Origin of the sequence: Kitasatospora sp. MBT63 (genome assembly GCF_000710465.2) — a bacterium.
GTDB lineage: Bacteria > Actinomycetota > Actinomycetes > Streptomycetales > Streptomycetaceae > Kitasatospora.
The window spans coordinates 1-45,587 of record NZ_JAIZ01000470.1 but is presented as its reverse complement, the minus strand read 5'-3'; the positions used below and the strand labels follow the sequence as shown (position 1 = coordinate 45,587).

General features: G+C 72.4%; 34 protein-coding genes and 1 pseudogene. 8 read left to right on the top strand and 27 right to left on the bottom strand.

The genetic code is table 11. From position 1 onward, the window contains the following. From AA75_RS25695 to AA75_RS25605, 19 genes and pseudogenes are all read right to left on the bottom strand, one after another. Positions 1-705: pseudogene (locus AA75_RS25695) on the bottom strand (hypothetical protein); the annotation flags it as partial. A gap of 71 nt (positions 706-776) precedes the next feature. Then, entirely contained in the window at positions 777-3,305 is a 2,529-nt protein-coding gene (locus AA75_RS52400) for a DUF6603 domain-containing protein (RefSeq protein WP_051813349.1), read from the bottom strand. Positions 3,306-3,691: 386 nt separating this feature from the next. Next, positions 3,692-3,958, bottom strand: coding sequence for a hypothetical protein (locus AA75_RS25685; RefSeq protein WP_033822610.1), 267 nt, complete (start codon positions 3,956-3,958; stop codon positions 3,692-3,694). A 48-nt stretch (positions 3,959-4,006) separates the two neighbouring features. Next, complete coding sequence (locus AA75_RS25680) at positions 4,007-5,536, bottom strand: hypothetical protein (RefSeq protein ID WP_033822609.1); 1,530 nt, start codon at positions 5,534-5,536, stop codon at positions 4,007-4,009. Positions 5,537-5,817: 281 nt separating this feature from the next. Further along, positions 5,818-6,492, bottom strand: coding sequence for a response regulator (locus tag AA75_RS25675; RefSeq protein ID WP_033822608.1), 675 nt, complete (start codon positions 6,490-6,492; stop codon positions 5,818-5,820). Then, positions 6,489-9,080 carry an ATP-binding protein gene (locus tag AA75_RS25670; RefSeq protein WP_051813347.1) on the bottom strand — a complete coding sequence of 864 codons (2,592 nt, stop codon included), beginning with the start codon at positions 9,078-9,080 and terminating at the stop codon, positions 6,489-6,491. The genes AA75_RS25675 and AA75_RS25670 overlap by 4 nt, the downstream gene beginning before the upstream one ends. A gap of 144 nt (positions 9,081-9,224) precedes the next feature. Next, on the bottom strand, positions 9,225-9,854 hold the full coding sequence (gene kdpC / locus AA75_RS25665; protein ID WP_033822607.1) for a K(+)-transporting ATPase subunit C: 630 nt from the start codon (positions 9,852-9,854) through the stop codon (positions 9,225-9,227). A 19-nt stretch (positions 9,855-9,873) separates the two neighbouring features. Further along, positions 9,874-11,982, bottom strand: coding sequence for a potassium-transporting ATPase subunit KdpB (kdpB, locus tag AA75_RS25660; RefSeq protein ID WP_033822606.1), 2,109 nt, complete (start codon positions 11,980-11,982; stop codon positions 9,874-9,876). After that, on the bottom strand, positions 11,982-13,643 hold the full coding sequence (kdpA, locus tag AA75_RS25655) for a potassium-transporting ATPase subunit KdpA (protein WP_033822605.1): 1,662 nt from the start codon (positions 13,641-13,643) through the stop codon (positions 11,982-11,984). Before kdpA ends, kdpB (AA75_RS25660) begins: the two co-directional genes overlap by 1 nt. Position 13,644: 1 nt before the next feature. Then, on the bottom strand, positions 13,645-13,734 hold the full coding sequence (gene kdpF, locus AA75_RS25650) for a K(+)-transporting ATPase subunit F (RefSeq protein WP_033822604.1): 90 nt from the start codon (positions 13,732-13,734) through the stop codon (positions 13,645-13,647). Between the two features lie 331 nt (positions 13,735-14,065). Beyond that, the gene (locus AA75_RS25645; RefSeq protein ID WP_149038374.1) at positions 14,066-16,045 is read right to left on the bottom strand and encodes an APC family permease; all 1,980 of its coding nucleotides are present in this window, start codon (positions 16,043-16,045) and stop codon (positions 14,066-14,068) included. 267 nt (positions 16,046-16,312) lie between these two features. After that, positions 16,313-18,190 carry an APC family permease gene (locus tag AA75_RS25640; protein WP_149038369.1) on the bottom strand — a complete coding sequence of 626 codons (1,878 nt, stop codon included), beginning with the start codon at positions 18,188-18,190 and terminating at the stop codon, positions 16,313-16,315. Positions 18,191-18,434: 244 nt separating this feature from the next. Continuing rightward, positions 18,435-19,274, bottom strand: a complete 840-nt coding sequence (locus AA75_RS25635) for an SDR family NAD(P)-dependent oxidoreductase (protein ID WP_051813345.1) — start codon at positions 19,272-19,274, stop codon at positions 18,435-18,437. 351 nt (positions 19,275-19,625) lie between these two features. Next, positions 19,626-20,057, bottom strand: coding sequence for a hypothetical protein (locus tag AA75_RS25630; protein WP_033822602.1), 432 nt, complete (start codon positions 20,055-20,057; stop codon positions 19,626-19,628). Between the two features lie 119 nt (positions 20,058-20,176). Further along, the gene (gene kdpB, locus AA75_RS25625) at positions 20,177-22,309 is read right to left on the bottom strand and encodes a potassium-transporting ATPase subunit KdpB (protein WP_033822601.1); all 2,133 of its coding nucleotides are present in this window, start codon (positions 22,307-22,309) and stop codon (positions 20,177-20,179) included. A 185-nt stretch (positions 22,310-22,494) separates the two neighbouring features. Beyond that, positions 22,495-22,719, bottom strand: a complete 225-nt coding sequence (locus AA75_RS25620; protein ID WP_149038368.1) for a hypothetical protein — start codon at positions 22,717-22,719, stop codon at positions 22,495-22,497. A 433-nt stretch (positions 22,720-23,152) separates the two neighbouring features. Beyond that, positions 23,153-23,656 carry a universal stress protein gene (locus AA75_RS25615; protein ID WP_033822599.1) on the bottom strand — a complete coding sequence of 168 codons (504 nt, stop codon included), beginning with the start codon at positions 23,654-23,656 and terminating at the stop codon, positions 23,153-23,155. A 159-nt stretch (positions 23,657-23,815) separates the two neighbouring features. Then, on the bottom strand, positions 23,816-24,550 hold the full coding sequence (locus AA75_RS25610; protein ID WP_233289190.1) for a hypothetical protein: 735 nt from the start codon (positions 24,548-24,550) through the stop codon (positions 23,816-23,818). Between the two features lie 17 nt (positions 24,551-24,567). Beyond that, the gene (locus AA75_RS25605; RefSeq protein ID WP_233289189.1) at positions 24,568-24,939 is read right to left on the bottom strand and encodes a hypothetical protein; all 372 of its coding nucleotides are present in this window, start codon (positions 24,937-24,939) and stop codon (positions 24,568-24,570) included. 283 nt (positions 24,940-25,222) lie between these two features. Here AA75_RS25605 and AA75_RS45995 point away from each other — a divergent pair, with 283 nt between their 5' ends. From AA75_RS45995 to AA75_RS25595, 3 genes are all read left to right on the top strand, one after another. After that, positions 25,223-25,489 carry a hypothetical protein gene (locus AA75_RS45995; RefSeq protein ID WP_082526825.1) on the top strand — a complete coding sequence of 89 codons (267 nt, stop codon included), beginning with the start codon at positions 25,223-25,225 and terminating at the stop codon, positions 25,487-25,489. A 65-nt stretch (positions 25,490-25,554) separates the two neighbouring features. Beyond that, the gene (locus AA75_RS53750; RefSeq protein WP_051813327.1) at positions 25,555-25,974 is read left to right on the top strand and encodes a winged helix-turn-helix domain-containing protein; all 420 of its coding nucleotides are present in this window, start codon (positions 25,555-25,557) and stop codon (positions 25,972-25,974) included. Between the two features lie 197 nt (positions 25,975-26,171). Continuing rightward, positions 26,172-26,693, top strand: coding sequence for a universal stress protein (locus AA75_RS25595; RefSeq protein ID WP_051813324.1), 522 nt, complete (start codon positions 26,172-26,174; stop codon positions 26,691-26,693). Between the two features lie 27 nt (positions 26,694-26,720). Here the strand turns inward: AA75_RS25595 and AA75_RS25590 are convergent, their stop codons facing one another. Together AA75_RS25590 and AA75_RS25585 are read right to left on the bottom strand one after the other, a co-directional pair. Further along, the gene (locus AA75_RS25590; RefSeq protein ID WP_033822598.1) at positions 26,721-27,137 is read right to left on the bottom strand and encodes a DUF3592 domain-containing protein; all 417 of its coding nucleotides are present in this window, start codon (positions 27,135-27,137) and stop codon (positions 26,721-26,723) included. A gap of 163 nt (positions 27,138-27,300) precedes the next feature. Further along, positions 27,301-29,265 (bottom strand): amino acid transporter, encoded by a 1,965-nt coding sequence (locus AA75_RS25585; RefSeq protein WP_033822597.1) that lies wholly within the window; start codon positions 29,263-29,265, stop codon positions 27,301-27,303. Positions 29,266-29,524: 259 nt separating this feature from the next. Here AA75_RS25585 and dnaE point away from each other — a divergent pair, with 259 nt between their 5' ends. The 3 genes from dnaE to gnd all read left to right on the top strand — a co-directional run bounded on the left by dnaE (position 29,525) and on the right by gnd (position 36,138). After that, positions 29,525-33,079 carry a DNA polymerase III subunit alpha gene (gene dnaE / locus AA75_RS25580; protein ID WP_033822596.1) on the top strand — a complete coding sequence of 1,185 codons (3,555 nt, stop codon included), beginning with the start codon at positions 29,525-29,527 and terminating at the stop codon, positions 33,077-33,079. A 601-nt stretch (positions 33,080-33,680) separates the two neighbouring features. Continuing rightward, a complete protein-coding gene (locus AA75_RS25575) occupies positions 33,681-35,117 on the top strand; it encodes a glucose-6-phosphate dehydrogenase (protein ID WP_051813322.1) in 1,437 nt (478 codons plus the stop codon). A gap of 4 nt (positions 35,118-35,121) precedes the next feature. After that, complete coding sequence (gene gnd / locus AA75_RS25570; protein WP_082526826.1) at positions 35,122-36,138, top strand: phosphogluconate dehydrogenase (NAD(+)-dependent, decarboxylating); 1,017 nt, start codon at positions 35,122-35,124, stop codon at positions 36,136-36,138. Positions 36,139-36,379: 241 nt separating this feature from the next. On the opposite strand, the gene AA75_RS52390 is transcribed toward gnd, so the two are convergent. Beyond that, positions 36,380-37,747: an ice-binding family protein gene (locus AA75_RS52390; protein ID WP_233289188.1), complete on the bottom strand. Its 1,368-nt coding sequence runs from the start codon at positions 37,745-37,747 to the stop codon at positions 36,380-36,382. 545 nt (positions 37,748-38,292) lie between these two features. Here AA75_RS52390 and AA75_RS25555 point away from each other — a divergent pair. Both AA75_RS25555 and AA75_RS25550 read left to right on the top strand, forming a co-directional pair. Then, positions 38,293-38,697: a hypothetical protein gene (locus AA75_RS25555; protein WP_051813317.1), complete on the top strand. Its 405-nt coding sequence runs from the start codon at positions 38,293-38,295 to the stop codon at positions 38,695-38,697. A 728-nt stretch (positions 38,698-39,425) separates the two neighbouring features. Further along, entirely contained in the window at positions 39,426-40,517 is a 1,092-nt protein-coding gene (locus tag AA75_RS25550) for a glutamate--cysteine ligase (protein WP_033822593.1), read from the top strand. 80 nt (positions 40,518-40,597) lie between these two features. Here AA75_RS25550 and AA75_RS25545 read toward each other — a convergent pair whose 3' ends face one another. The 5 genes from AA75_RS25545 to AA75_RS25525 form a co-directional block, all read right to left on the bottom strand. Beyond that, positions 40,598-41,905: a PP2C family protein-serine/threonine phosphatase gene (locus tag AA75_RS25545; RefSeq protein WP_082526823.1), complete on the bottom strand. Its 1,308-nt coding sequence runs from the start codon at positions 41,903-41,905 to the stop codon at positions 40,598-40,600. Positions 41,906-42,060: 155 nt separating this feature from the next. Then, positions 42,061-42,771: a glycosyltransferase family 2 protein gene (locus AA75_RS25540; protein ID WP_033822592.1), complete on the bottom strand. Its 711-nt coding sequence runs from the start codon at positions 42,769-42,771 to the stop codon at positions 42,061-42,063. After that, on the bottom strand, positions 42,768-43,427 hold the full coding sequence (locus AA75_RS25535) for a bifunctional 2-polyprenyl-6-hydroxyphenol methylase/3-demethylubiquinol 3-O-methyltransferase UbiG (RefSeq protein ID WP_051813315.1): 660 nt from the start codon (positions 43,425-43,427) through the stop codon (positions 42,768-42,770). The genes AA75_RS25540 and AA75_RS25535 overlap by 4 nt, the downstream gene beginning before the upstream one ends. Continuing rightward, on the bottom strand, positions 43,424-44,248 hold the full coding sequence (locus AA75_RS25530; RefSeq protein WP_082526822.1) for a PIG-L deacetylase family protein: 825 nt from the start codon (positions 44,246-44,248) through the stop codon (positions 43,424-43,426). The genes AA75_RS25535 and AA75_RS25530 overlap by 4 nt, the downstream gene beginning before the upstream one ends. Then, a complete protein-coding gene (locus tag AA75_RS25525) occupies positions 44,245-45,306 on the bottom strand; it encodes an acyl-CoA dehydrogenase family protein (protein ID WP_199520410.1) in 1,062 nt (353 codons plus the stop codon). The genes AA75_RS25530 and AA75_RS25525 overlap by 4 nt, the downstream gene beginning before the upstream one ends. Between the last annotated feature and the right edge of the window lie 281 nt (positions 45,307-45,587).

Genomic DNA, 45,587 nt, shown 5'->3' with positions numbered 1-45,587 from the left:
GGCGGCGGGGAAGCGGTTGGCGACCAGGACGGCGTTGAGTTCGCCCTCGTCGGGTTCGGGGTCCGTACCGGCCCGGGTGGCGTCGGGGCGTCCGCCCTCGCGCAGGTGGGCGAGGTAGCCCATCTCGGCGGGCAGCGGCTTCACCGCGTCGAACAGGTCCTTGGGGACGAGGACGGTGGCGCACTGCTCCTCGTACTCGTCGGGGCGCAGGCTCTCCGGTGGGAGAGCGGGGGGCTTGCCGGCGCCGTGGCCGCCGTCGAGGAGCCGGCGTACGGTGCCGGTCTTGACGAGGCCCACGGCGTCGGGGTCCTCGGGCAGTTCGTCCTCGCGGAACAGCAGCAGGGCCATCCAGGGGACGGCGGGCGGCTGGTCCGGGCCGAGCGGGCGGTTCCAGGGCAGGCCGGGGGCGTCGAGGTTGATGTGGGCGAGGGTCTGGCTGTAGGTGCCGACGGCGTCGGGGACGGGGAACTGCGCGTTGATGCCGGTCGGGTCGAAGCTGAAGCGCGGCTGGACGACGTCGAAGGGCTGCGGGGTGGCGTCGATGACGCGGTCCGCGCCGTCGAGGTCCTCGAGCACCTGACGGTTGTCGATCCGGTACCGGCCGGCGTAGAGCGACGGGATGCGGTGGTCGAAGAACCGGGTGCGGTGCTCGGCACCCGGCGCGGTGGTGCGCGGCTGCGGGGCGGGTTCGGAGGTGGTGGTCACAGGGCGTGCCTTTCGACAGGACGCGGCGTGGGGCGAGGGGACCGGTCGGCGAGGGGTCGGCCGGGGGGCTGTCAGCCGGCGACGAGCATCGGCTCGGCGGTGAACGCGGTGCCGGCGGCGTTCGCGTAGGCGCTCAGGTCGGTGTCGAGCGCGCCGAGGTCGGTGCCGAGGGCGGCCAGGGCCTGGGCCAGGGCGGTGCGGTTGCCGCGGGTGGCGGCGGTGTCGATGCCGCTCTGGATCGTGGCGATGACGCCGCCGGGACGGGTCGGCGTCGGGCCGGTGGCCGCCTCCGCGGAGAGCGGCTGGTTGCCGTCGGGCCTGATCGGGTCGAAGGAGATGGCCTGCTCGTCGAGGAACCCGGTGGAGGTGCCGTGGTCGACCGGCGGCGAGGTCAGCCGGATCCCGAGGATCCGGTCGGGGATGATCCCGTCGTTCGGGGCTTCGGGCTGCCGGCCCCACAGGCCGTTGGGCACGTTGCCGCGCAGGACGGCGCGGCCCCAGGGGGTCAGGCTCGCGGCCTGGCCGTTGTAGGTCAGCCAGACGCGCAGTTCGCTGCCCTTGCCCCGGACGTGCATGGGCAGGATGTCCACCGCACTGTCGGTGGCGACCGGTGTGGTGCTGCTCCGGTCGAGGTAGACCTTGCTGACGGGGGCCTGGGTGTCGGCGGTGAAGGTGAAGCCGCCGTTGCTGACCAGCCACGGCTTGAGGTCGCCGCGGGTGGCCGGGGCGCCCTCGCCGGTGTACCCGGCGATCGCGGTGGTGCGGACCATGTTCTCCGGCGGCGGCAGCATGCCCTGGAAGCCGCCCCAGTCCAACGCCGGGGCCTGATTGCGGCGGCCGGCGCCGAACCCGATGGTGAAGGAGATGAACCAGAGGTGCACGGTGGCCTCGCCGCCGACCGCGGGGCCCCAGACCCGGACGCTGACGCCGACCTCGATCGAGATCCTGATCTTGACGAACCAGACCTTGATGGTCGCGGAGACCCCGACCCGGATGCCCATGCCGACGTCGAAGTAGAAGGGGTTCCACTCCAGCAGGGCGTCCACCCGGGCGGTGAGCCAGGCGCGCAGCATGCCGGACTGGAAGACGACGTCCAGGGAGCCGCCGGCCATCAGGGACTTGGGAGTGAACGCGGCGTAGGCGTTGCCGGTGATGTTGACGGTGGAGCCGACGCCCCAGGTCAGACCGGCGGGCTGCTGGCGGGGGTAGCGGGCGGGTAGTTCCCGGCCGGCCGGGATCGCGCCGAGCATGAATGCGAAGTCGCCGGCGTGGGCGTGGTTTCCGAACCAGAACTTCATGCCGACGCCGCCGCGCAGCTTGCAGTTCGGGTCGATCAGGAAGGTCTTCTCGGTGAAGGCCGCGCCGATGCTCAGCTCCCCGGCGGTCGGGCGCAGGGTTGCCTCGATGCCGATCTCCACCCGGGCGATCTTCTTGTCGCTCTTGGTGGGCAACTGCATCCCCGCCGCGCCGAGCAGGCTGATCGTCAGGTCGGAGCCGGTCTGCACCAGGGCCATGGCCCGGCCGCTGAAGGTCTCGAAGCAGTCGAAGGCCAGGCCCGCCGCGAACCAGAGGTCGCCCTCCTGCGGCCGCACCCACGGGTTGGAGCCGCCGATCAGCTCGCCGAGGACCTTGAGCGGGTCGACCTCGTCGTCGTCGGCGCCGATCTCGCCGGGGTTGTCGAGCGCGACCAGGAACGGGAAGCTGCCCAGCGCGTCGGCGGCCGGGACCCGTACCCGGCTGTTCCAGCCGAACCCGGCCGAGATGCCCCGCACCTGGAACAGCGGCGGCCCGAAACCGACCTGGCTGCCGAGCGAGCCGTACGCGAAGAGCGACGGATCGGCGCCGGTGCCGTCGGGCACGACGTACGCGCCCATCGCCGAGCCGTTGAACGCGCCGGTGTCGACCAGCAGGACACCGCCGACCACCGTCTTGTACGGCGGGGAGGCCGGGAGCGCGGTCAGCGCACCGGCGATCCGCAGCGGCGGGTTGTAGTAGTCGACGCTCAGGCCGTTGTCGCCGCCGGGCGTGCCGATCGGCGACCAGCCCCGCACCGACGGCGCCTCGAGGACCTTCATGCCGTTTCGGCGGTGCGGGCCGGGGCGCGGGGTGAGGATGCCGTGCTCGGTGACCAGCGCCTGCGGGGTGCGGTCGCGGGCGCCGGCGTCCCGGTGCTTCACGTCGGGCAGCGCGCGGCCCAGGCCGTCGAGGCGTCCGGGGTCGGTGGGCGGCGCGGGCGTGCGCCTGGTCAGTCGCAGCGCCCGGCCGTCCGTCAGCGCCCAGGCCCCGGCGGGCAGTTCGATGCCCGCCGGGGTGCCGTCGACCAGGACCAGGCTGCGGCCCTCGCCCAGGTCGACGGCGGCCACCGTCCCGGTCACCCACTCGCCGTCGACGGTGAACGCGACGTCCACCGGCGCCGAGGACGCGGTCACCTTGGCCCGCCCGCCGACCGACAGGGCCCGCGGATCGCTCACCGCGCCGTCGATCCGCACCGTGCCGCCCGGGAAGACGAGCGCCGCGGCATCGGGGTCGGCGAACACGGACGCCGGGATCTCGACCGCACCACCCGCCGCCCGGTCGAGGAGTTTCCGAACGTCTTCCACGCGTGCTGTCACAGCGATCCCGCCCTCGGCTCGTGGGAAAGGGGAATGGCGGACACACGCACCGGCCTCACGGGCCTGACGTGTCCGCAGCCACGAGCCTAGCCAGGGCGGACACTTGAAGTAGCGACATACATACCCACAGTGACCGACATGGCCGAAAGGTGGTGCACAAACTTCACCGGAGGCCGGAACCGCCCCCACCCTGCAGAAGCGTTTCAACGGGCACCGGGAAGGATCCGCGCCCACGGCCACCCGCCCTCGCAGGCTGCCGCCGCCCACCCGACACGAGACACGGCACCGGAATCCGGCCAATCAACGGACCCACCCGAGGGCGCGTCGGCCGAGGTACCCACGCCCGGAACTCCCGAGGACCCGCCGAGCACCGATCACTCGGCCCGGTGTCTCCTCAGCTCATCGAGCCAGCCACGCACCTGCTCGTCGTCGTGGAGAAAACCGCCCTCGGGGCCGGCCGGCAGGTCGATGCCGTGGAGCACTTCCAACGCCCATCGGGCCGGGTCGTCCCAGCTGAGATCGTCATCGGCCAGCCATCGCGCCGCCCACCGGTCGACGGCGTCCCGGCTCGTCCGCGCCTCGACGAGCGCAACAAAGCGTGCCTCGATCTGGTCCAGGTCGGGCTGTCTGCCATGGGTCATGGGTCGACCGTAGCGCGCTCCGCCAATCGCCCCCCGACCCGGTTCCGCTCAGCGGTACTCGCGCAGGCGCGGGCGGACCCCCAGCACGCTCAGGGCGAGCGCCAGGACGAGTGCCAGGCCGCCCGGTGCCGCGGTGCCGACCCCCAGATCGGCGTCGGCGTCGGCCACCGCCGTGTCGAAGGCCCGCTGGTTGACCGCCAGGACCTCACCCAGGGCTGTGCTGAGGAGCTCGAAGTCCGCGTTGGACTGGCCGGGCGCCGTACCGGTGTTGAACGTCACCGCGGCTTTGAGCTGCCCCTGGTTTCGCAGGCCGCGCATGGCGCGGTCGTCCTGCTGGTAGCGCTGGAACGCCGTCAGGGCGCGTTCGGCCGCGTCCTGCTCGCCCGGGAAGGTGATGTTGCGCAGTTCCGTCCCGAGGACGCCGTCGAACGGGACCACCCGGTGGTCGGCCCGATGGGTGTCGGCCCGGCGTGACAGCTCGTCGTTGTAGCTGTCGAGGGTGGCGCCCGGGAGGTGGGCGACGGCCTGGGTCTTGTCGAGGAAGGACTGCTGGTACGCGGCGGCCCGGGCCGGGTCGGTGAGGTAGCGGCTCTCGTCGGCGTTCATGTCGTAGGCCACCGCGCGGGCGCGGCTGAGGGCGATGACGGAGTCGTAGGCGTTGCGCTTGGCGACGACCAGGTGGCCGTCGGCCGCTGCGGAGAGGTGGAGGCCGGTCGCCAGTCCGAGGACGGTGAGCAGGGTCGTGGCGGCCAGCGGGAGGTTGATCCTTCGGCGGAAGCGGGCGGTCAGGGTCCGTTGCAGCGCGGCGAGCGCGGCGAGCGCGGCTGTTCCGGTGGCCAGGAGCCACCACCGGCCGGCCGCGAGGTCGCCGCGTCGGGCCGAGTAGATGCGGTCGACGGTCGCGGAGTTGGCTGCGGCGACCTGGTCGGCGGCGGGCAGCAGTTGCTGGCGGAGCAGGTCGGTGGCCTGGCGGTAGGTGTCCAGGGCGTCCGGGGAGGGCTTGCCGGCCGGGGCGTGTGCCTGGTCCTCCAGCAGCTGGGCGCGCGCCACCAGGGCTTCGTAGCGGCCGAGTTCGCCGATGACGGTCTGGACGGCGCGCTGCCCGGCCGGGTCGCCGGCGGCGGCCTCGGCGGCGCGCTGGAGGTCGGTGCCGGCCTGGTTGCGGCGCTGCTCGTAGGTGTCCAGCGTCTGCTCGCGCAGTGCGGTGTAGTCCGGGTCAGCGCCGATCAGCAGGAGGTTGGCGGCCTGGGCGTCCATGTCGCTGAGTGCGAAGGCCAGGTCGGCGGCCCGGGTGGCCTGTGGGGCGGCCCGGTGGCCGATGGTGTCGGTGCCGTCGCGGGCGCCGCCGAGCACCGAGGCGGTGGCCGCGGCGAGGCCGAGCAGGGCGGCCAGGCAGAGGGCGGTGAGTGCGCGGACCAGGCGGGGCGTGTTCCACCAGGAGCCGCTCAGCGCGGGGATCCGGGCGCGGATGCCCGGCCCCTGGGCCGGGGCGCCCGCGGGATCCTCGTGGCCCTGTGCGGTGGTGGTGCGGGGGGCGCGCGGCCCGGGTGCCGGTCCGGCCGTACCCGAGTTCGCCACCCCGGGCGAACCCGTCTTCCACGGTACGGTCGTTCTCTCCGGTGCACCCGCTGTCATGGCCGCGCGTCCCCCTACCCTTTTCACCTGGCCGCCGGATGGTCATCGGTGGAAACCCACCTCGGGATGACAGCCACCGGCGTGGTCACGGCCCGCACCCCCCACGGAGCGGAGCCGATCCCTCGTCGCCGACGCTATGCCGCCGGAGATCGGCTTCCGGGTTCCCTGACGCTTCCTTGGCGCCGGGGGCAGTGATCTTGACGGCTCGTTGGCACCCGGCTGGTTCAGGGCCGGTACCGGTAGCCGATACCGGGCTCGGTGATCAGATGGCGGGGCCGGGCCGGGTCGGTCTCCAGCTTGCGGCGCATGTTGGCGAGGTAGACCCGCAGGTAGTTGCCGTGCTCCTGCTGGTCCGGTCCCCAGACCTCGCGCAGGATCTGCCGTCCCGGGACCAGCTTCCCCGGGTGGGCCAGCAGGATGGTGAGGATCTTCCACTCGGTCGGGGTGAGCCGTACCGGGCCGCCGGGGCCCGTGACGGTGCCCGCGACCAGGTCGACCTCGTGGTCGCCGATCACGGCCCGGGGCGGCGGCGTCTCGGCCGGCGGGCGGCGCAGCACGGCGCGGAGGCGGGCCAGGAGTTCGTCCATGACGAAGGGTTTGGTGAGGTAGTCGTCGGCGCCCGCGTCGAGCGCCCTGATCTTCTCGGTCGCGGTGTCGCGGCCGGACAGGACGATGATCGGTACGGCGCTCCAGGCGCGCAGGCCGCGGATGATGTCCATGCCGTCGAGGTCGGGCAGGCCGAGGTCGAGCAGGACCGCGCCGGGCATCTCGCGGCTCGCGAGGTCCAGGGCTTCGGCGCCGGTGGCGGCGGTGAGGACGGAGTAGTGGCGTGCGTGGAGGTTGATCTTCAGGGCGCGTAGGAGCTGGGGTTCGTCGTCCACGACCAGGATGTGGTTCATGCCGTCACCTCTCCGGGGTCCACGCCGCTCTCGGTCTCCGTCCCGGCCTCCGCCGCGCTCTCGCGGTCGGTCTCGCTCTCGGCCGCGGGAAGGGTGAGCAGCATGGTGGTGCCGCCGCCCGGGGTGTCCTCGACGTCGAGGGTGCCGCCCATGGCTTCGGCGAGGCCGCGGGAGAGGGCGAGGCCGAGGCCGACGCCGGCGGTGTTGTCGGTGTCGCCGAGGCGTTGGAACGGCAGGAAGACCCGGTCGCGTTCCTCCGCGGCGATGCCGGGGCCGCGGTCGATGACGCGGATCTCGACGCGGTCCAGGTGCCCGCTGGCGGTGACCAGTACGGGGGCGCCGGGGGCGTTGTGGCGCAGGGCGTTGGTGATGACGTTGGCCAGGACGCGTTCCAGCAGCGGCGGGTCGGCCAGGACGGCCGGGGCGGTGTCGAGGTCGAGCGGCTGGACGGGGGCGTCGGGGTCGGCGAGCGAGTCCATCGCGCGGGGCAGGACCTCGTCGAGGTGGACCGGCGCCAGGTGCAGGGTGAGGGCGCCGGCCTGGAGGCGGCTCATGTCGAGCAGGTTGTCGACCAGGCGGGTGAGTTTGACGAGCGACGCGTCGGCGAGGTCGAGGAGTTCGGCCTGGTCCTCGTCGGAGAACTCGACGTCGGGGCTGCGCAGCGAGCCGATCGAGGCGAGTGCGGCGGCGAGCGGGGTGCGCAGGTCGTGGCTGACGGCGGCGAGCAGGGCGGTGCGCATCCGGTCGGCGGCCTTGATCGGTTCGATCTCGGCGGCGACGGTGGCGAGCCGGTCGCGTTCGAGGGCGGCGGCGACGTGGGCGGCGAAGGCGGTGAGCACCCGCATGTCGGCGGCGGGCAGGCGTCGGCCGGTCAGGACCAGCAGCGCGTCCGGGCCGACGGGTACTTCGGTGCTCTGGCGGTCGGGCGCGGGTTCGCCGCCGGCGTCGCTGCGGGCGAGGACTTCGCCGCCGGCGCGGTCGAGCAGGGCGACGGACTCCATGCCGAAGGCGGTCCTGGACTTCTCCAGCAGGGCGGGCAGGGCGTCGGCGCCGCGCAGCACGCTGCCCGCGAGGGTGGAGAGGGTCTCGGCCTCGGCGGTGGCGCGGGCGGCGCGGCTGGTGAGGCGGCCGGCGTGGTCGACGACGGTGGAGACGGTGAGGGCGACGACGGCGAACACCACGAGGGCGATGACGTTGTTGGGTTCGGCGATGGTGAAGGTGTGGACGGGCGGGATGAAGTAGTAGTTGAGCAGCAGTGAGGCGATGAGGGACGCCATCAGGGCGGAGAACGCGCCGCCGAGCAGGGCGACCGCGACGACGCCGAGCTGGAAGATCAGCGCGACGGTGGTCAGGTTCAGCGAGTGCGGCTGGGAGAGCCCGGCGGTGAGCAGGAACGGCAGTACCAGGCCCGAGGTGAAGCCGGCGGCGGTGCGGCGCCTGGAGTGGCGCCGGCCGAGGGTGGGCAGCCGGCCGCGGCCGGTGAACTCGTGGGTGACCATGTGGACGTCGATGTCCTCGGAGGCGTCCACGGTGGTCTCGCCGATGCCGGGGCCGGTGAGGAAGCGGTTGACCCGGCCGCGGCGGCTGGTGCCGAGGACGAGTTGGGTGGCGTCGTGGGCGCGGGCGAAGGCGAGCAGGGCGGTGGGGATGTCGTCGCCGACCACCACGTGGTAGCTGCCGCCGAGCGTTTCGACGAGTCGGCGCTGTTCGGCGAGGTTGCCGGGTGAGGCGCCGGCGAGGCCGTCGCTGCGGGTGATGTGGACGGCGAGCAGGTCGCCGCCGGCGGTGCGGTCGGCGATGCGGGCGGCGCGGCGGATCAGGGTCTCGCCCTCGGGGCCGCCGGTGAGGGCGACCACCACGCGTTCGCGGGTCTCCCAGACCCGGTCGATGTGGTGGCTGGCGCGGTAGTCGCGCAGTCCTTCGTCGACCCGGCCGGCGACCCAGAGCAGGGCGAGTTCGCGCAGGGCGGTCAGGTTGCCGACGCGGAAGTAGTTCGAGAGTGCGGCGTCCACTTTCTCCGCCTTGTAGACGTTGCCGTGCGCCATCCGGCGCCGGAGGGCCTGCGGGGCCATGTCGACCAGTTCGATCTGGTCGGCGCGGCGGACCACCTCGTCGGGGACGGTCTCGCGCTGCGGGATGCCGGTGATCTTCCGGACCACGTCGTTCAGCGACTCCAGGTGCTGGATGTTGACGGTGGTGATGACGTCCACCCCGGCGGAGAGCAGTTCCTCGACGTCCTGCCAGCGTTTGGCGTTGCGGCCGCCGGGGACGTTGGTGTGGGCCAGTTCGTCGACCAGGGCCACGGAGGGCTTGCGTGCCAGGATCGCGTCGACGTCCATCTCGGTGAACTCGGTGTCCCGGTAGGTGCGGGTGAGCCTGGGCACCACGTCCAGTCCCTGGAGCATGTTCTCGGTGTGCCGGCGGCCGTGGCATTCGATGAAGCCGACCACCACGTCCGCCCCGCGTTCCTGTCTGCGCCGGGCCTCGTCGAGCATCCGGTACGTCTTGCCGACGCCCGGAGCCGAGCCGAGGTAGACCCTCAGCCGGCCGCGCCGTACGCGGGTGCCGGGGGTGAGGTCGCGAGACATGGGCGCTGCTCTTTCCTACGAGGGCGGCCTGGGGTGTGGTGGGTGGTGCGGTTGGGGCGGGCGGACATGCGGGTGACCGGCCCGGGGACGGGGGTGGTCCCCCGCTCCCGGGCCGGTCCTCCTATGCGGCCGGTCGGCGTGCGGTCACTTCTGCTCGCTGAGCGCCTTGTTGAGCAGGACGACGTTGACGCCGTCCTGGCCGAGGAAGCCGAGCGAACGGCCCTCGGTGTACTTCGCGACCAGCTTGTCCACCGTGTCCGCGGACAGGTTGCGGGCCTTGGCGACCCGGGCGACCTGCTCCTCGGCGTAGGCGACCGAGATGTGCGGGTCGAGACCGGAGCCGGAGGCGGTGAGCGCGTCCACCGGGACGGTGGCCGGGTCGACGCCGTCGAAGGCGGCGACGGCCGCGCGGCGGTCCTCGACGTTCTTCAGCAGGTCCTCGCTGTTGGGGCCGAGGTTGGAGGCGCCGGAGCTCTTCGGGTCGTAGTTGTAGGCGGACGGCCGGGGCTGGAACCACTGGGGGTCCGGCTGGGCCTGCTCGTCCGCGTCGTCGGGGTTCTTCTTGGGCAGGTTGTAGTTCTGGCCGAGGAGGCTGGAACCGATCTCCTTGCCCTGCGAGCTGACGATCGAGCCGTTGGCCTTGTCGCTGAAGGCGACCTGGCTGATGCCGGTGACCAGCAGCGGGTAGGCGATGCCGAGGATGACGGTCATCACCAGGAGCATCCGCAGCGCGGTGAAGTGGGTGCGTACGGAGGTGGGCAGTGGCTTGGGCATGGTTGCTGTTTCCTCCGTCTCAGCTCAGGCCGGGGATGAACTGGATGATCAGGTCGATCGCCTTGATGCCGATGAACGGCACCACGAGACCGCCGAAGCCGTACACCCCGAGGTTGCGCCGGAGCAGCGAACTGGCGTCCGACGGACGGTACTTGACACCGCGCAGGGCGAGCGGGATCAGGCCGATGATGACCAGGGCGTTGAAGATGATCGCCGAGGTGATCGCCGAGGTCGGGCTGTGCAGGCCCATGATGTTGAGGTGGCGCAGGCCCGGGTACACACCGGCGAACATGGCCGGGATGATCGCGAAGTACTTGGCGACGTCGTTGGCGATGGAGAAGGTGGTCAGGGCGCCGCGGGTGATCAGGAGCTGCTTGCCGATCTCGACGATCTCGATCAGCTTGGTGGGGTTGGAGTCCAGGTCCACCATGTTGCCGGCCTCCTTGGCCGCCATGGTGCCGGTGTTCATCGCCACGCCGACGTCGGCCTGGGCCAGCGCGGGCGCGTCGTTGGTGCCGTCGCCGGTCATCGCGACCAGCTTGCCGCCCGCCTGCTCCTTCTTGATCAGGGCCATCTTGTCCTCGGGGGTGGCCTCGGCGAGGAAGTCGTCCACGCCGGCCTCGTCCGCGATCGCCTTGGCGGTCAGCGGGTTGTCACCCGTGATCATGATGGTCCTGATGCCCATCCGGCGCAGCTCGTCGAAGCGCTCCTTCATCCCCTCCTTGACGACGTCCTTGAGGTGGATGACGCCGAGGGCCTTGGGGGCGGCGGTGCCGACCCGGGAGGCGACCACGAGCGGGGTGCCGCCGGCTGCGGAGATGCCGTCGACGAGGGTGGCGATGTCCTGGCCGACCGTGCCGCCGTTCTCGGTGACCCAGCTGGTCACCGAACCGGCTGCGCCCTTGCGGACGGCGTGCACGCCGTCGGCCTCGTCGAGGTCGACGCCGGACATCCGGGTCTGGGCGGTGAACGGGACCCAGGTGGCGTGGGTGAGCTCGCCCTGCGCGCGGGCCCGCAGGCCGTACCCGGTCTTGGCGAGGACCACGATCGAGCGGCCCTCGGGGGTCTCGTCGGCCAGCGAGGAGAGCTGCGCGGCGTCCGCCAGTTCCTCGACGGTGACGCCGGTGGCCGGCTGGAACTCGGCGGCCTGGCGGTTGCCGAGGGTGATGGTGCCGGTCTTGTCGAGCAGCAGGGTGTTGACGTCGCCGGCGGCCTCGACGGCGCGGCCGGACATGGCGAGCACGTTGCGCTGCACCAGGCGGTCCATGCCGGCGATGCCGATCGCGGAGAGCAGGGCCCCGATGGTGGTCGGGATCAGCGCGACGATCAGGGCGACCAGGACGATCATCGACTGCGGGGCGCCGGCGAAGGTCGCCATCGGCTGCAGGGTGACGACCGCTATCAGGAACACGATGGTCAGCGAGGCGAGCAGGATGTTGAGGGCGATCTCGTTCGGCGTCTTCTGCCGGGCGGCGCCCTCGACCAGGGCGATCATGCGGTCGATGAAGGACTTGCCGGGCTCCGAGGCGATCTTCACCACGATCCGGTCGGAGAGCACCTTGGTGCCACCGGTGACCGCGCTGCGGTCACCGCCGGACTCGCGGATCACCGGCGCGGACTCGCCGGTGATCGCCGATTCGTCGACGGAGGCGACACCCTCGACGACGTCGCCGTCACCGGGGATGATCTGGCCGGCTTCGACGACCACGTGGTCGCCCAGCTGGAGGGCGGTGCCGGAGACCTCCTCCTCGGCCTGCGAGGCGGGCCAGTTCACCAGGCGGCGGGCCATGGTGTCGGTCTTGGTCCGGCGCAGCGTGTCGGCCTGCGCCTTGCCGCGGCCCTCGGCGACGGCCTCGGCCAGGTTGGCGAAGACGGTGGTGAGCCAGAGCCAGACGGTGATCGCCCAGGCGAACACCGAGGGGTCGGCGATCGCGGAGACGGTGGTGACCACCGAGCCGACCTCGACCACGAACATGACCGGGTTCTTGATCATGACGCGCGGGTCGAGCTTCTTCACCGCGTCGGGAAGGGACTTCACGATCAGCTGGGGATCGAGCAGACCGCCGGATACTCTGTGCGGAGCCTGCTCCTGCTCGACGGGAGCGGGCGGGGTGAGGGTGGACGACATCAGTGGAGACCTTCCGCGATCGGCCCGAGGGCCAGGGCCGGGAAGTAGGTGAGGCCGACGACGATCAGGACGACGCCCGACAGCAGGCCCACGAACAGCGGCTTGTGGGTGGGCAGGGTGCCCGGGGTGGCAGGGACGGGCTGCTGCTGCGCGAGCGAGCCGGCCAGCGCGAGCACGAACACCATCGGCAGGAAGCGGCCGAGCACCATGCACAGGCCCAGCGCGGTGTCGTACCACGGCGTGTTCACCGTGATACCGGCGAACGCCGAACCGTTGTTGTTGCTGGCGGAGGTGAACGCGTACAGCACCTCGGAGAACCCGTGCGGTCCGGAGTTCAGCATCCCGGCCCGCTCGCCCGGCAGCGCCATCGCGACACCGGTGCCGATCAGCACCAGCGCGGGCGTGGTGAGGATGTAGAGGGAGGCGAACTTCATCTCCCGGCCGCCGAGCTTCTTGCCGAGGTACTCGGGTGTGCGGCCGACCATCAGGCCCGCCACGAACACCGCGACGATCGCCAGGATCAGCATGCCGTACAGGCCGGAGCCGGTACCGCCGGGCGCGATCTCGCCGAGCATCATGTTGAAGATCGTCAGGCCGCCGCCGAAGGGCGTGAACGAGTCGTGGAAGGAGTTCACCGCGCCGGTCGAGGTCAGCGTCGTGGACGCCGCGAACAGGCCGGAGGCCGCCACGCCGAAGCGCTGCTCCTTGCCCTCCATCGCCGCCCCGGCGGCCTGGAGCGCGCTGCCGGAGTGCTGGGACTCGGCGAAGGTGATCAGTGCGGCCGAGGCCACCCAGAAGATCCCCATGACCGCGACGATCGCGTAGCCCTGGCGGTTGTCGCCGACCATCCTGCCGAAGGTGCGGGGCAGCGAGAACGAGATCACCAGCAGCAGGAAGATCTCCAGCCAGTTGGTGAAGCCGGTCGAATTCTCGAACGGGTGGGCCGAGTTGGCGTTGAAGAAGCCGCCGCCGTTGGTGCCGAGCTCCTTGATGACCTCCTGCGAGGCCACCGGGCCGCCGGGGATCGACTGGGTGTCGCCGCCCAGCGTCACGATGTCGTGGAAGCCGTGGAAGTTCTGGACGACGCCGTTGGCGACCAGGACCAGCGCGAAGACGATGGAGAGCGGCAGCAGCAGGCGCAGGCAGATCCGGGTGAGGTCCACCCAGAAGTTGCCGACCCGGTCGGTCCGGTTGCGGGTGAAGCCCCGGATCAGGGCGGCCACGATCGCGATGCCGACGGCGGCGGAGACGAAGTTCTGCACCGCCAGGCCCGCCATCTGCACCAGGTGGCCCATCGCGGACTCGCCGCTGTAGGACTGCCAGTTGGTGTTTGTCGCGAACGAGACCGCGGTGTTCCAGGCCTGGTGCGGCTCCATCACCGGGACGCCGAGGTTCAGCAGCAGGTGGTTCTGGAGCCGGATCAGGCCGTAGAGGAACAGGATCGACAGGGCCGAGAAGGCGAGTACGGAGCGGAGGTAGACCGGCCAGCGCTGGTCGGCGTCACCGTCGACGCCGACCAGCTTGTACAGGCCGCGCTCGACTCTGAGGTGCTTGGCGGAGGTGAGGAGCTTGGCGATGTAGTCGCCGAGGGGGCGGTAGCACAGGGCCAGCGCGCCCACCAGGGCGAGGGCCTGCAGCCAGCCCGCGAGAGTGGAGCTCATGTCAGAACTTCTCCGGGTAGATCAGCGCGACGACGAGGTAGCCCACCAGGGCGACGGCGACGATGAGACCTGCGATGTTCTCGACGCTCACAGCTTCTCCACCCCCCGCGCTACCAGGGCGATGACGGCGAACACGGCGACCGTGATGCCGACGAAAACGAGATCGAGCATGGGCTCCACCAACGTGGTTCAGGACTTGGCCGTGACACACCCCGAGGGCCCGCACGACGCCGGCGGCAGACCGGCCATGTCAGCAAACCAGCCGGTCACAGCGGTGTGAGCGGCCCTGACGCGCTCCATACGGCCGGGTCGGCAACCTTGACGCGGCATTGACGCCCGTCCTACACCGGTCGGCCCCGATCTGGCCGGAACGTGCCGCCGGCCCCGGGCAGCGGTGCTGTCCGGGGCCGGCGTTCAGGGGGTCAGACCTTCTCGGTGACGGACCCGGAGCGGGCCGGCTCGCCCCTGCGGACGGCGCCGGGGGCGCGGCGGGCGGGGTGGTCGGCGCGCGGCGCGGAGGCGAGCTGCCAGGGCACGCTGATCACCATCACACCGGGTGTGAAGAGCAGCCGGCTCTTCAGCCACAGCGCGGACTGGTTGTGCAGCAGGTGCTCCCACCAGTGCCCCACCACGTACTCCGGGATGAACACCGCGACCGCGTCGCGGGGGCTGGTGCGGCGCACCGTGCGGACGTAGGAGACCACCGGCTTGGTGATCTCGCGGTACGGCGAGTCCAGCACCTTCAGCGGGACCTGGACCTCGTACGCGTCCCACTGGGCGCGCAGGTCGGCGGTGGCGTCCTTCTCGACCTCGACGGTGACCGCCTCCAGGGTGTCCGGGCGGAACGCCTCGGCGTAGCCCAGCGCCCGCAGGGTGGGCTTGTGCAGCTTGGAGACCAGCACGATGCCGTGCACCCGGGACGGGCGCACCGACTCGGCGTTCGGGTCCTCCACCGCAAGCTCCGAGGCGACGGCGTCGTAGTGCCGCCGGATGCCGCGCATCATCAGCCACAGCACGATCGCGGCGACCACCGCCAGCCAGGCACCCTGGGTGAACTTGGTGGCCAGCACGATCACCAGCACCAGGGCGGTGGTGACCGCGCCGAGCCCGTTGATCACCCGGGAGCGCTGCGCGGCGCCGCGCACCGCGCCGTCGCCCTCGCCGGCCAGCACCCGGTTCCAGTGCTTGACCATGCCGATCTGGGACAGCGTGAAGGAGGTGAAGACGCCGAGGATGTACAGGTGGATCAGGCTGGTGACGTCGGCGTCGTAGAGCCACAGCAGGCCGCCGGCGACCACGGCGAGCGCGATGATGCCGTTGGAGAAGGCCAGCCGGTCGCCGCGGGTGTGCATCTGCCGGGGCAGGTAGCGGTGTTCGGCCAGGATCGAGGCCAGCAGCGGGAAGCCGTTGAAGGCCGTGTTGGCGGCCAGGATCAGCACCAGCGCGGTGGCGGCCTGGACCACGTAGAACAGGATGCTGTCGCTGCCGCCGAAGACCGAGGCAGCGAGCTGGGCGATCACGGTCTGCTGGCTGTACGTCGCGCAGTCCCCGGCGAGGCCGGTCAGCTGGCAGGCGTCGTCGACGTAGTGGACCTTGGCGATCAGGGCGAGCGCGGTGACGCCGACGAACATCACCACCGCGGTGATGCCCATCACCGCCATCGTGGTCGCCGCGTTGCGCGACTTGGGCGCCCGGAACGCGGGCACGCCGTTGGAGATCGCCTCTACGCCGGTCAGCGCCGTGCAGCCCGAGGCGAACGCCCGCAGGCCCAGGATCAGCAGACCGAGGCCGGCCAGTGTGTCGCCGCCGTGCTCGGGGGCGATCCCGAACGCCGCGCTCTCGGCCACGGGGGTGTCGCCGAACACCATCCGGACCAGCCCGGTGGCGATCATCAGCAGCATCGCGCCGATGAACAGGTAGGTGGGGGCCGCGAAGGCGTTGCCCGACTCCCGGACGCCCCGCAGGTTCATCGCCATCAGCAGGGCCACGAATCCGACCGCCATGGCCACCCGGTAGTCGGCCAGGCCGTTGAACGCCGAGATGATGTTGTCCACCCCGGAGGCGACCGACACCGCGACCGTCATCACGTAGTCGACGAGCAGCGAGGCGGCGACCACCAGCCCGGAGTTCGGGCCGAGGTTGCGGGACACCACCTCGTACGAGCCGCCGCCGCTCGGGTAGGCATGCACGACCTGCCGGTACGAGGCGACGACGACGACCATCAGCGCCACCACGCCCGCCGCGACCCACGGGGTGAGGTAGAGGAACGCGGTGCCGCCGACGGTGAGCACCAGCAGGATCTCCTGGGTGGCGTAGGCCACCGAGGAGAGCGGGTCGGACGCGAAGATCGGCAGGGCCAGCCGCTTCGGGAGCAGGGTCTCGCCCAGCTCCTCGCTGCGCATGGCCCGGCCGATGACGAGGCGCTTCAGCGCCTGGGGCAGATTGAACACACGGGCGAGCGTAGGGCTCCCGGGCGTGGCGGCAAGGCCGCCCGAAACGCCCCCGGCACACCCACGGCGCTTGACGTCTCCGCAGGTCAGAGGGGTTGACCTGGGTGCGCTACCGGAGCGTATCGGGGGCGTCAAGGGCGCCGTTAAGGGATCGTCAAGATATGCCGATCGGATCGTCCATACCTCATGAAATCGGGCAAACCACCCCGCCTGGCGGTCCTACATCCGCAGCCGAAGCCGGCAGACCACCGCGTCGCTGTGCCGGCGCAGCGCGCGGTCGATCACCGCGCCGCGCTGGTTCTGCAGGGCCCGCTGCCACAGCCTGGCCGGCTCCACCTCGGGGATCAGCACGGTGATCCGGTCGTAGGCGTGCTCGGCGGCGAGCTCGCCCACGAAGGCCGCGATCGGCCGGCCGAGCCGGCGGTGGGCGTCGGGGACCTCGATCAGCGGGACACCGGGCCGCCACAGCTCCCAGTCCCGGCGCAGCGCCTCGGCGGCCGTGCGGTCCTCCGGGTCGGGCGCGGTGTGCACCACGGTGACGGCGAGCACCTCGTCGCCGAGCGAGACCGCGGCGCTCAGTGCGTCGCGGGTCAGGCGGGTGATGGCGTGCACCGGGACGACGACCAGCGAGCGCTGCCGGGTGACCGGGCCGGGCACCTGGCCGACCTCCAGCCGGGCGCCGATCCGGACGTAGGTGCGGTGGATCAGCTCGAACAGCAGGACCAGCAGCGGCAGCGCCAGGCAGATGCCCCAGGCGCCCTCGGTGAACTTGGTGCCGGTGACCACCAGGGTGGCGACACCGGTGAGCAGGGCGCCGAAGCCGTTCAGCAGTGCCTTGCCCCGCCAGCCCGCGCCGCGTTCCCGGTTCCAGTGCCTGACCATGCCGACCTGGCAGATGGTGAAGCCGACGAAGACCCCGATGGCGAACAGCGGGACCAGGCTGTTGACGTCGCCGCCCGAGCCGACCAGCAGGGCGCCCGACACCACGGCGAGGAAGATCACCCCGTGCCGGTGCACCTGGTGGTCGGCGCGCAGGGCGAAGACGTGCGGCAGGTGGTTGTCGCGGGCGAGCAGGCGCATCAGCACCGGCAGACCGCCGAACGAGGTGTTGGCCGCCAGTCCGAGCAGGATCACGGTGGCGAGCTGGACGAGGTAGAAGCCGAAGCCGTGGCCGAGCGAGGCGTCCGCGAGCTGCGCGAGCACGGTGACGCCCTCGACCGGCTGCAGGTGGAAGCGGCCGATCAGGACGGCCAGGCCGATCAGCATCACGCCGAGCAGCGCGCCGAGCGCGACCTCGGTGTGCTGGGCGCGCCTGACCCGCGGTGTCCGGAAGGACGGGACGGCGTTGGCCACCGCCTCCACCCCGGTCAGCGCCGAGCAGCCGGCGGCGAAGGCCTTGAGCAGCAGCAGCGCACCGACCGTGGTGGCGCTCCCGGCCAGCGCGGAGGCGTGCCCGGCGGCGGCCTCGGTGCTGGCGGGCGCGTCCCGGAACAGGCCGACGACGATGATCGCCAGGATCGAGAGCACGAAGACGGCCGTCGGCGCCATGAACCAGCGGGCCGATTCGGCGATGCCGCGCAGGTTGACGGCGGTGACCAGGGCGAGGACACCCAGGCAGAGCCAGACCCGGTCGTCGTAGAGGCCCGGCACGGCCGAGGTCAGCGCGGCCACGCCGGCGGTGACGGAGACCGCGACGTTCAGGATGTAGTCGATCACCAGCGAGGCGGCGGCGGTCAGCGCGGCCCGCCGGCCCAGGTGCGCCTTGGCGACCGCGTACGAGCCGCCGCCGTCCGGGAACGCCGCGATCACCTGGCGGTACGAGGCCACCAGGACCGCCAGCAGTACGGCGATGGCGGCGGTGACGGGGAGGGTGAAGCCGAGGCCGTACCCGCCCGCGGCGGCCAGCACCAGGACGATCGACTCGGGACCGTAGGCGACGGAGGCCATCGCGTCGAGCGAGAGCGCCGCGAGGCCGCCCAGCGCGGTCAGCTTGTCGCGCTGCTGCTCGGGCTGCTGCTCGGGCCGGCCGCCGGTATCGGGCGGTTCCTCCCCGCCGACGGCTATGGCCGACTGCTGCGCATCGGTGGCACCGGACATCGAATGAACCTCCGTGGATCGAATGTGCTCCACGGATGCTGTCCCACCCGGGACGCCGCCTCCATCGGCCCATACGCGACCCTGACGCCCGCGAGCGGGCCCCTGACACGGTCTTGACACGCCCGGGTGCGCCGCTGCCCCGGGGCGCCGTCGGCCTTGCGGCCGTGAACGGACAGCGCCCCGGGGCAGCGACTTTCCCGGGCACCCGATGCCGGTGGCACACGGCACCGGGTGGATCTTGGAACTACCGGCTGACGAGCCGGTCGGCGAGCTTGACCAGGCGGCGCAGCGAGCGCTCCTCGGTGGCCACCAGGGCGGCCGGGGCGATGTCGCCGCCGTCGTAGTACGCGCCGTTGGTGAGGCGGAAGTCCGGCAGGCAGAGCTTCACGACCGCCGCCGCGCCCTCGGCGGCCGGGGCGCCGACCCGCCCGTACAGCGGCAGCAGGGCGGTGTCGCACAGGCCCGGGTTGACACTGACGGCCGTGATGCCGGAACCCTCCGGGGCCATCTCGCGGGTGCCCATGGTCAGCGCGAGCTGGGACTGCGCGTACGCGGCGACCCTGGAGTACTTCTTGACCCGGTTGGGGTCGTTCCAGTTCATCGACGCGGTGCGGTGCAGGGAGGAGGAGACGTTGACGATCCGCGCTCCGCCGGCCGCCGAGAGCGGCGCCCGGAGCAGCTTGGCGAGCAGGTGCGCGGCCAGGAAGTTCACCTGGAGCGAGATTTCGTGGCCGTCCTCGGTGAGGGTGCAGCGCTCGGGCGCCATCACCGCGGCGTTGTTGACCAGCAGGTCGAGGGCCGGGAACGCGGTCGTGACGGTGCCGGCGAGCACGGCGACGTCCGCGAAGCGCGTGAAGTCGGCCGCGAGCATGACGAGTTGGTCGCGGGAGGCGCCCGCGTCGACCAGCCGGTCCAGGGCGCGCTCGCCCTCGTCGGCGGTACGGGCGTGCACGATGACCGTGGCGCCGTGGGCGGCGAGCAGCCGGGCGGTCTCCCAGCCGATGCCGGAGGAGGCCCCGGTGACCAGGGCGACGGGGGCACCCCCGGCCGGAGGCTGGGGGAGTGCGGAAAGGACTGCGGACATGACCCATCCAAGGGTTGCGAGGCACTCCCGGGCGCCGGACGCGGGCATGCGCCACCGGGGACCGGGAGTGCGGGAGGTGTACTGCGACTGAGCCGTCGGGCCCGCGCCGGAAGCGGTGGCCCGACGGGGACGGCGCGGGCGGACATCGGTGGCCCGCCCGCGCCGCGGCCGGGTCGGCTGCGGGGAGGCAGGGCTACCGGACGGCGGGGATGAGCGCGACAGTGGCCGGCGCCCGCAGATGCGGCGGGCGGTCGTGGTGGCGTGTCGGGCGGTTCATGACGTTCATTCAAATGCCCCTGCTCCGGGCGGGCAAGGCCGGCCCGCCCGCTCTGACGCATCCTTGATGCACCGTCAGCCCTTCGGCCTCGGCACGCCGACCGGCACGGCCAGCACCGCTGTGCGGACCCGGTGCCGCGGCCAGGCGGCGGGCAGCGAGGCGGCCAGCGCCGCCGCGGCGAACACGCCGAAGCGGGTGCCTTCGACACCGGCGCCGGCCCACTCCAGCGTCGCGAAGCGGTGGACGACGAAGCCGTTGAAGAACAGCCAGCCCGCCCCCGCGACCAGCGGCGCCGCCACGGGACGGGAGACCACACCGAGGACGGCGCACAGGGCGGCGAAGGCGCCGAGCGCGAACCCGGTGGGGTGCCGCTCCCCGACCACGGACAGGGCGAGCGTCATCAGGGCGCAGGCCACCAGCGCGACGGCGCCCGACATGCTGACCGCCAGGCGGTCCACCACCGGCCGGAAGGTGGAGCGGCCCGGGCGGGAGTGATAGAGCCTCATGACCGAAGCCAAACCCACGTGCCGACGCGTGCCACCCTTCGTTGACGGTTCCCTGATGGCCGGGACGGGGATTCCAGCGCGTCCCTGACGGGGCGCGGGGCGGCAGCGGGACCGCCGCGTCACAGGCCGGGGACGAACTGGACCAGCAGGTCGATGACCTTGATGCCGAGGAAGGGCAGCACCAGTCCGCCGAGTCCGTAGATCCGCAGGTTGCGTCCGAGCAGCTCGGAGGCGGACGAAGGCCGGTAGCGCACGCCGCGCAGGGCGAGCGGGATCAGCGCGACGATGATCAACGCGTTGAAGACGATCGCCGAGGTGATCGCCGAGGTCGGGCTGTGCAGGCCCATGATGTTGAGGTGGCGCAGGCCCGGGTACACACCGGCGAACATGGCCGGGATGATCGCGAAGTACTTGGCGACGTCGTTGGCGATCGAGAAGGTGGTCAACGCGCCGCGGGTGATGAGCAGTTGCTTGCCGATCTCGACGATCTCGATCAGCTTGGTCGGGTTGGAGTCCAGGTCCACCATGTTCCCGGCCTCCTTCGCGGCCGAGGTCCCGGTGTTCATCGCCACCCCGACATCGGCCTGGGCCAGCGCGGGCGCGTCGTTGGTGCCGTCGCCGGTCATCGCGACCAGTCTGCCGCCGGCCTGCTCCTGCCTGATCAGCGCCAGCTTGTCCTCGGGGGTGGCCTCGGCGAGGAAGTCGTCCACCCCGGCCTCGGTGGCGATGGCACGAGCCGTCAGCGGGTTGTCGCCCGTGACCATGACCGTCCGGATGCCCATCCGCCGCAGTTCCGCGAAGCGCTCGGCGATGCCCTCCTTGACCACGTCCTTGAGGTGGATCACGCCCAGTGCCCGGGCGCCGTGCCGGTCGTGGACCGCGACCAGCAGCGGAGTCCCGCCGCCCGAGGCGATCGCGTCGACGACCTCGAAGGCCTGCGGCGGGACCAGGCCGCCGTGGTCGTACACCCAGGCCGTGACCGCGGCCGCGGCTCCCTTGCGGACCAGGATCGCCGGGCTGCCGGGCCAGGTGAGGTCGACGCCGCTCATCCGGGTCTGCGCGGTGAAGGGGACGAACTCCAGCTGCCCGAGCTCGCCCTCGGCGCGGGCGCGCAGCCCGTACCGCTCCTCGGCGAGGACCACGACCGAGCGGCCCTCGGGCGTCTCGTCGGCGAGGCTGGACAGCTGAGCCGCCTCGGCGAGCTGTCCGTCCGCCACACCGTCGAGCGGGAGGAGGCGGACGGCCCGGCGGTTGCCGAAGGTGACGGTGCCGGTCTTGTCCAGCAGCAGGACGTCCACGTCGCCGGCCGCCTCCACCGCCCGGCCGGACATCGCCAGCACGTTCCGCTGGACGAGGCGGTCCATGCCAGCGATGCCGATCGCGGAGAGCAGCGCACCGATGGTGGTGGGGATCAGCGCGACCAGCAGGGCGACCAGCACCGCGGTGCTCTGCTCGGCGTGGGCGTGGATCGCGAGCGGCTGGAGCGTGACCACGCTGAGGATGAAGATGACGGTGAGGGAGGCGAGCAGCAGGTTGAGGGCGATCTCGTTCGGGGTCTTCTTCCGCTCGGCGCCCTCCACCAGGGCGATCATGCGGTCGATGAAGGTCAGCCCGGGCTTGGAGGTGATCCGCACGACGATCCGGTCCGAGAGGACCTTGGTGCCGCCGGTGACGGCACACCGGTCGCCGCCGGCCTCCCGGATCACGGGGGCGGACTCGCCCGTGATGGCGGACTCGTCGACGGCCGCGATGCCGTCGACCACGTCGCCGTCACCGGGGATCGTCCCGCCGGTCTCGACCACCACGAAGTCGTGGAGGACCAGCTTCTCGGCGGGCACCGACTCCTCCCGGAACTGCCGCAGGCCCACCCGCCAGGTTCGGAGCCGACGGGCCACCGTCCCGGCCCTGGCCTTGCGCAGGGACTCCGCCTGGGCCTTGCCGCGGCCCTCCGCCACCGCCTCCGCCAGGTTGGCGAACACCACGGTGAGCCAGAGCCAGAGGCCGATCAGCCACGAGAACACGCTGGGCGAGACGATCGCGGACAGCGTGGTCAGGGCGGAGCCGACCTCGACCACGAACATCACCGGGTTCCTGACCATCACCCGGGGATGCAGCTTGCGCAGCGCCTCGGGGAAGGACATCACCAGCTGCTTCGGGTCGAACAGACCGCTCGCCGCCCGGTGGCGGCGGGCCGGGGGCGACGGTGGGGCAGGGCGGGTGGACTGGTCCCTCTCGGGAGCCGGAGCAAGCATGCTGGGAGCCTTCTGCGAGCGGCCGGTGGCGGGTCGGGCAGTTCGGCCCCAGCCAACAGGGCGACCGCGCACCGGATCCCGCCCCTGACACCTTTCTGACGGTCCGCCAGGCGGTGTTGACGCGGTCTTGGCGGGGGGCCGCCCGCCCGTCCGGTACAGGTGGGCCCGTCATCGCAGCAACGGAGTCAGTCCAGGTACCCCATGGACATCCGGCAGTGGCCTCCGGACGCGCGGCGCCCCTCCGCCTCGTCGGTCTCCGGGGCGCCGGTGCCGGCGGGCTGCGGTACGGGGACCACGGGCAGGCGCAGCAGGTCGCGCGGCCGCGTCGCCGACAGCAGTGCGGGCCCCGGCGTCGGGAGGCTGCCGGACGAGCCGTTGACCTCGACGGTGTCATACGTGCCGATGCTCATGGTCATTCGCTTCCTTCAGAACGCGGTCCCGCACTCCGGGCCGAGCCGGGCGGCCACGGCCCTGTTCCAGGGCTACCGGGGGGTATCTGCCGCTTCCAGTGGAGTCCCGATCCTCCCCCGCCGCAACGGGCATTGACGTGCGGGCTACGCCGATTCCCCACGCCTTGACGACTCCTTGACACGGCGTCCTTCCGGCCCGGGCGGCATCGCTCCTGACCGGTGTCAACACGGTGTCAGAACCACAGTCATAGAGGTCGGGGAGCTGTCAGGCCCCGTCCCGGCCGGACGCCTGCCGCTTCCCGTCCGGCCGCACCATCCTGGTGGGCCACTGGTCCCGGCCGATCGCCACGGCGACGGGGACCCGCCCCCTGGCGGCCGTGCGGCCGTTGGGGGCGGGTCCCTGCCTCGATGTGGACGATGTGGGAGGTCGGTGTCAGGCAGCCAGGGACGTCACTCGCGACCGCTGGCCCGCCACGGCCTTCAGGGCCGGTGCCTCGGACGGCGGGACGGCGGTCACCGTGCAGGCGGCGCGCGCCACGCAGTGCCGGCCGACCGACGCGTGCAGGAACCGCCGCAGCCCGCCCCGGCGGCCGGTGCCGACCACCAGCAGGTCGTCGGGCCGGTCGGCGATCTCCACGAGTGCCGGTCCGGCCTCGCCCCGGATCACCACCGGTTCGACCCGCAGGTGTGCCGGGTAGCCGCCGAAGGCCCGGGCGAACGCGGCGTCGAGCCGGTCCGCCGCCGCCCGCTCCCACAGCTTCGACAGCGGCGGGCAGGGCCGGGTCCGGTAGGCGGCCTCGCCGCCGGGCGGGGTCCAGGCGATGACCGGGACCAGGACGGCGTCGCGGCGCTCGGCCTCCGCCACCGCGCGGCGCAGGGCCGCCGCGTTGCCCAGCGATCCGCTGACTCCGACGATGACGCGCGTGTCCTCGGCCATGATGCTTCGCTTCCCTCGGTCTTCGATGCAGGCCACCGGACCTGCGATTCGTTGGCACGGACCTCGGATTTCCGATGGACCTATTGATCGGCCCGGCCCGTTCCCTCGGATCCAGTAGACGCCCACGGTCGGCGAACGCCAGCGTCCTTAACGCCCCGGCTACGCGGCACCGGCCGTCCTTGACGCCCTCTTGACGCCCTCCCCACCCGCTCCCCCGGCGGTCGGGGCCATCGCGGCGGCGCTGATCACGACCGTCGCCCCGCCCCTGGCATCGGACCGTGCGGCTTGCCTCCCGGGCAGGTCGCTACAAGGGCGAGTAGGTCCGGTACTCGCCCTGCAAGGACGAGGTGGCTGCATCGGCCACGTCAGCCCGGGGGCCGTCTGCGCACTCCCGGAGGAAGTCGCCGACCCGAGTCCCCGCCCATCCCGCGGCGGCGGCCGCAGCCCAGAACCGCAGGCCGTCGTGGGGGTCCAAGGGACCGAGGAAGTCGAGAACGTGGTCGATCGTGGCCGCGTCCAGGGAGAGTCGCTGCATGGCCACGGCACGCAGAGCGCCGTCGACGAGCATCGGCGTGCCGGTGTCCAGGCACCCCGCAGGGAAGCGGCTGCTTCTTCGGGAGTGCTCAACCGAACGATGGCGTCGCCGAGCGCGACGTACACCGCCGTGGCCTCGAAAGGGCGCCGGGCGAGGTCCCGGAGCAGGCCGAGAGCGGGCCGGTGACCGCACGTCCCGAGCGCCATGACCATCTGGTACTGGGTCTCCCAGGTACGGGCGTCTCGAACCTCCGTCTGAAGAGCCTCCAACAGCGCAGGGCCCGCTGCGGGGTCGGCGAGCCGACGCAGGCGTGATGCGGCTGAACGCCGCTTGGGTGAGAGCCGGTGCCCGAGCTGCACCACGGCTTCATCAGGAGTCAGTGCCACTTCGGCCCCTTTGGATCTCCTGCTTCGTCGTGGCCGAACTGCTCGGCGATGTTGTTCCACATGAAGCCGTCCCGCCAGCCCGGCTTCCCGCCGGCCCAGCCGAGCAGTGCCCCGAGGACCTTCTCCTGAGAGACCGTCAGAGTCTGGTAGTGCAGCCCGGGCACCCCGTCCCGGAATTCGAGTTGGAAGGTGTTGTTCTCACGCAGCAGGACCTGGATGTACCAATTGCCGGGCTCCTCCTCGTTCATCCGCTCCAGGACCAGGTGAGCGTTCCCGCGTTGCAGGTTGGCCAGCATGGCCCCGATGGCCGGGTTGGACGGGCGTTTCACCACATGGCCGCGCTCGTCGGTCGCAATCAGCATGGCCGGATCCTCCAGCAAGGGTCTGACAGCGCCCAGCTGCAGGAGGCGGCTCCTCTCGGCCGGCACCTCGACGCCGGGGCGAAGTCGCGCGGCCGATGTCAAGGAGCCGTCAGGGGTTGCCCCGGGGCAGTCAACGAGCCGTCAGGACCACTCCCCCGCGCGCATCAACCGGCCTAACGTCGGCGGGAGGGGCACCAATCCGATCGCCCACGACCGCCCCTCCCGAGCCTCACCGTGTACGGCACCACCACACCTGACGGCTCTTCACCGAGGGGGGACTCCCATGGCAGTTCTCGGCGCCTCTCACACCCACGCGCCAAGGGCCTCCACCAGGGCGCGCAGCTCAGCGCTCGCCCTGCTCACGGCCGTCCTGCGACGGCTCGCCGACGGCCCGCTGGACAGTCCGGTGCTGCTGGCCATCGGCGGCCCCGCCGGTGGCGGAAGTGACGGCCGGGCCCGCCCGACGGTCCGTATGCGGGCGAGCTGGCGTACCGTCACCGCGGCGGACGGAACGCACCGGCTCGAAGCCCACTGGCGCCCCGACCGCTGAACTGCCCAACTACCGAGCGCACTGCCGGCACCTCGCCGTGTGGACGAAGCCGTAAGGAGGACGAGATGTCCCTGTACTACCCCCGGGTCTCCCACATCCACTCGACCTGGCCGGCCGTCACCGCCGCCGCGGCCACCGTCCTGCGGGCCGGCGGCGGTCCCGGGCCCGACCGGCCGCGGACCGCGGTGGCCGGTGTCGTCGTCGATCCCGTACGGCGCACCGCGGTCGCCGGCGGACGGCTGCTGAAGCTCACCTTCATGGAGTTCGAACTGCTCGCCCACCTGGTGGCGCACCCCCTGCGGGTCTACAGCCGCCGCCAGCTGCTGACCGGCGTCTGGGACCAGGAGCCGTTCGGCGACACCCGGACGGTCGACGTCCATGTGGCCCGGCTGCGCCGCAAGCTCGGGCCGGAGCTCCGGGACACCATCGCGACCGTCCGGCAGGTCGGCTACTGCTACGACCCCGGCAGGCAGGGACGACGGTGATCGACCGCGTCCGCTTGCCGCCGGGCGCCGCACCGGACGGGCGCCGCACCGGAGGTATCAAGGCCGCGTCAAGGACGGCGACCGGCGCGTAGTGCGTACGTCAAGGACCGCTGCCCTGGCGGGGCGGCAGGCGTCCAATGGGGGTGTGGGCCGGCGGAATCCCGCCGGCCGGAGAGCGGAAGAGGGAGCGGACTGCCATGGTCGAGGGCATTCGGGTCGTCGTCGGGGTCAACGGCTCGCTGAGCAGTCTCGCCGCCGTGTACCGGGCGGTGGAGGAAGCGGGCCGGCGCGATGCGGTGCTCGTTCCGGTGATCGCCTGGTCGGACACCGACCGCGACCGTCTGCGGCCGCTCTCCGAACTGGAGCATGCGGCGCGCAAGCGGCTGGACACCGTGTTCGAGCAGGCTTTCGGCAGCTACCCCAACGACGTGGTCATCCGTCCGCTGGTGGTCCGCTCCGAGCCCGGCCGCGCATTGGTGGCGGCAGCCGACCGGCCGACCGACCTGCTGGTGCTCGGCAGTGGCCACCGCGGCCGCGTCCAGCACGCCCTGCGCGGTTCGGTGACCCGCTACTGCCGCGCCCACGCGGTCTGCGACGTGCTGGTGGTCTCCCCGTCCGAGCTGCTGGCGAGCATGGAGCTCACGGCGCGCAGCGGGGCACCGCTGCCTTTCCTCGCCGGCCACGGCCGGGCTCCGCGGCACTCCGCCGTGTCCGCCTGAGTGCTCGGTGCTCTCCCCGGCAACGCGTCACACCGCCAGCAGGAACAGCACCAGGGCGCCGAGCAGCACCGCGGCGCCGAGAGCGACGAACGAGAGGTCCAGCCAGGCGCGTTCGCGTCCGCGGACCACGACCTGCCGGGGGTCGGCGGGGTCGTAGCTGATCCACACCTGCCCGCCGTCCGTCAGCGGCTGCGAGCGGCCCGCGGGTACCGGCGAGAAGACCTCCATGACGGTCTCGTCCGCGGTCACGAACTGCAGCAGCGGTCGCGCGGCCCCGGCGAGGTCCCCCGCCTGCGTCGAGCGGTACTTGACCAGGGCCTGCACGGGAATGCCGACGCGGCGCAGCCGGCGGGTGTCGCGCAGGCCCACCGCTCCCGCGAGGTAGGCGGTCAGGCCGCCGATCGCGGCGAACACGGCGAGCGGCGCCAGCAGGGCTGCGTCCATCGCGGGCCCCTCCCCGGTCGGGCGGTCGGACGGGTCGGACGGGTCGGACGGGTCGGACGGGTCGGACGGTGCGAGTCACCGCCTCTTCTCCCCAGTCTGCACCGGCGCGCGGCCCGGTGTCGGTGCCGGACGGTCCTCACGGCGGCGTCCGCCCAGGGTGCGGTCAGCCGACGTGCACGCGGGGGCGGCGGCTGCGGTCGGGCTCGGCCTCCCGCAGGACCTCCCGGGTGACCGGGGCGACCTCGCCCTGGCCGAACAGGAAGAACCGCAGGAACTGCGCGAACGGGTTGCCCTCGGTCCACTCGAAGTAGATGTGCGGCTGCTGCCCGGTCACGTCCCGGGCGTGCAGCAGCAGCGCGGCGAGCGCGTTCGGGATGCTGGAGTGTTCCAGGGTGAGGACCCGGTAGCGGTCGTGCAGCACCTCGCCGTGGACCTTCAGCTCGGCCTCGAAGTCGGACGGGTCCCGGACGGTGACCTCGACGAAGACCAGGTCGTCCTCGGGCGGGATGTCGTTGTCGGTCCGGATCTGCTGGAGCTTCTCCCGGTACTCGGTGAGGTCGCGCCGGTCCGGCTGGTTGGCGATCAGCCGCAGGGTCCGGTTCGAGCAGTCCCGCACGAACCGCTCGGCGACGTGGTCGAGGACCACGTCGGTGACCCGGAGTTCGAAGGCGCGGGCCAGTCGGGAGGCCAGCGAGATCAGCACGATGGCGGCGATGAAGCAGGCGCCGATCTTCACGCCGTCGGGCCGCTCGGCGATGTTGTCGCCGGTGGTGTAGACGAAGACCGCCGCGATGATCGCGAAGCCGATGGTCCAGCCGCGCTCGCCGGCCTTGTGCGCGGCGATGGTGACGGCGATGGCGGCCGAGGTGATCAGCACCAGGACGCCGGTGGCGTACGCGCCGCCCTGGGCGTCGACGCTGGCGTCGAAGATCCAGGTGATCAGGAAGGCGACCCCGGTGAGCACCAGCACCATCGGGCGCACGGCCCGCGCCCAGTGCGGCGCCATGCCGTAGCGCGGGAGGTAGCGGGGCAGCAGGTTGAGCAGGCCGGCCATCGCGGAGGCGCCGGCGAACCAGAGGATGGCGATGGTGGAGAGGTCGTAGACGGTCCCGAAGGCGCCGCCGAGGTACTCGTGGGCGAGGTAGGCCAGCGCCCGGCCGTTGGCCGCGCCGCCCGGCTCGAACGCGGCGGGCGGGATCAGCAGCGTGGTGATGAAGCTGCTGGTGATCAGGAAGATGCTCATGATCACGGCGGCGGTGGTGAGCAGCTTGCGGGCACCGCGGATCCGCCCGGTCGGCTGCTCCTCGGAGTCGCCCTCCTCGCCCTCGATGTGCGGCATCACGGCGACGCCGGTCTCGAAGCCGGACAGGCCGAGGGCGAGCTTCGGGAAGACCAGCAGGGCGACGCCGATCATGGCCAGCGCGTTGCCGTGCTCGGCGGTCAGCGCGTCGGTCCAGTCGGTGACCAGCCCCGGGTCGCTGAGCACGTGTCCCAGTCCGGTGGCGACCACCACCACGTTCAGGGCGAGGTAGACCGCCACCAGCACCACGGCGACGCCGATCGCCTCGCTGAAGCCCTTGAGGAAGACCGCGCCGAGCAGGGCCACCAGGATCAGTGTGATCAGCACCTGACGGCCGTGCAGGGCGCTGTTCAGGTGCGGGTTCTCCACCAGGTGCGCGGTGGCGTCGGCGGCCGACAGGGTGATGGTGATCACGAAGTCGGTGGCGGCGAAGCCCAGCAGCGCCAGGACGAACAGCTTCCCCTGCCAGAACGACAGCAGGCGTTCCAGCATGGCGATCGAGCCCTGCCCGTGCGGGCTCTCCTGAGCCACCCGCCGGTACACCGGCAGCGCCCCGCACAGCGTGACCAGCACCAGCACGATGGTGGCCAGCGGGGAGACCAGGCCGGCGGCCAGCGCCGCGATGCCCGGCTGGTAGCCCAGGGTGGAGAAGTAGTCCAGGCCGGTCAGGCACATCACCCGCCACCAGCGCTGCCCGTGCTCCGTGGGGGCGTCGGCGTGCGGGCCCGGGTGCTGCTTGGCCCGGTCCGATGTGCCTTCCAGCAGCCACGCCCGGAACCGCTGCCGCGCCGACGGCGCGGAACCGCGGGCACCCGAAGCTGAGCTCACCACCCTGCACTCCCGTCGACGGCCGCAGGCGGCCCGGCCGGCCGGGCGAGCGGCGACGTCAGGCTATGCGAGGCGTCCGCGTCGTCCGGGCAGGACACGGGCGTGTGCGGGGAAGTGGACCCGTTCCGCCGCGGTGTGCGGCGTAGGGAGTGCGTGAAGGACACCGGTCCGTCGGCCCGCTCCCGGCGAGTCGCGCTCCGCCGACCGTTAGGGTTGGGCCCTTCCTCCGGTCGCCCGATCTGCAAGGAGCCCCAGCGCAGTGTCCGACACCTTCGCCCATCTGCACGTCCACACCGAGTACTCGATGCTGGACGGCGCGGCCAAGAACGGCAAGCTGTTCGCGGAGGCCGAGAGACAGGGCATGCCCGCGATCGCGATGAGCGACCACGGCAACATGTTCGGCGCGTACGAGTTCTTCCACGCCGCCGCGAAGACCGGGGTGAAGCCGATCATCGGCATCGAGGCGTACGTCGCGCCGGGCTCGCGGTTCGAGAAGAAGCAGGTCTTCTGGTCGCCCGGCGGCCAGCGCCCGTCCGGCGCGGACGGCGAGGGCGGCAAGGACGTCTCCGGCGGCGGCCGCTACACCCACATGACGATGTGGGCGCAGAACGCCACCGGCCTGCGCAACCTCTTCAAGCTCTCCTCCCTCGCGTCGATGGAGGGCTACTACATGAAGCCCCGGATGGACCGCGAGCTGATCGCCGCCAACGCGACCGGCATCATCGCCACCACCGGCTGCCCCTCGGGCGAGGTGCAGACCCGGCTGCGCCTCGGGCAGTACGAGGAGGCGGTCAAGGCCGCCGGCGCGTACCAGGACATCTTCGGCAAGGAGAACTACTTCCTGGAGCTGATGGACCATGACCTGTCCATCGAGCGGGACGTCCGCCAGGACCTGCTGCGCCTCGCCGCGCAGCTGAACATCCCGCTGCTGGCGACCAACGACTCCCACTACGTGACCGCCGACCAGGCGGACGCGCACGACAGCCTGCTCTGCGTCGGCGTGGGCAAGAACAAGGACGACCCGAACCGCTTCAAGTTCCAGGGCACCGGCTACTACATCAAGACCGCGGCCGAGATGCGCGAGCTGTTCCGCGAGCTGCCGCAGGCCTGCGACAACACCCTGCTGATCGCCGAGCGGATCGAGTCGTACGAGGAGGTCTTCACCTACGTCGACCGGATGCCGCAGTTCGACGTGCCCGAGGGCGAGACCCAGGCGTCGTACCTGCGCAAGAAGATCGCCGCAGGCTTGAAGATCCGTTACGGCGACAACCCGAGCCAGGAGGTGCTGGACCGGATCGAGCTGGAGATGGGCGTCATCTCCCCGATGGGGTTCGACGCCTACTTCCTCGTGGTCGCGGACATCTGCCAGTACGCCCGCGACAACGGCATCCCGGTCGGCCCGGGCCGCGGCTCCGCGGCCGGGTCGATGGTCGCGTACCTGACCCGGATCACCGAGCTGGACCCGCTCGAGCACGACCTGCTGTTCGAGCGGTTCCTGAACCCCGAGCGCATCAACCCCCCGGACGTCGACATCGACTTCGACGACCGCCAGCGCGACCAGATGGTGCGCTACGTCACCGACAAGTACGGCTCGGCGTACACCGCACAGGTGAACACCTTCGGCACCATCAAGGCCAAGGCCGCCGTCAAGGACGCCAACCGCATCCTCGGCTACCCGTTCGCGATGGGCGACCGGATCACCAAGGCGATGCCGCCGGACGTGATGGGCAAGGGCGTCCCGCTGGCGGACCTGTTCAACGAGAGCCACCCGCGCTACAACGAGGGCACCGAGATCCGGGCGCTCTACGACAACGAACCCGACGTCAAGAAGATCATCGACACCGGCCGGGGCATCGAGGGCCTGATCCGGGGCACCGGCGTGCACGCCGCCGCCGTCATCCTCTCCTCGACCCCGCTGCTCGACCTGATCCCGCTGCACAAGCGGGACAAGGACGGCGTGATCATCACCGGCTTCGACTACCCGTCGTGCGAAGCCATGGGCCTGATCAAGATGGACTTCCTGGGCCTGCGGAACCTGGGGATCATCGACCACTGCATCAAGATCGTCAAGGCCAACCGCGGCACCGACATCGACATCGAGAAGATCCCGCTCGACGACCCCACCACCTACCAGCTCCTGGCCCGCGGCGACACCCTGGGCGTCTTCCAGCTCGACGGCGGCCCGATGCGCGCCCTGCTGCGCCTGATGAAACCCACCGAGTTCGCCGACATCTCCGCCGTCTCCGCGCTCTACCGGCCCGGCCCGATGGGCATGAACTCGCACACCAACTACGCCCTCCGCAAGAACGGCCAGCAGGAGATCATCCCGATCCACCCCGAGCTGGAGACCCCGCTGAGCGAGGTCCTCGGCCCGACCTACGGCCTGATCGTCTACCAGGAGCAGGTGCAGCGAGCCGCACAGGTGCTGGCCGGCTACAGCCTCGGCCAGGCCGACCTGCTCCGCCGCGCGATGGGCAAGAAGAAGAAGGAGGTCCTGGAGAAGGAGTTCATCCCGTTCCAGGCCGGCTGCCACGAACGCGGCTACTCCGACGAGGCGATCAAGGCCGTATGGGACGTCCTGGTACCGTTCGCCGGCTACGCCTTCAACAAGTCGCACTCGGCCGCCTACGGCCTGGTGTCGTACCAGACGGCCTACCTCAAGGCGAACTACCCGGCCGAGTACATGGCCGCGCTGCTCACCTCGGTGGCCGACGACAAGGACAAGATGGCGGTCTACCTGGCCGAGTGCCGCCAGATGGGCATCAAGATCCTCTCCCCCGACGTCAACGAGTCCGTGGTCGACTTCACCGCCGTCGGCAGCGACGTCCGCTTCGGCCTCAAGGCCGTCCGCAACGTCGGCGTACCGGTGATCGAATCGCTGGTCAGGACCCGCGAGGAGAAGGGCAAGTACGTCTCCTTCGCCGACTTCCTGGACAAGGTCGAGCTGGTGGTGTGCAACAAGCGCACCGTCGACTCCCTCGTCAAGGCCGGCGCGTTCGACTCCCTGGGCCACACCCGGCTGTCCCTGAGCACCGTCCACGAGAGCGCCATCGACGCGGTCACCGGCGTCAAGAAGCAGCAGGCGATCGGCCAGGACGACCTCTTCGGCGCCCTCGACGGCGGCGACGGCGCCCCGGCGATCGGCCTGGACTTCGAACTGACCGACCGCGAGTGGCCGCGCAAGCAACTGCTCAGCCTGGAGCGGGAGATGCTCGGCCTGTACGTCTCCAGCCACCCGCTCGACGGCGCCGAGCACATCCTCTCCCGCAACCGCGACACCTCCATCGCCGAACTCATGGGCTCCGGACGCACCGAGGGCGAGGTCAAGCTGGCCGGCCTGATCACGGCGGTCGACCGCCGGATCAACAAGGCCGGCAACGCCTGGGCCATCATCACGCTCGCCGACCGCGACGGCTCGGTCGAGGTGCTCTTCTTCCCCGCCACCTACAACCTGATGGCCGACCAGATGGTCGAGGACAACGTCATCTCGGCCAGGGGACGGCTCAACGAACGCGACGGCAGCCTGAGCATCTTCGGGCAGGAGATCACCACCCTCGACGTCTCCTCCGCCGAACTCGGCACCAAGCCCCCCGTCCAGATCTCCATCCCGACCAGGCGGATCACCCCCGACCTGGTCGCCGAACTCAAGCGGGTCCTCCAGGACCACCCGGGGGACGTACCGGTGCGCCTGCTCACGACCAACTGGGACAAGAACACCCTCTACGAGCTCGGCCTGCGGGTGACCACGGACCACGGCCTCGCCTCGGACATCAAGACCGCCCTCGGCACCCACGCCTGGATGGGGACGGTGTAGCGGCCGGCCGGGCGGGGCGGTCCGGGCCACGGCTCAGACCGCACCGCCCAGCTCCGGGCGGGCCCGGCGGAGGACGTCGACGGCCCGGTGGCCCAGCTGCAAGGTCGAGGTCACGGTCCTGGAGGTGGACGGTCCCCACGATCGCCAGCCGCATGCCGACCGAGCGGGTGAACACCCCGGGCGCCACGGTCGCCGAGGGCCCGAGCCGGGGCCGAGGTCACCGTCCACGACCCCGCCGCGATGGAGAACGCCCGCGGGGGCCCATCCGTGGTTCGCGTACGCGGACGATCCGGTCTCGGCGGTCACCGGCGCCGCCCTGCTGCCGCACCTGACCGACTGGCCGCTGTACTCCGAGGTCGACCGCGCCAAGCTGCGACGGCACATCACCGTCCCCGCGGTCGTCGACGCCCGCTGCGCCCTCGACCCCGGCCGGAGGCGCGCTGGGCGATGATGGCCGGCCCGACGCCGACAAGGCGGCGATCTGTCAGAAATGTGACACTTCGGGCGATATCGTCCCTCCTGTGAGCAACTATCTACCTGAGCGGGTTCGGGCGGTCCTGTGCGGTCTCGACGGTGGAGCCGGACTGCGGGGGGTGCGGGGATGAGCGCCGATGCCCTGGTGATCTTCGGCATCACCGGTGACCTCGCCCGGAAGATGACCTTCCAGGCGCTCTACCGGCTGGAGGCGGCCGGACTGCTGCGCTGTCCGATCATCGGCGTGGCGCTCGACGACTGGTCGCAGGAGCACCTGGTGGCCGCCATGGGCGCGGCGCTGGAAGGCGGCGGTACGGCCGTGGAGGCGGCGGCGTTCGAGCGGCTGGCCCGGCGCGTGTCCTACCTGCGGGGCGACTTCACCGACCCGGCCACCTACCGGTCGCTGGCGGCCCGGCTGAAGGGCGCCGAGCGGCCGCTGTTCTACCTGGAGATCCCGCCGTCGCTGTTCGCCCCGGTGGTGGAGGCCCTGGCCGCGGCGAACCTCACCGCGGGTGCCACGGTGATGCTGGAGAAGCCGTTCGGTCACGACCTGGCGTCCGCCCGGGCGCTCAATGCACGGCTCCACCGGGTGCTCGGCGAGGAGCAGATCCTGCGGATCGACCACTTCCTCGGCAAGCAGCCCGTGCTGGACATCCAGTTCCTGCGGTTCGCCAACGCGGTGCTGGAGCCGCTCTGGAACCGCGATCACGTCGCCGCGGTCCAGATCACCATGGCCGAGGACTTCGGCGTCGAGGACCGCGGGGCGTTCTACGACCCGGTCGGCGCGCTGCGCGACGTGGTGCAGAACCACCTGCTCCAGGTCCTCGCCCTGATCGCGATGGAGGCGCCGGTCGGCCCCGGGTCCGACGCGCTGTGGGACCGGCGGGTGGACGTGTTCCGGGCCATGGCCGACGTCGATCCGGCCCGCTGCCTGCGCGGCCAGTACGAGGGCTACCTGGACGTCCCCGGGGTGAAGGCGGGCTCGACGACCGAGACGTACGTCGAACTCACGCTGGAGGTGGACAACTGGCGCTGGGCCGGGGTGCCGTTCTTCATCAGGGCCGGAAAGGCGCTGGCCGCCAGGGCCACCGAGGTACGGGTGGTCTTCAAGCGCCCGCCCCGGCTGGCGTTCCTGGACGAGCCCGAGCACCCCGCCCCCAACGAGCTGGTGCTGCGGATCGACCCGGACCCCGGCCTGCGGATCGGCCTGCTCTCCAAGCAGGCCTCCGGGCAGTCGGCCGACAGCGTCCACCTGGGCCTGTCCTTCGCCGCCGAGCTCGGCAAACCCCCCGAGCCGTACGAGCGGCTCCTCAACGACGCGCTGACCGGCGACCGTTCGCTGTTCACCCGGCAGGACGTGGTGGAGGAGACCTGGCGGGTCATCCAGCCGCTGGTGGACCACCCGCCCGCACCCGTGCCCTACCGGCAGGGGTCCTGGGGTCCCGCCTCCGGCCCGGGCCGCACCACCTGGCAGCTGCCCTGGCTCTCCAGCGCGCACGACGCGAGTCACGACCCTAGTCACGACCCTAGTCACGACAGGAGTGCAGAACATGGCGACCGGTGAACCGATGCAGCTCGGCGTGGTCGGGCTCGGCCGGATGGGCGCCAACATCGCCCGCCGGCTGATGCGCGACGGCCACACCTGCGTGGTGTACGACGTCAACCCCGCGGCGGTCGCCGCGCTGGAGCAGGACGGCGCGATCGGCGCGAGCTCGCTGGCCGACCTGGCCGCGAAGCTGACCCCGCCCCGGGCGGCCTGGGTGATGGTGCCCGCGGGCGACATCACCGGCACCACCATCGAGGCCCTGGCCGCCGAACTCGCCCCGGGCGACACCGTCATCGACGGCGGCAACTCGTACTACCGCGACGACATCGCCCGCGCCGCGGCGCTGGCCGACCGCGGTGTCCACCTGATCGACTGCGGGACCAGCGGCGGCGTCTGGGGGCTCGACCGCGGCTACTGCCTCATGATCGGCGGCGAGAACGAGGTCGTCGAGCGCCTGCGCCCGATCTTCGCGACCATCGCCCCCGGCACCGGCGACGCGCCGCGCACCCCCGGACGCACCGGCGCGCCGAGCACGGCCGAGGAGGGGTTCCTGCACTGCGGCCCGAACGGTGCGGGCCACTTCGTCAAGATGGTCCACAACGGCATCGAGTACGGCATGATGGCCGCGCTCGCCGAGGGCCTCAACATCCTGCACAACGCGGACGCCGGCAAGCGCCACACCGACGCGGACGCCGAGACGGCGCCGATGGAGCACCCCGAGTACTACCGGTACGACATCGACACCGCCGCGGTCGCCGAGGTCTGGCGGCGCGGCAGCGTGATCGGGTCCTGGCTGCTCGACCTGACCGCGGCCGCCCTCGTCGAATCGCCCGGCTTCGAGGGCTTCGCGGGCCGCGTCTCGGACTCCGGCGAGGGACGCTGGACCTCGATCGCCGCGATCGAGGAGGGCGTGCCCGCGCCCGTGCTCACCACCGCCCTGTACTCCCGCTTCTCCTCGCGCCACCTCGACGACTTCGCCGACAAGGCCCTGTCCGCGATGCGCAAGGGCTTCGGCGGCCACGACGAGAAGACCGGCTGACCGCACCGCGCGCGCCTGTGGGTCGCGCACCCAACGAGCCCTGGCCGACGGTCGACACCGGACCGGCCGGGGCTCGTTCGCGACCACCCGGACCACCACCCGGACCACCGGCCGGCGGACGGCACCCCCCGGATCTGCGCGCTCAACGGTCGTGCCGCTCCTCACCGCGCAGGCCTGAGCCCCCGGGCAGTTGCTTGGGTCCGGGGGCTCAGGGCGCTCGTCGGCTAGGCGCTCTCGTCGGCTAGTGCCGTCGTCCGGCTCCGCCGGCTCGGTTCATTCTCGTCCGGACGGCCAGGAGGATCCCACCCGCAGCCAGCAGGATCGCCCCCGCGGCCGCGATACCGGTGGCTCCGCCGGCACCGGTCTCGGCGAGACCGGCACCGTGGCCCTGAGAGGGGACCTTCGACGGGGCGGCCGCCGAAGCCGTCCGGGACGGGACGCCCGGCGAGGGGCTGTTCGACGCCTGGCCGTGGTCGCCCTTCCCTTCGGCACCGCCCCCGCCGTGGTCACCACCGCCACCGTGCTCGTCTCCCCTGCCGTGCTCCCCGCCGTGGTCGCCACCGCCGTGCTCACCGCCGCCGTGCTCACCGCCGCCGTGGTCGCCACCGCCGTGCTCGTCACCACCACCGTGCCCGCCACCCGGGCCACCCGGGCCGGCAGGACCAGCGGGCCCAGCCGGACCAGCAGGACCAGCAGGACCAGCGGGCCCTGCCGGGCCAGTCGGGCCGGGCGCACCGGGAGAACCAGGGGCACCAGGAACACCCGGGGCGCCCGGAGCGCCAGGAGCACCCGGAGCACCCGGAGCGCCAGGAGCACCCGGAGCGCCAGGAGCACCGGGGACACCCGGGGCGCCGGCCGGGCCGGTGGGACCGGTGGGACCGGCCGGGCCGGTGGGGCCGGTGGGGCCGGCCGAGCCCGTCGGTCCGGGCGGGCCGCTCGGTCCGGGCGGGCCGACGGTGCAGGCGGCCCGGGTGATGGTGTTGGTGTCCAGCGTGACCGCGCCGTTGCGTGCCAGCGCCCGGCCCTCGATCACGGTGTTGGTCTGCGCCGCGATCGATGTGAGAGCAAGGATGTTGCCCTTGAAGAAGGAGTTGGTCCCGATGGTGGCAGAACTCCCCACCTGCCAGAACACGTTGCAGGCCTGCGCGCCGTTGATGAGGCTGACGTTGCTCGCCGAGCCCGTGATCAGGGTGGAGGCGATCTGGAAGATGAAGACGGCGTTGGGGTCGCCCTGGGCGTCGAGCGTCACCGTGCCGTTGAGGGCCAGTGACGACGTGGACTTGTACACGCCGGACGTCAGCGTCAACCCGACCAGGTCACCGGAGACGAGTGCGGTGGGCGCCCGGCCGGCCGCGTCGTTGTACGCGATGACCAGGTCGGACTGGGCCTGAAGGGCCGCCGCGTCGGCCACGTGCTGGACCCCGTTGAGGATGCCGGGCGGGAAGCCCGTCACCGACGAACCCGGGCTGAGGCCCAGGTCGCCGTTGATGACGCTGGGGCCCGTGTTGGTGACCGTCGAACCGCCCAGGACCGCGTAGCTGGTGTCGGTCCCCAGGGTCACCGGCGCCTGGGCGGCGTACGCGGGGTGGGAGATCAACGTGCTGGTCACCAACAACGTCAATCCGGGCAGGAGATAGAGGGCTTCCTTGAATCCGGTGCGTCTACGCCCGCTGTCGGGAGGGGCGGACAGGGTGGCATCCGATGCCATAGGACATGACCTTTCGTATCGCCGTCGCGTTCGGCAATCCCCGGGGGGACTCCGGGTGGCTGTGAAGAGATCTGGTCGGGTGTCAGGACAGGTCAATCGCACCGGAAACCAGGGGCGCCTGGCCCGTCCCGGATTCAGAGAGCGTGCGTACACCGAAAATCTGATGACCTGACACTCGACTGCGCACACACCAATGGCACCATAGGATCGGAGGCCTATTAAGAATCCAAATGAGTGGTGTCGCTGTCAGATTGTCGCAACATCACCTGCTTGCCGCTGGCGTGTCGTCAGCGGCACGGGCCACGGGGGTGGACGCACCTGAAGCGCCCCCCGGCATCGCAGGGACGAATTCGTCGGATGCACCCGGGACAGTGCAAGGGCGCATCGTTTTTGCAGTTCGCTTCGTTGGGACGAATATGGACACCCTGGAGAATTTGCGTGGTGAAGTGTCGGCGCCTCCCAAGGACGGCGGCACCGACACGGTGGCCGGGCGCTGCCGCGCAGGGGGCGGTCTGGCCAGGACGTCGCTCGGCGAGCTGCGCCGGGAGCTCGGTTACGGGCGGCTCGGCAGGCACGTCCTGGCGGAGATCGCCGAGAGCCTGACCACCGAGGGACTCGGCTGGTTCCCGGCCTGGCGGCTGTCGCCGAAGGAGAACGACGAGCCGCACAAGGACCAGGAGTTGTGGGTCTACGTCCGGGACGGCGGCTTGCGCTGCCAGGTCATCGGCGTCATCCAGGCCCCCGATTCCTGCGACGTCCCGGCCGTCCTGGACGGCCTGCTGGCGCGCAGGCCCTCGGCACTCAGCGCCGAAGGCAAGCTGAGCCTCATCCGCGAGATCCTCGGCGTCTGACCCTGAAGGCCCGCGGCGGGTGCACGGCGCCGGCTGCACCTCCCCGGTGCACCGGCTTCCGACGAGCGGGGGACTCCGGCGGCCTCGCGTCGGTGGCCGGGGCAGACCTCGCCGCTGTCCGGGCCCGGCGGCCGGTGCACTCCCGATGAGGTCGCACCTTGCGCGGCCGGGCCGGCACCTCTGACCGACGGCGGGACTGGACTCCTCCGCACCACTCCTGTGCCACAGGACGTGGGCCGGGCGCCGCGCCGATGAGCGACCGGTCCGACCAGGGCCCGGGCCGGTGAGAGCGGGTGCCGCCCGGCGCGGTGCGGGGTTCGTCCCCGCCGGTGCGGGGCAGACGCGGAGCTGCAGGCCATGGACCGTAGCGTCCGTAGTCGCTCGAGGAAGACACGAAGCAGTTCGAAGACGCCCTCGGCTGAGAGGAGCCCGGTTCTCATGGGCACTGTTCCCGTACCACCCGACCCTGACGTCACCCCTGTGCCGCCGCCAGGGCCTCCACGGCCGCCGGAGCCTGCGCCGGTCGCGCCTCCGGTCTCTCCGGACCCACCGGCGCCGCCGGGCCGGCCCGTCCCGCCGCCCGACCCGCCCCTCCCGCCCCGCCGCCCGGGTGAGCCCGAGGGGCCCGGGACGCCCGAGCCCCCGGACTGACCCGGACTGACCCGGACCGGCAGGACTGCCTCTCGCGTTCCACGGTTGCGCCGGTCTCCCCGGGGTATCCGACAGGCATGCTCACCCTCGGCGTGGAGGAGGAGTACCTCCTGCTCGACCCGGTGGCCGGTACACCGGTCGCCCGGGCCTCGCAGGTGCGCCGGGCAGCCGATCTCCAGCCCGCGATGGACCGGGGCGAGGTCCAGCGGGAGCTGCTCCAGGCGCAGCTGGAGATCGCGACCCCGGTCTGCCGGGACCTCGACGAGGTGGGCGGCCACCTCCTGCGGATGCGCCACGCCCTCGGCCGGGCGGCGGCCCGGGACGGCTGCCTGCTCGCCGCGTGCGCCGGGGCGCCGTTCACCGACCGGCTGCCGGTTCCGGTCACGGACACCGCCCGTTACCAGGTCATGCACAGCGACGCACCCCGCCTCACCGACGAGCAGCTGATCACCGGCATGCACGTCCACCTCGGCATCCCCGACCGTGCGACCGGCGTCCTGCTGCTGAACGGCTTGCGGACGTGGCTCCCGCTGCTGGTGGCGCTCGCCGCGAACTCGCCGCTGGCGCAGGGCACCGACACCGGATTCGCCAGCTGGCGCACGCTGGTCTTCAGCCGCTGGCCGGTCAGCGGGCCGCCGCCGCTGTTCGAGGGCGTGGCCGACTACGATCGCCGGACCCTGGCCCTGGTCGAGGACCGGCTGATCCGCGACAGCGGTCAGATCTACTGGCACATCCGGCTGTCCGAGCGGTTCCCCACCGTCGAGCTCCGCGCGATGGACGTGCAGCTGCGCGCGGACGAGGCGGTGATGCTGGCCGGCATCGTCAGGGCCCTCGCCGCCCGGCTGCTCGCCGACGCGGCGGCCGGGAACCCGGCGCCCGCGGTGCGCCCCGAGGTGCTGGATGCCGCGGTCTGGCACGGGGCGCGGTACGGGTGCGCCGGCGAGGTGTTCGACCCGTTGCACGGCGGGCTGCGGGCGGCCGGCGATGCGGCCGCCGCGCTCCTGGAGTTCATCGCGTCGGCCGCCGGGGGGGACAGCAGGCACATCGCGCCGGTGCTGGATCGCGTCCTGCGGGAGGGCAACGGAGCAGCCCGCCAGCGGCGCGAGCTGCGTCAGGGCGGCCGCGCGGGCCTGATCCGCATGATCGGCGACCAGACCACGGGTGTCTGACCGCTTGGCCACCCGGCCGCCGGGCCGGCCCGGTCAGCTGTCCCCGTGAGGCGGGTCGGGTTCGCCGACCCGTGGCCGGGTCAGCCTGCCGGGGGCCGGTCCCGGGTGCTGCCCGGCCTTCCGGGAGGGGTGCCGGCGCTGTCGTCCCAGCCGGCCGTGGCGAGGTGGTCGGCGCTGCCGCCCCGCCACTCGACCAGGAAGAGCGTCGCGTCGTCGCTGGTGGCGCCGCCGCGCGCCTGCTTCAGGGTGTGGGACAGCGCCCGCACCGTCGACCGAAGGCCGACGTGTGCACGCCCCACCCGCGTGACGACGTCGATCAGCTGCTCCTCACCGAACTGCTCACCGCCGGCCAGGTGCTCCTCCACGAGCCCGTCGGTGAAGAAGAGCACCCGGTCGCCGCGCTGCAGCAGTTGCTCGCTGATCCGTGGCTGCTCACCGCCGAATCCGACCGGCAACGTCGTGGGGCCCTTGAGCTGCTGGACCACGTCGTGGTCGCGGATCAGCAACGGCGCCGGGTGGCCGGCGTTGACCCACTGCAGGCGTCCCGAGGCGACGTCGAGCTGCATCATGTGCGCGGTGACGAACTGCTCGGGTCCGAACTGGCCGCCGATGGCGGTGTCCATGAAGGCGTACGTCTCGGCCAGCGCGATGCCCGAGCGCCGGGAGTGCCGGTAGGCCCCGATGGCGACCGTCGCCATCACCGCCGCGTCCAGCCCGTGGCCCATCGCGTCGATCACGGCCACGTGCAGGATGTCGCCGTTCAGCGCGTAGTCGAAGCTGTCACCGGCCACCCGGTAGGCGGGTTCGAGGATCCCGGCGACCTCGACCTGCGGGGTGGACATCGTCAGCGGCGGCAGCAGCGACCACTGGATCTCCGCGGCGGTCGTCATCGGGACGAGGCGACGCGCCTTGAAGAACTCGTCGGTGTACCCGTTCTTGGTGACCAGCATGTCGGCCACCAGACCGGCGAGCCGCCGCAGCAGCCGCCGGTCGTCGTCGTCCACGGTGTCCAGCGTCAGGGCAAGGACCCCCACCTGGTCGCTGCCGTCGAGCAGCGGAAGGTACATCCGCACCCCGTCGGGCTGCACCACCTCCACCGCCGCCGCGCGCAGGAACGCCGTGCCGGCGGGGGAAGCGTCGATGGGCTGGGGCTCCCCCACCCTCAACCGCCGCCCGCGCAGCGGGACCAGCATCAGCTGCTCGTAGTCCTGCAGCAGGATCGAGACCTCCCGGCCCCCGACGATGCCGACCTCCTCGGCGATCAACGGGGCGATCAGCTGGGGCGGCATCTCGTGCGCCCGGTCCAGCAGCACACCGAGCAGCCGCTCACCGAACCCCTCCGACCGGTCCACCACGACCCGGTCGGGCTCCCCATCAGCCTGTGCCATAGTCGCCCACTCCATCACACCCCCGACCTGCCCCCGGGACAACACGCAGGTGACAGGCCGTGAGCGCGGCAGGACCCGGCGCCGGGCGGGGTCCGCACCAGGGGCGTGCACCATGGTGCGCTTCGGCGCGCTGCCCGGTCCGGCGGCGGCGGTGGTCACGGGGTGATGGTGTCGAGGCCCTGGAGGAAGTCACCGAATCCTCCGCGGGCGCGGGGATCGCGCCGGGCGGAGGTGGCGACGGGGTTCCGGGTGGTGCGCTTGACGGGGTGGCCGGCGGCTTCCAGGGCGGCGACCAGGGTCCGGTCCTCACCGACGGCCAGCGGTTCGAATCCGCCGGCCGCGCGGTAGGCGTCGGCCCGGACGGCGAGGTTGGCGCCGTGGACGTGCGGGTGCCAGGCGGCCGCGCGGTCCTGCCGGTAGTGCCGTCGGAAGGCGGCGGCGGCGCCGTCCGGGTGGCCGGTCCAGTCCGTGACGTGGACGGTTCCCACCACCGCGTGCCAGCCGGCGGCGGCGTGGGCGAGTTGCCGGGCGAGCCAGCCGGCCGGGACCACGGAGTCCGCGTCGGTGTGGGCCAGCCACAGGCTTCCCGGCCCCGACCCGGCGGCGAGGGTGGTGTCCAGGGCGTGGTCGCTGCCGACCGCGCGGGCCGCGCCGACGTTGGCCTCGGTGATCTCCAGCAGTTCCGCGCCATTGCGGCGGGCGATGTCCGCGGTGGCGTCCGTGCAGGCATCGGCCACGACGATCACCCGCACCGGCAGACCCCGCACCTGTGGATGCCGGGCGGCCCGGCGCAGCGCCGCCAGGCAGCCGCCGAGGAGTTCCGCCTCGTCGCGGGCGGGCACGATCACGGCCAGCGCACGGATCACGTCAGCCCCTCGGCGGCGGCGACCGACAGGTGCTCGGCCGGTGTGCCGGCCTGCCGCGGCCGGATGAACACGTCGAGCAGGAAGTCCGGTTCGCTGTGTGCGGCGATGCGGACCAGGGCCGGGTGGGTGCGCGCCTGCTCGTGGACGTCGTCGCCGCTGCGGGCGTGCTCGGCCACCTGACGGCGCCAGTGGACGAGCAGCAGGGTGCCGCCCGGTCCGAGGGAGCTCACGGCGCGCTCCAGGAGATCGGCGCCGGCGGCGGCCGGGAAGTAGTACAGCAGCTCGGACAGGACGACGAGGTCGAAGCTCTCCTGCGGCCCGGGCCAGTCCTCGGGCAGCACGCGGCGCTCGACGCGTACGTGCGGCAGGTGGGCGAGCCGTGAGCGGGCCTGTGCCAGGGCCAGCTCCTCCCGGTCGCAGGAGAGCAGGGCCCGGCAGCGGCCGGCCAGTCGGGCCGACAGGACGCCGACAGAGCAGCCCGGCTCGAACGCGCTGGCGTACTCCCGTTCGGGGAGGGCCGCGAGTGTGAGGACGTACTTGCGCTGCTCGTACCAGCGGTCGGCGAGCTGCCACGGGTCGGGCCGGGCGGTGTACATGCGGCTGAAGTACTCCTGCGGCGTACCGCCGTCCTGCTGCGTGCCGTCGGGTGCGCTCATCGCCAGAGCACCTCGAAGTCCCGCCGGAAGTGGGCGAGTTCGGCGGGCGGCAGGATCGCCTCGTCGCCGGGGCCGTCGCCGAGCGGCCGGACCTGGCTGCGGAAGCACTCCAGTGCGGTGCGCTTGCGGTCCCGGGCGGCGGGCGGCAGCGCGACCCGGACCGCTCGGTGCCACGGCAGCCGTGCGTCGCCGGGGACGGCCCAGTGCCACGCCCACACCGGGTACTCCCACACGGGCACCTCCCGGGCCCTGCCCGCCGCGAGCGCGGCCCGGCCGGCCGCCTCGTGGTCCGGGTGCAGGTCACCGCTGAACGGCGCCACGCACAGGTCGCAGTCCGTCAGCAGCTCCGCCAGCTCGCCGGTCACGATCCGCTCGTTCCGGGCGACCCCGCCGTCGGGGACGCCGAGGGCCACGCTCTGCACGTCGGCGCCCAACCGGCCGAGCGCCTGGTGCAGTTCCCGGGTCCGGACGGCCGCGAGGTCGCGGGCGACCGGGGCCCTGCTGTGCGGGTGGGAGGCCTCGCCGTAGGTGACGGACACCAGGCGCAGCCGGACGCCGGCGGCGGCGAGGACGGCGATCGTGCCGCCGAGGCCGAGCACCTCGTCGTCGGGGTGGGCGGCCACGATGAGGATCCGGCGCGGGCGCCCCGGCGGGGCGGGCGGCAGCCCGGTGAGCGGATCGAGGGCGGGCAGGGCCCGCAGTCCCGGCCAGGCCTGCCAGTCCCGCTCGGGGGTGCCGGCCGCTCGGATGGGGTCGGCGGGTGCCGACCCGGTCGGCCGGGTCGCGCCGGCGGGTGACGGCGGGAACGGGTGATCGGTCACACGTCCTCCCAGTCCGATCGGGCTGCTCGGGCGGCTCGGCCGAGTGCGGCGAGGTCCCGTTCGGCGTGGTGCTGGCGGAGGTAGACGGTGAGGTCCGCCACCGCGCGTGCGTGGGTGACGTCGTGGCCGAGCGGCGCGGCGCCCAGCGCCCGGCCGACCCGGGCGAGGACGTCGCCGCCGGCGTCCTCGACGGCGGCGCGCACCCGCATCGTGCGCAGCAGGGCAGTGCCCTCCCGGTCGCCCGGGTCGGTGTCGACGGCAGCGGCAGCGCTGTCGAGCAGGGCGTCGACGGTGGCCAGCCGGGCGTCGACCGCACCGAGGTGGGCCAGCGCGTGCGGGTCCAGATCCCATGTTCGTGCGGCGGTCAGCAGTGTGCGGGCGACGGCGCGGGCACCGCCGAGCCAGCACGCTGCGACGCCGATCCCGCCGTGGTGGAAGCCGGGCCGTTCCAGATAGGCCCCGGGCTCGCCGACGGGCACGGCGCGCACGGCGTCGAGCTCCACGTCCAGCGTGTCGCTGCCCGCCATGCCCGGCCCGGGCCAGCTGTCCGGCCACGGCACGACGCCCGGCTGCTCGACCTCGAGGGCGAACAGGCGCCGCCGCTCCCCCTCCCGCGCGGTCACCAACGCATGGGTGCACACCCTGGCACCCGAGCAGAACGGCTTCACCCCGGACAGCCGCCACCCGCCTCCCTCCCGGTACGCCTCCAGCGTGTAGCCGGGGGGCTCCGCCGCCCACACCCCCCACCGGGCCCCGGCACCGCTCACCGGAGCCGGCCCGGCGCCCGGGGCGCCGAGCTCGGCGAGAATCGCCACGGCGTCCGTATGGCCCTCGACCAGCCGGGCCAGCGAGAGGTCCCGCTGCGCCCACCGCGTGAGTGCCTTCCAGCGGGCGCGGGTCCGTCCGCCGCCCGGCAACGGAAGCTGCAGCTCTCCGCACGCCGCCATCCAGGTGAATTCCTGCGCGACCCAGTCGCGGTGCTGCTCCGCATCCCGGTCCGGGTCCGGCGGCCCGGCCGCAGGGAACCGCGCCCCGGCCGGCACCGCGCCCGTACTCACTCGCTGTCGTCCCGTCGCGGATCGGGCTGGCGTGGCAGGCGCACGGGCCAGGGCGGCAGCGTGGACGGCCGGAACGACGATCTCGCGGTCACGGTGTACTCCTCGGGTCCAGGGGCGCGCGGCGCGGGCCCCGCTTCGACTCTGCATCGCGCCGGGGACGGCCGCGCGTCCGACCGAGGAACAGCGACCCGCCGCGATCGGACCGCCCCGGGGCCGGATTCACCTCGGTCGCTTCAGCGCTGCTGCTGCGCGGGGAAGTTCGTCGTGGACCAGCCGGCCCG

Excerpts from the sequence above, each read along its gene's own strand:
- AA75_RS25685 (WP_033822610.1), bottom strand. The coding sequence starts at position 3,958 with ATGACCCATGGCAGACAGCCCGACCTGGACCAGATCGAGGCACGCTTT.
- AA75_RS25675 (WP_033822608.1), bottom strand. The coding sequence starts at position 6,492 with ATGAACCACATCCTGGTCGTGGACGACGAACCCCAGCTCCTACGCGCC.
- AA75_RS25670 (WP_051813347.1), bottom strand. The coding sequence starts at position 9,080 with ATGTCTCGCGACCTCACCCCCGGCACCCGCGTACGGCGCGGCCGGCTG.
- kdpC (WP_033822607.1), bottom strand. The coding sequence starts at position 9,854 with ATGCCCAAGCCACTGCCCACCTCCGTACGCACCCACTTCACCGCGCTG.
- kdpB (WP_033822606.1), bottom strand. The coding sequence starts at position 11,982 with ATGTCGTCCACCCTCACCCCGCCCGCTCCCGTCGAGCAGGAGCAGGCT.
- kdpA (WP_033822605.1), bottom strand. The coding sequence starts at position 13,643 with ATGAGCTCCACTCTCGCGGGCTGGCTGCAGGCCCTCGCCCTGGTGGGC.
- AA75_RS25645 (WP_149038374.1), bottom strand. The coding sequence starts at position 16,045 with ATGCGCAGCGAGGAGCTGGGCGAGACCCTGCTCCCGAAGCGGCTGGCC.
- AA75_RS25640 (WP_149038369.1), bottom strand. The coding sequence starts at position 18,190 with ATGTCCGGTGCCACCGATGCGCAGCAGTCGGCCATAGCCGTCGGCGGG.
- AA75_RS25635 (WP_051813345.1), bottom strand. The coding sequence starts at position 19,274 with ATGTCCGCAGTCCTTTCCGCACTCCCCCAGCCTCCGGCCGGGGGTGCC.
- AA75_RS25630 (WP_033822602.1), bottom strand. The coding sequence starts at position 20,057 with ATGAGGCTCTATCACTCCCGCCCGGGCCGCTCCACCTTCCGGCCGGTG.
- kdpB (WP_033822601.1), bottom strand. The coding sequence starts at position 22,309 with ATGCTTGCTCCGGCTCCCGAGAGGGACCAGTCCACCCGCCCTGCCCCA.
- AA75_RS25620 (WP_149038368.1), bottom strand. The coding sequence starts at position 22,719 with ATGAGCATCGGCACGTATGACACCGTCGAGGTCAACGGCTCGTCCGGC.
- AA75_RS25615 (WP_033822599.1), bottom strand. The coding sequence starts at position 23,656 with ATGGCCGAGGACACGCGCGTCATCGTCGGAGTCAGCGGATCGCTGGGC.
- AA75_RS25605 (WP_233289189.1), bottom strand. The coding sequence starts at position 24,939 with ATGCTGATTGCGACCGACGAGCGCGGCCATGTGGTGAAACGCCCGTCC.
- AA75_RS45995 (WP_082526825.1), top strand. The coding sequence starts at position 25,223 with ATGGCAGTTCTCGGCGCCTCTCACACCCACGCGCCAAGGGCCTCCACC.
- AA75_RS53750 (WP_051813327.1), top strand. The coding sequence starts at position 25,555 with ATGTCCCTGTACTACCCCCGGGTCTCCCACATCCACTCGACCTGGCCG.
- AA75_RS25595 (WP_051813324.1), top strand. The coding sequence starts at position 26,172 with ATGGTCGAGGGCATTCGGGTCGTCGTCGGGGTCAACGGCTCGCTGAGC.
- AA75_RS25590 (WP_033822598.1), bottom strand. The coding sequence starts at position 27,137 with ATGGACGCAGCCCTGCTGGCGCCGCTCGCCGTGTTCGCCGCGATCGGC.
- AA75_RS25575 (WP_051813322.1), top strand. The coding sequence starts at position 33,681 with ATGAGCGCCGATGCCCTGGTGATCTTCGGCATCACCGGTGACCTCGCC.
- gnd (WP_082526826.1), top strand. The coding sequence starts at position 35,122 with ATGCAGCTCGGCGTGGTCGGGCTCGGCCGGATGGGCGCCAACATCGCC.
- AA75_RS25550 (WP_033822593.1), top strand. The coding sequence starts at position 39,426 with ATGCTCACCCTCGGCGTGGAGGAGGAGTACCTCCTGCTCGACCCGGTG.
- AA75_RS25545 (WP_082526823.1), bottom strand. The coding sequence starts at position 41,905 with ATGGCACAGGCTGATGGGGAGCCCGACCGGGTCGTGGTGGACCGGTCG.
- AA75_RS25535 (WP_051813315.1), bottom strand. The coding sequence starts at position 43,427 with ATGAGCGCACCCGACGGCACGCAGCAGGACGGCGGTACGCCGCAGGAG.